This window comes from Actinomadura sp. GTD37, assembly GCF_041951365.1.
Taxonomy (GTDB): Bacteria; Actinomycetota; Actinomycetes; order Streptosporangiales; family Streptosporangiaceae; genus Spirillospora.
In genome coordinates this window covers 1335175-1392845 of sequence record NZ_JBGNUS010000001.1, presented here as the reverse complement: position 1 = coordinate 1392845, position 57671 = coordinate 1335175, and the positions used below count along the sequence as shown (strand labels likewise).

The following is a 57671-nucleotide window of genomic DNA, read 5'->3' as shown; positions in this document are numbered from 1 at the left end:
CGTCTACCCGGACGCCCGCAATCCCTACGCGTTCCCCGAGCTGCTCGCCGACGAGGGCCTCGACGCGTGGACGGCGCGGGAGGTGTGGACCACCGGCGGCCCCGTGGTGAACCACTACGTCGACATCACCGAGCGCTTCGAGCGGAAGCTGAACGCGCTGCGCGCGCACGCGAGCCAGACCGGGCACATGGGCGACGGGCTGCCGGAGATGCTGCGCGGCTGGCTGGGCGGCAACGCCGCCGCCGCGGGCCTGCCGGAGGGCCGGCTCGCCGAGTCGTTCCAGGTGGTCGACACCGCGTGAGTTTCGGTCACGATACAAATACGCCCCCTCACAAGCCGTAATTAACTGCAGATCGGGCATGTACCCCTTGTGACAGAACACGGGGGGTTGTCATGCCGCATGAGATCGAGGCCACCGCCAGCTCCTGCGCCGCGCCGGAAGTGATCTTCAAGCACCTGTGCCTCGCGGAGGCGTGGGGCGAATGGGGCGGCTTCTGGATCCGCGCGTCGCGCGAAGCCGACGGGGCCGAGCACCCGAACGGGATCGGGGCCGTCCGGTCGGTGCCGCCGTGGCGCGAGGAGGTCGTGGCCTGGGACCCGCCACGGCACTACGGGTACATCGCGCTGGCCGGGGCGCCGCGCCGCCGCGCCCGGGTCGACATCACGCTGGAGCCCTGCTCCGCGGGCACGCTGATCCGCTGGCGCGGCGAGGTCGACGCGTTCCCGGGCACCGGGCCGTTCACGCGGGCGTCGCTGCGCCGCCGCTTCGGCTCGTACGCGCGCCGGGTCGCCTGGCATTCCGAGCACTGCGAGCCCGGCTGCCCCGCCCGGCTGCCCGGCGTGCTCTGAGGGCTCTCACCAGTACGTCCTGATCATTACGTTCGCACGGATTCGGGGGGATCGATGCGGCGTCATATCATCGTGCTCGCGTTGGCCGCGGGCGTCACCGGGGCGGGGCTCACCGCCCACTGGTTCATCACCGAGGCACCGCCCGCCAGGAGCGGCGCGGTCGTCGGCGCCACCGAGTCGATCGCGGCCGGACGGGGGGCGGCCGTGGCGGAGCGGAACACCCGGCCGTTCGAACCGGCCGCGCTGCGCCAGGCCGTCCGCGCCTACCTCGGGACGCGTCCGGGCAAGGCCGGGGTGATGGCGACCGACCTGCGCACGGGGCTGTCCTTCGGGGAGAACGAGAAGGGCCGGTTCGTCACCGCGAGCATCATGAAGGTCGACATCCTGTCGAGCCTCGTCCTGCAGCGGCAGCGCGACCGCCGCGCCCTGACGGCGGAGCAGCGGCGACTGGCCGAACCGATGATCCGCGAGAGCGACAACAACGCGGCCGACGCCCTGTACTCGGCGGCCGGCGGCGACGGCGGCGTCAAGAAGGCCAACAAGAGCTTCGCCCTGAAGAACACGACGCCGTTCGCCGGGTCATGGGGTTCGTCCCTGACGACCCCGGCCGACCAGGTGCGCCTGCTGACCAACCTGGCGTCGGACAAGAGCCCCATCAAGGCGCCCGGCCGCCGGTACGTCCTGGGGCTGATGGGCTCCGTCCTGGACGAGCAGGCGTGGGGCGTGAGCGCGGCGGCCCGTCCGGGCGAGAAGGTGGCGCTGAAGAACGGCTGGACGCCGGTCCGGCATCAGGGGCACGGCTGGGCGGTGAACAGCATCGGCCGCATCACCGGGCGCGACCACGACTTCCTCGTCGCGGTGTGCAGCGGCGACAGTCCGACGATGGAGGCGGGCGTGTCCACGGTCGAACACGTCGCCGAGATGGTGGTGAGCACCATGCGGGACTCGCACTGAGCGGGACGTCCCGCGCCCGGGCGGCGGGCCGGCCGCCCGGCGGACGCCGGGGACGTCAGCGCTGGAGGGGCCGGGTGAGCTTCGTGCCCTCGGCCGCGGCCACCGCGACGCAGGTGACGCTGCGGTCGCCCGACCGCCACGACGCGTCGGTCGGGTAGTAGTAGGAGTTCGCGAGGCCGCCGGCCGCCGGGTCGCGGCTGATCCGGGCCCGGGTGCGGAGCTTGCAGCCGTTCGAGGCCTGCTGCCGCAGCTGCGCCTCCGGCGGCAGCGTGGCCCCCGGCAGCCGGAAGACGGCCATCACCTCGCCGTCGTGCGGCGCGGTGCACGGGACGATCTTGACGCTGTCGACCTCGACCGGCTCCGTGGTGGACGGGGCGGACGCGGTCGTGTTGTCGTTGAGGCAGTCGCCCACCTTCATCTTCTGCGCGTCGACCGTCTTGGGCTTGGTCCGGGTCGCGCTGGGCCGCGCCCCGTCGTCGCCGGAGTCGCTCGCCGCGATGATGACGCCGAGCGTGATGCTGCTGACGATCCACAGGCTGGACAGGATGATGCCGGCGATCGCGAAGCCGCGCCCCCGGCCGCCGTTGCGGCCGAGCTGGCCCAGCGCGATCGCCCCGAGGATGATCCCGAGGACGCCGAAGCAGCCGAGGAGCCCGGTGACGAAGGCCGCGACCGCCAGGCCGTTGGTCTTGTCGTTGCCGTACGGGGACCCGTAGCCGGGGCCGGGCGGCGCGGGCGGCGGCGCGGGCGGATAGGGCGACGACGGACCCGGATACCCGGATCCAGGGGGAGGGAATGTCATGACCAGCGACTGTATATGGCACTGATACCGGTTCTAGCCGAGACGACCGTTACGCGAACCGACCGGCGCCCGAAGCGGAGCTCAGACCAGGCGGCGGGCCGCGGCCCAGCGCGACAGCTCGTGCCGGTTCGACAGCTGGAGCTTCCGCAGGACGCTGCTCACGTGCGTCTCCACCGTCTTCACCGAGATGAACAGCTCCTTGGCGATCTCCTTGTAGGCGTAGCCGCGCGCGATCAGCCGCAGGACCTCCCGCTCCCGCTGGGTGATCTGGTCGAGCTCCGGGTCGACGGCCGGGACGTCCGACGCGGAGAACGCGTCCAGCACGAAGCCGGCGAGGCGGGGCGAGAACACGGCGTCGCCCTCCGCCACCCGTCCGATCGCGTCGGTCAGCTCCGGCCCCGAGATCGTCTTGGTGACGTAGCCGCGCGCCCCGCCCCGCACGACGCCGATCACGTCCTCGGCGGCGTCCGACACCGACAGCGCGAGGAACTTGGACGTGACGGCCCCGTGCAGCCGGCGCAGCACCTCGATGCCCCCGCCGCCGGGCAGGTGGACGTCCAGCAGCACCACGTCCGGCTGCGTCCCGCGGATCACCGTGACCGCCTCGTCGACGTCGCCCGCCTCGCCGACGATCTCGACGCCGCCGCCCAGCTCCGCCTTGACGCCGGTCCGGAACATCTGGTGGTCGTCCACCAGCACGACCCTCTTCAACGCCTCGCTCATGTCTTCTTGATCTCCAAACGCACCTCGGTGCCCTCGCCCGGCGCCGTGCGGACGGTCGCCTTCCCGCCGTTGCGCTCCATACGTCCGATGATGGACCCCCGGACGCCCATCCGGTCCGCCGGGACCTGGTCGAGGTCGAATCCCTTGCCGCGGTCGCGGACGAAGATCTCGATCTCGCCGTCCGCCACCTCCGCGTACACCGACACCGACGGCGCCTCCGCGTACTTGGCGGCGTTCACCATCGCCTCCCGCGCGGCCTGCAGCGCCGCGTCGAGCCGCTCGTCGAGCGCCGTGTCGCCCACGCAGACGATCTCGATCGGGACGCCGTGGTCGTCCTCGACCTCCCCGGCGGCCTCCCTGATCGCGGCGGCGAACGTCCGGTCGGGGTCGGCGCGCGGCTGGTAGAGCCACGTCCGCAGCGTCCGCTCCTGGGACCGGGCGAGCCGCTGCACCTCCCGCGTGTCGTGCGCGTTCCGCTGGATCAGCGTCAGCGTGTGCAGCACCGAGTCGTGGATGTGCGCGGCCAGCTCGGCGCGCTCCTGGGAGCGGATGCGCTCGTGCCGCTCGGCGTCCAGGTCCTGCCAGAGCCGCACCACCCACGGCGTCACGATCACCGCGACCCCGGTCAGGATGATCAGCATGGCGATGATCACGGACCGCGCCTGGGCGGCCTCCACGTTCTGCACGACGACGCCGCCGATGCCGCCGACCACCAGCAGCAGGCCGAGCAGGCTGCGCAGCCACCGCTGGCGGAGCGGCAGCGTCCACCGCTGCCGCTGGTCGCGGTCGGCCTGCTGCCACAGGATCGCGGCGCCGACGCCGCCGACGACGAACGGCCACAGCGCCCACTGGACGACCCCGGCCGCGCCCCACGGCAGCACCGCGAGCCCCAGCGTGACCGCCGCGTAGGCGAGCAGCTGGCCCCAATCGCGGCCGCGCCGCCGCCCGGACGCCCGCTCGGACGGCTCCTTCTCCGGCGCGGGCACCAGGATCCAGAAGGCGGCGTACGCGGCGACGCCGAGCCCGCTCGCCACCGTCAGCAGCACGAACGCGGCCCGGACGAGCAGCACGTCCACGCCCAGATGCGCGGCCAGCCCGCGGCACACCCCGGCCACGAGCGCGCCCTCGGCGGCCCGCTCCAGCGCAGGCGGCGACTCCGGCCGCTCCACCGTCTCCTGTACTCCCACGTCACCGATCGTCACACGCCCGCACGCGGGCCGCATCAGGGAACCACCCCGGATCCGGCTCAGGGTCGGTTCAGGGACGTCCCGGATACCGCCGGCCTGGGGCGACGGGCCACGATGTCAGGCATGGACGGCGAGCGGAAGACCCCGGAGCGGGCGGAGCACGGCTACCAGCGGCTGGCGCGGGACGCCGACCGGCGCCTGCTCGCCGGCGTGTGCACCGGCCTCGGCCGCTACACCGGCATCGACCCCGTCGTCTTCCGCGTGGGTTTCGCGATCCTCGTGCTGGCGCACGGGCAGGGCGTCCTCCTCTACATCGCGGCGGCGCTGCTGATGCCCGCGAGCCCCGGCGAGTCGTCGCTCGCGGAGCAGTTCTTCAAGCGGTGGTTCGACGCGCAGGCCGTCCTGTCGATCCTGGGCGCGCTGCTGTGCGTAGGCGTCGGGCTGACCCTGTTCGGCGGGGCCTACACCGACACGATCGCCGTCCTGGTGGTGTTCGCGCTGGTGCTGCTGGTCGCGCACTCGCGCGGCACGGACCTGGTGGCGGCGGCGCGGTCGGTCCCCGAACGGCTCGCCGGGCATCCCCCGGAGCCGTCGGCCGCGTGGACGCGGTCGGCGGACGTCAGCGTCGGCGGCATGTCCCTCCGCAAGGACCCGTCCGGGGAGCCGGCGGCGGCGGGCGGCGGGCTGCCCGCGGGCATGATCGACCTCGCCGAGTACTCGGCCGCGCGGGCCGGCGCCGACCCGGCCGCGCGGACGCCGCGGCGGGCGCGGCGCACGGACGAGCCCGGCCGCGGCCGGGCGCCGGCGGCCACGATCACGCTGCTGGCCGCCATGGCGGCGGGCGCGGCGCTGATCCCCGTCGCCAAGGCGTACCCGGCCCCCGACTCCTGGCTGATCGTCATGGCGCCCGCGCTCGCGGTCGTCGGGCTCGGCCTCGTCGTCGGCGGCTGGTTCCGGACGCACGGCCTCGCCACGGCGGGCACCCTGCTGACCCTCGGCATGCTGACGACGACCGTGGTGGGCGACATGCCGCGCAATGCCGAGTACGGGGACATCGACTGGCGCCCCACCGACGCGTCGCAGACGAACCAGACCTACAAGGTCGGCGTCGGCCAGGCCGACCTCGACCTCACCGCGCTCGTGCTGGCCCCGGGCCAGCACGTCACGATCGACGCGCAGGTCGGCATCGGCGGCATCAGGGTCACGGTGCCCCCCGCCGCCCGCGTCATGGTGGACGCGCGGATCGCGCTCGGCGACCTGCGCGTCCAGCACCGGACGACGAGCGGCCCGAAGATCAAGGTCACCCAGGTCATCGAGCCGGAGACGCCCGGCGGCAACCCGCCGGTGATCGAGCTGCGGATACGCGGCAAGGCCGGAGACGTGGACGTGGACCGTGGCTAGCGGAACAGGGTCCGACGCGACCGGGGCCCATGGAACCGAGGCGGGCGCGACCGAGGCTGGAGCAGACGTGGGCAAGCGATACGGGTTCGACCCGGCGGGACCGGTCACCGGGCTGTTCTTCCTCGTCCTCGCCGGGCTGTTCCTCGCGGAGGGCCTGGCGGAGGAGAGCATCGTGTCCGCGACGGTGCTGGCCCCGGTGGTGCTGATCGGGCTCGGCCTGGTCGGGACCGTCCGGGTGCTGACCCGCTCGCGCCGCCGGCGGCTGCGCTGACCCGCCGCTGACCGGCGGTGACCGCGCCTCCCCCCGCCCCCGGGACGGGAAGTACTGTGATCCCGACGGCTGGTGACGGATTGGGGTTCCATGTCAGGGCAGGCCGGGACGCCGGAGGCGGGCTGCGCCGAGGTGCTGCCCGGATCCCGGTCCGCGCTCGACCCGGGCCGCGCCATCAAGCCCGGACGGCACGGCCTCTCCCCCGAGACCGTCGCCGGCATCCAGCGCGGACGGCTGATCGACGCGTTCGTCCAGGTCGTCTCCGACCGCGGGTTCGCGCACACCACGATCAGCAGCGTCACCGACGGCGCCGGCGTCACCAAGAAGACGTTCTACGCGCACTTCACCGACCTGGACGACTGCTTCCTCGCCGCCTACCGGCGCGGCATGGACATCCTGCTCGGCCGCATGACGCAGTCCTTCGAGTCCGCACCCGGCTGGCCGGACGGGATCCACGCGGCGCTGCGCACGCTGCTCGTCGCCCTGGCCCGCGAGCCCCGGTTCGCGCGGGTGTCGCTGGTCGAGGCGAACGCGGCGGGCCCGCAGGTCAGGCAGGCGCGCATCGACAACCTCGCGCGGTTCCGCGGCTTCTTCACCGGGCCGTCCCTGCCGCCGGTCCCGGTCGCCGTGGTGGACGCGATCGTCGGCGGCATCTACAGCGCGATCCACGTCCAGATGGAGACGGGCGAGGCCGCGGAGCTGCCGTCGCTGCTGCCGTCGCTCACCTACTTCGCGCTGCTGCCCCTCATCGGCCGGGAGGCCGCGTCCCCGTACCTCACCGACGAGACCGGCTGAGCCGCTCAGCGGGCTGCGGCGGCCTCTGAGCCACCCGCGCGCGGGCTTACGGCGGGCAGGCTGACCCCGTGCAGGCTGACCGCGTGCAGGCTGACGGCGAAGGCGGGGCCCGGGTTCGTCAGCGCCTGCGGGCCGCCGTGCACGCGGATCCGGTTGGCGCGCAGCGGCCGCTCGGTGACGCCGCGCTCGGTGATCGTGACGACGGCCAGCTCGCCCGCGACCAGGGTGCTGACGCCGCCGCGCACCGTCCCGCCGTGACCGGGCGGCCACGTCGTCAGCCAGGCGTCGTCGCCGAGCGGGACGTCCTGCGGCCGGCCGGCGTCGAAGCGGACGAGCCGCCACCACTCGTCGGGGCGTCCGGCCAGCTCACGGACGCGGGCGGCGAGCTGCCCGACGGTCGGGGGCGCGGCGGCGATCGCGCGGTCGTGCGGATCGTCCTGGCCGCGCATGGTGAGATCGGGAACCACGGAGAGGTCCACGGGAGAGGTCCTTCGTGTACGGGTGTCGGCCGGTGGAGAACGGATTCAGCGACAACACGAAGGACACAGCGCGCTGGCCACGCGGCAGAAGGCCACGGGGCTGTCGGTCGACAGGCGCTCGGTCACGCCCCAAGGAGACACTCCGTGACCGGGGGTTGTCAAACCGATCACCGCGAGTTCCCCGAAAGCCGTCCCGTCCCGTCAGCGGCTGAGGATCACGTAGACGATCCCGCTGAGGATCAGCGTCACGAACAGCGACCCCACGCACCCGAGCCGGGACGAGAAGAAGAGGAACATACGCGGGGCCTACCCTTTTATCCCTTGTTATCGCCCAGTCGCGACCAACGGCCATCCGCGTTCCTTACTCGCCGGGAAGGGGCTGCGGACGGTTGGGTATGTTGTAACGCGGATATAGGAGAAGTAAGGGTTTACCCCATTACGGTCGGGCGGGAGCCGCGCCGGAACGGCGCGGTCGAGACCAACGCTCCTGGAGGAGCATGTGACCCCCAAAAACCGAACAAATGTGAACGAAGTAGCCCATATGGGCAAGGTGGACGCGCATTACGGCGTCCATCACGCGACCGAGTCCGACGAGGAGCAGCTCCTTCAGGAGCTTTACGGCAATCCAGACGACAGCGGTCTCTTCCTGGCCGAGCGGCAGATCGTCGCGGCGGTCCCGGGCGCGACCGGAATGATCCGCGAGGCCCGGAAATCGCTCGGGACGTCGGGCCGTCCGAACGCCATCACCAAGGAGTACGCGTCCAGGCACGGGAACGAGTTCCTCAAGGCGTCCTGGTGCGACATGGCCATCACCTACTGGGCGCGGCACAGCCGCAACACCGCCGCCGTCCTGCCGGGCGGAGACCGCGCCTACACCGTGTGGCACGCGGAGGACTTCGGCAAGGCCGGACGCTGGCACAGCGGCACGACCGCCAGCGTCAACAAGGCGAAGGCCGGCGACATCGTGTTCTTCGACTGGGGCGCCACCAACCGGGTGGACGCCATCGACCACGTCGGCGTGGTCGAGGTCGTGCTCGGCGGCGGCCGGCTCCAGACCATCGAGGCCAACACCGACGACGCGGTGAAGCGCCGCGTCCGGGCATCGGGCGTGATCGCCGGCTACGGACGACCCGCGTACGGCGGAGGCAACTGGACGGAGGACATGGTGAGGAAGCTCCCGGAACTGAACAAGGGCGACACGGGCGAGCACGTCGAGAGCGTCCAGGGGCTGCTTCAGGCGCGCAGCCATCCGGAGGTGACCATGAACGGCACGTTCGACGCCGCGACCGAGGCGGCCGTGAAGGCGGTCCAGCGGTGGGGAGGCGTCGACGACGACGGCATCGTCGGGCCGGTGACCTGGGCGGTTCTGCTTCGCGTGCACTAGCGGCCAGCGTTCCCCCACACGTCGTTAAATAAGCGGCGCAAGGGGCTAGTACGGGATTCAACCCCGGCATAGGTTCATAAGGTCGCTTCCACGGAGGTGGCCCCGATGACGTGGCCTGTCCAGCGCGCCCCGCCCTGGGGACGTCTCTCCATGTCCACCCCGAGACGTCCCTGGGAGAAAACGCATGCCACGTATCCGTGTCGAGGTCGATGGTGCGACGTATGAGGACGACGTCGAACCGCGCCTCCTTCTCATCCACTATCTGCGCGAACGGCTGGGAAAGGTCGGGACCCCGGTCGGGTGCGACACCAGCAACTGCGGAGCCTGCACCGTCCTGATGGACGGGATGAGCGTGAAGAGCTGCTCCGTGCTCGCCGTCCAGGCGGACGGCCGCGACGTGACGACCGTCGAGGGGCTCGGCGTCGACGGCGGGACGCACCCGATGCAGCGGGCCTTCCACGAGGAGCACGCGCTCCAGTGCGGCTACTGCACGCCCGGCATGATCATGGCGTCGCTCGACCTGCTGCGGGAGAACCCCGACCCGTCCGAGGAGGAGGTCCGGGAGGGCCTGGAGGGCAACCTGTGCCGGTGCACGGGCTACCAGAACATCGTCAAGGCGGTGCGGCGGGCCGCGAGCGATATGCGCGAGCCCGCCGGGCAGGAGGCGACGCCGTGACCGTGCAGGAGGTCGGCAGCCCGCGCAAGCGGTCGGAGGACGCCCGGCTCATCACCGGGCGCACCCGGTGGACCGACAACATGACCCCGGCCGGGACGCTGCACGTGGCGTTCCTGCGCAGCCCCTACGCGCACGCCAGGATCTCGAACGTCGACGCCTCGCAGGCCAAGAAGAGCCCGGGTGTGGTCGCCGTGTTCACTGGTCGGGACCTCGCCGACGAGCAGGGCTCGCTGCCGTGCGCGTGGATCGTGACCGAGGACATGAAGCACCCGGACCACCCGCCCATGGCGGTGAGCGAGGTGCGCTACGTCGGCGAGCCCGTCGCGTGCGTCGTGGCCCGCGACAAGGCCGCGGCCGTCGACGCCCTGGAGGAGATCGACGTCGACTACGAGCCGCTGTCCGCGGTGGTGGACATGGAGGCGGCGCTGGCCGAGGGCGCCGACCTCGTCCACGACGACCTGGGGACGAACAAGTCCTACACGTGGGTGTTCGAGAACGGGGATCTCGACGCCGCGATGAGGGACGCGCCGGTCGTCATGGAGCGCCGCTACGTCCAGCAGAGGCTCATCCCCACGGCGATGGAGCCGCGGTCGGTCCTGTGCGTCCCGGAGGCGGACGAGTTCACGCTGTACTCGGCCACGCAGATCCCGCACATCCTGCGGCTGATGCTGGCCACGGTCACCGGCATCCCCGAGCACCGGCTCCGGGTCGTCGCGCCGGACGTCGGCGGCGGTTTCGGCTCCAAACTCCAGGTGTACGGGGAGGAGGTCATCGCGCTGCTGCTGGCCCGCAGGCTGGGCCGTCCGGTCAAGTGGTCGGAGACGCGCAGCGAAGGCAACATGACCGTGCACCACGGGCGCGACCAGATTCAGCGGCTCACGCTCGCCGCGGAGCGGGACGGCCGGATCCGCGGCCTGAAGGTGGATCTGCTGGCCGACATGGGGGCGTACCTCATGCTGGTCACGCCCGGCATCCCGCTGCTGGGCGCGTTCATGTTCAACGGCATCTACAAGATGGACGCGCTGTCGTTCACCTGCACGGGCGTCTTCACGACGAAGGTGCCCACGGACGCCTACCGGGGCGCGGGCCGTCCCGAGGCCACGTTCGCGATCGAGCGGCTGATGGACGAGCTGGCCGCCGAACTCGGCATCGACCCCATCGAGGTCCGGCGCCGCAACTGGATCAAGCACGAGGAGTTCCCGTACGAGACCATCGCGGGTCTCACGTACGACTCCGGCAACTACGAGGCGGCCACGGACAAGGCCCTGGAGCTGTTCGAATACGACAAGCTGCGGGCGGAGCAGGCCGACAGGCGGGACCGGCAGGATCCCGTGCAGCTCGGCATCGGGGTGTCCACGTTCACGGAGATGTGCGGGCTCGCGCCGTCCCGTGTGCTGGGCTCGCTGTCGTACGGCGCCGGCGGGTGGGAGCACGCGGCGGTGCGTGTCCTGCCGTCCGGCAAGGTCGAGGTGGTCACCGGTTCGTCCGCGCATGGGCAGGGCCATGAGACGGCCTGGGCGCAGATCACCGCGGACAAGCTCGGCGTCCCGTTCGAGGACGTGAAGGTCCTGCACGGCGACACGGCCATCTCGCACAAGGGCATGGACACGTACGGTTCCCGTTCGCTGGCCGTGGGCGGGGTCGCGCTGTTCTCCGCCTGCGAGAAGGTCGTCGACAAGGCCCGCACGGTCGCCGCGCATCTGCTGGAGGCGTCCGAGCAGGACCTGGAGTTCTCCGGCGGACGGTTCAGCGTCCGCGGCGTCGAGCAGGAGGGCAAGACGCTGCAGGAGGTCGCGCTGGCCGCGTTCGCCGCGCACGACCTGCCGGACGGCATCGAACCCTCGCTGGACTCCGACGCCACGTTCGACCCGGACAACTTCTCCTTCCCGCATGGCACGCACCTGTGCGCGACGGAGGTCGACACAGAGACGGGCATGGTGAAGATCCGCAAGTACGTGGCCGTCGACGACGTCGGCAAGGTCGTCAACCCGCTCATCGTGGAAGGCCAGGTCCACGGGGGCCTCGCGCAGGGCATCGCCCAGGCGCTGTACGAGGAGGCCGTGTACGACGCCGACGGCAACCTCACGACGACCACCATGGCCGACTACCTGATCCCGTCGGCGATGGACCTGCCGACGTTCACGACCGACCGCACCGAAACGCCCGCCACGTCCAACCCCATGGGCGTCAAGGGCGTCGGCGAGGCGGGCACGATCGCCTCCACCCCGGCGGTGGTCAACGCGATCGTGGACGCGCTGCGCCCGCACGGCGTCAAGGACGTGCCGATGCCGTGCACGCCCGAACGCGTCTGGCGCGCGCTGCGCGGCGAAACGAGACCCGCGGCCGCCGAACCGGGCGCGGGCGGCGGGCTCGGCTCGGCCGGAGGTGACCAGTGATCCCCGCGACGTTCGACTACGTGCGGCCCGCCACGCTCGACGACGCCGCCAGGGCGCTGTCCGACGCGGGCGAGGACGCGAAGGTGCTGGCCGGCGGGCAGAGCCTCATGCCGCTGCTGCGGATGCGGCTCGCCATCCCGGACGCGCTCATCGACCTGGACCGGGTCGCCGGGCTCCGCGAGATCCGCGACGACGGCGACGCCATCGTGATCGGCGCGATGGCTACGCACCACCAGGTGATCCGCGACCCGCTGGTGCGCGAGCACGTCCCGCTGCTCGCCGACACGACGGAGCTGGTCGCCGACCCGGCCGTCCGGCACCGCGGCACGTTCGGCGGGTCCCTCGCGCACGCCGACCCGGCCGGCGACCTGCCGGCCGTCGCGCTGGCGCTGGACGCGGTCCTGCTGGTCCGGTCCGTGCGCGGCGAGCGGGAGATCCCCGTGTCGGAGTTCTTCGTCGACTGGATGACGTCGGCGATGGAGCCGGACGAGCTGCTCGTGGGCGTGCGCGTGCCGAAGATGGGCGCGGGCTGGGGCGTGCACTACGAGAAGTTCCACCGGACGGCGCAGGCGTGGGCGATCGTCGGTATCGCGTGCGCCGTCCGCCGCGACGGCGATGGGATCGCGGACGCACGTGTCGCGTTGACCAACATGGGCCCGACGCCCGTGCGGGCCGGCGCGGTGGAGACCGCCGTCAGGGGCGGGCCCGCGTCCGAGGACGCGTTCCGGACGGCCGCCGCGCAGGCCGCGGCCGGCACCGAGCCGCCCACCGACCTGCACGGGTCGTCGGAGTACCGGACGCATCTCGCGACGGTGCTCACCGCGCGGGCACTGGCCGCCGCCGCGGGCTGAGGCGATCCGCCGGGCATGCGGCCGGATCCCGTCGCCCCGGGATCCGGCCGCATGATCGCCCGTCCGCCGGGTAGTCGACCGCCTGTCGGGGCGCCCCCTCTGGCGGCGGGACGGGCCGCCACCGTAGGGTCGCGGCAGGTTCTCCGGACGATAAGGACTTTGATCATGGAGCTCGACCACGATTTCACCGTCCCGGTACCGGTGGATCAGGCCTGGTCGGTGCTGCTCGACGTGGAGCGGGTCGCGGCCTGCATGCCCGGCGCGGCGCTCGACTCGGTCGAGGGCGAGGAGTACTCGGGGCGGATGAAGGTGAAGGTCGGCGCGATGACCATCACCTACCGCGGCACCGCGCGGATCGTGTCGGCGGACGAGTCGGCGCGGGTCGTGACGCTGGAGGCGTCCGCGAAGGAGGCGCGCGGCTCCGGTACCGCGTCGGCGACCGTCCAGGCGAGGCTGCACGCGCAGGACGACGGCACGACGCGGGTGACCGTGCACACCAAGCTGAACGTGACGGGACGTCCGGCGCAGTTCGGCCGCAACATCCTGTCCGAGGTCGGCTCGAAGATCATTTCGCGGTTCGCGAAGGCGCTGGCGACCGAGCTGGAGGCGCCCGGCGAGGCGGCGCCCGCCGTGCCCGCCGCGCCTGCGGAGAGCGCGGCCGGGCCCGCGACGCCGGACGCCGTGGCGGCGCTGCCCGAGGAGCCGGCCGACAAGCCCGGCCCGGTGAAGGCCACGGAGGAGGCCGCCGCCAGGGCCGAGGCGGCCGTCCCCGCCGCCGCGCCGGAACGTCCCGCGCGGCGCCCGCTGCACGTCGCGGACGAGGACGACGCGATCGACCTGCTGGAGGTCGCGGGCGCGTCGGTCGCCAAGCGCGCCGTCCCCGCGATCGGCGGCGTGGTGGCGCTGCTGCTCGCCGTCCGCTTCCTCGTGCGTCGCCGCCGACGGCGCTGAGGCGGGGCCGCAGGCGCTGACGCAGGGCCGGGGTCAAACGCCGGTCAACGATCCGCCCGCGAACGGCGGCGACGGTGGAACGGGCCGCCGCCGATGCCGTCGGCTGGTCCCGTGGACACCACGGAGCTTCAGCGGATCGCGCGGATCGAGAACGACAACTGGTGGTACCGCGAGCGGCGGGCGGTCCTGTCCGCGGAGCTGATGCGGTTCAGCGTGCCCGGTTCGGCCGTCGACATCGGCGCCGCGTCCGGGGCGTCCTGCCGGGTCCTGGCCGAGCACGGCTGGCGGGCGACGGGCATCGATCTGAGTCCGGACGCGGTGGCGCTGGCGCGCGCCCACGGCATCGAGGCGTACGAGGGCGATGCCCGCTTCCTGCCGCTTCCGCCGAGCGAGTACGACCTGGCGCTGGCGCTGGACGTCCTGGAGCACGTCGAGGACGACGCGCGGGCGGCGGCGGAGATCGCCCGCGTGCTGCGGCCGGGCGGGATCGCGCTGCTGGCCGTGCCCTGCGACATGGCGCTGTGGTCGGCGCACGACGTGGCGCTCGGCCGCGTCCGACGCTACACGCGCCGGGCGCTCGTCGAGCTGGTCGAGGGCGCCGGGCTGGTGCTGGAGGCGGTGTGGAGCCGGGGCGTCCTGCTCCGTCCGCTGCTGCGCCGGCTCAGGCACCGGACGGCGCGCCGCGAGGACCTGGCGCCGCTGCATCCGCTCGCCAACGAGGCGCTGCGCGTGTCCGCCGCGCTGGAGCGTCGCCTGCCGGTGTCCGGATGGCCGGGCGTGTGGCTGTTCGCACGCGCCCGGCGTCCGGGCTGACGGTCAGCCGAAGATCCGGTCGACGGCCCTGGCCGCGGCCTGGCCGTCGTCGTGCGGGCAGTACTTCACGAAGAACCGGTCGTAGGCGTCCGCGTACCGCTGCTCGCTGGCCGGGGCCGCCTTGACCTCCGCGGCGACCTCCGCCGTGGTCGTCGCGACGGGCCCGGGGGCCTCGGCCTCCAGGTCGAAGTAGAAGCCGCGCACATGGTCGCGGTAGCGCTCCAGGTCGTAGGTGTAGAAGACGATGGGGCGGCCTAGGACGGCGTAGTCGAACATGGCGGACGAGTAGTCCGTGACGAGCACGTCGGCCGCCATGTAGAGCTCGGCGATGTCGGGGTAACGGGTCACGTCGATGACGAAGTCGTCCGTCACCGTGCGGGCCCTGTCGGTGACGAGGTGGTGCGTCCGCAGAAGGAGGACGTGGTCGTCGCCGAGGACCTGCCGCATGGTCGCCATGTCGAGCTCCAGCGAGAAGCCCTGCCTGCCGGGGCCGTGCCGCCGGTCGTCCCGCCATGTCGGCGCGTACAGGACGACCTTCTTGCCGTCGGGAATGCCCAGGCGCTTGCGTATGCGCGTCCCGACGCTCTCCCATTCGGGGCTGCTCAGGACGTCGTTGCGCGGATATCCGGTCTCCAGGACGTCACCCTCGTACCGGAACGCGCGGCGCAGGATCTGGGTGGCGTACGGGCTCGGGGACAGCAGCAGGTCCCATCGCGGCACTTCCCACGTCATCCAGTCCTGGTGTTCGGTGCGCTGGTAGGGCATGTCCCTGAGGTCGTAGGCGAGACGCTTCAGCGGGGTGCCGTGCCAGGTCTGGACGTAGGTCTGGCCGTCGCGCTTGAAGTACCAGGGCGGAAGCCCGTGGTTGGTGATGATGTGCCGCGCGCGCGCGAGGACGCGGTAGTGCTCGCGGGTTCCGGCCAGGACCGTCCTGGTCTTCGCGTCCGCCGTGAGGTCGACCGAGAACTGGCCGTCCTGGGTGACCCACACGCATTCCACGTCGGGGTCGCGTCGGACGAGTTCCTCGTAGATGGCCTTGGGGCTACAGCTGCACTGGGTTCCGTTGTGGCTGTCGAAGACGGCGACGTCCGCCAGCGGGCTTCGCAGATAGACGGGGTAGTCGCGCTGCTGGAGCAGTGCTTGCGCGTGGCCGCCCCGCTCGTCGTCGCCCAGGGCGGGACGGCTGCGCACGGTCAGCGCGTCGATCTGGTGGACGCCGACTTCGAATTCGTGCATGCCGATGGTTCGCGGACCGGGCAGGTCCGGGATGGCCTCGCGCTCGACGACGACCGCCACCTCGCCGGAACGCGCGCGCGCCAGCACGTCCCAGGTTCCGCTGCTCAACGGCAGGTCCGTCCCGAAGACGGCCATGGTGCCGGGTGCGCACGCGGCGGTGAAGTGGTGCTCCTCCCAGGTGACGGGGATGCGGTGCTCGTCGCCCGACCGGCGCCGCCGCAGGACGAAGTGGTCCGGCCGGTCGTCCGGGTCGGCGAAGTCGCCGGTCATGGTGAGGTGCCCGTTGGCGTCCCACTCGGCCGCCCGGACGACGGGGCGGAAACTGCGCTCCACGGCGCGCAGGTTGCCGAACGCCGTCCGCGTGAGCGCCAGCTCCCTTCCCGCGTCCCCGGGGATGGCGAGCCGGACGGGCTTGATGTTGCCCGCGACGGTGAGCCGCAGCGGGCCGCCCTCGCCGGTCAGCCGGATGTCCCAGTCGATGGCGTCCCGCAGGTGCGGCTGACGGGGGGCGGAGCCGTCCCGGACGGACGTCAGGAACTCCAGCGGGAACCGCGCCGTGAAGTCGAAACCGGTGCCCTCCGCCATGCGCAGGACGGCCGACTGGCGCAGCGTCACCTCGCCGCGGACCTCCTCGCCGCCGTGCCGGCGGGCCGCGACCATGGCGGCGCCCGCGCCGAGGGCCCGCCGCGTCCACCCGGCCAGTTCGAGCGTGTCCCCGTCGCGCCGGATCCGGGTGAGGACGGCCTTGGCCCGCTTGACGTGGACGACGAACCCGTCGTCGTCGCCGGCCGCCGGCTGGACGGCCACGTGCTCGTCCACCTGGCGCGCCGCCGTCCAGCGCACGGCCGGGGCCGGCGCGGTGAGCCGCTGCACCGCCCTGCGCCCCGCGGTGGACACCTCGGCGAACAGCTCGTAGGTGGCCGTCCGCCATTCGTCGCCGTCCAGCAGGTACTCGGGCTCCACCCGCACGGTGAACCCCGACCAGTCGTAGGAGACGGCCGACTGGCCCGACCGTGCCGTGACCTCCGGGCGGCACGTCCGTTCGACGGGCAGCCGGATCTCCCTGCCGGTCTTCGCGTCCCGCATCCAGACCCGGATGCGGGAATCGGCCGCGGCGGACACGTTGAACCGGTCGAAGTGGGCGTGGCCCTCGACGATGAGGGTGTCGACGTCCCATTCGACACGGTCGGCCTCCGCCCACAGGCCGATCTCTTCGGTGACGTCGTACAGGTCTTCGGGGATGGCGCGTTCGGCGTCGTCGAAGAAGGGATAGCGGGCGTACCAGCTGGCGCGGAGGCGTCCCCGGGGCGTGATCGGCACGTCCTGGAGCCCGCGCTCCTCGAAACGGAGCACTTCGAGCAGTTCGGGCACCATGCGCTCGCGCAGGAGGTGGAGCTCCAGGCGCCTGATCGCCTCCAGGCCCTCCGTGGCCGAACGGTCGGCGTCGGCGACCATCCCCGCGCCCAGCTCGACCAGGCGTTCGCGCTCCTCCCACGTGGCGGCGGGCAAGGCGAACATCAGCTCGCGCACGTCCAGGTCCAGCGCGTACATGTCGTGGACGGCGAGGAGCTCCGGTTCGTGGTCGTGCACGAAGTTCCGGACGGCGGCGAGGGTCGCCATCCGTTCGGTGATGTAGGCGGGCTCGGGACGCAGCCGCGTGGCTGTCCCCGGGCGGTCGCGCCAGAAGTAGACGGTCGTGTCCAGCACGTCCACGGAGGAGGCCAAAAGCTGGGTCTGGACGGCGACCAGGACGTCTTGGCCGCTGCCCAGTTCGATGCCGTGCGCGTCCCAGAACGAACGCCGGTACACCTTGTTCCAGAGCGTCCGGTCTTGCAGGAGGATGGGGTGCCGGGTGACGTGCGTGGACATCATCGTTTTCGCGTAGGGCCGGCCGTGCAGCGGCGACTGCCACACCTCGTCCCCGTCCAGGCACATGACGTTCCCGCCGGCGAGGTCCGATCCGGTCGCGTCCAGGGTGCCGACCATCAATTCGCAGGCGTACGGCGGTAGCGCGTCCTCGCCGTCCGCGAAGGCCAGGTATCTGCCCTTGGCCTGCTCCACACCGGCGTCACCGGCGGATGTCGCGGGACCCGGCTGGAGCAGCGCGAAGCGGTCGTCTCGCCCGGCGAACTCCTTGGCGACGACCGCGCCGCCCTCATCGGACCCGTCTGACCCGTCGTCCACCATGAGGACCTCGACGTCGCGCAGGGTCTGCCCTGCGAGCGACTCCAGGCACTCGGCGAGGCGGCCGCCGGTGGTGGTGCTGAACGGGACGACGATGCTGATCTGCGGGGACACGAGCGACTCCGTGTTGAAATGAGCGGGGTTTGCGTGGAGCTGTTCAGGACCGGACGTCAGTGACCGGACGTCAGTGACCGGACTGGAGGACCCGGTCGAGCACGCGGGAGGCCGCCAGGCCGTCGTCGTGCGGGCAGTACCGGGCGGCGAAGGCGGCGCGCGCGTCCCGGAACCCGGACTCCAGCGCGGCCGGGTCGCGCAGCGCGTCGACGACCTCCCGCGACGTGCGCAGCAGCGGCCCGGGGGCCTCCGCGTCGAAGTCGAAGTAGAAGCCGCGCACGTGGTCGCGGTACCGCTCCAGGTCGTAGGTGAAGAACACCATCGGCCGGCCGGTGACGGCGAAGTCGAACATGGACGACGAGTAGTCCGTGACGAGCACGTCGCTGATCAGGAAGAGCTCGGAGATGTCGGGGTAGACGGACACGTCCATCACGCAGTCGCCCGGCCGCAGCTTCGGGCGGTCGGTGACGAGGTAGTGCGTGCGCAGCAGCAGGACGTGGTCGCGGCCCAGCGCCGACCTGAACCGGTCGATGTCGAACTCCAGGCGGAAGGCGCGCTTGCCGATCGAGTGGTGGAAGTCGTCCCGCCAGGTCGGCGCGTACAGCACGACCCGCTTGCCCTTGGGGATGCCCAGGCGCCGCCTGACCGCCGCCGCGATCTCGTCGCGGTGCGGGCTGCTCAGGACGTCGTTGCGGGGGTAGCCGCTTTCGAGGACGTCCCCGTGGTAGCCGAACGCCCGCCGGAACAACGGCACGGAGAACGCGTTCTGCGCCAAGAGCAGATCCCACTGGGGGACGTCGTACTCCATCCAGTCGACGCCCTCGGTGCGTTTGTAGGGCATCTCCTTGACGTCGTAGCCGAGCTTCTTCAGCGGCGTCCCATGCCAGCACTGCACGTACGTCTGGTCGTCGCGTTTGGTGAACCATTCCTTCTGCGACCAGTTGCCGAAGACGAAGCGCGCGCGGGCCAGTGCCTCGTAGTGCTCGCGCGTGCCCACCAGGACCGTGCGGGCACCCGCCGGCTTGCCGAACTGCCCGTTCTCGGTGACCCACACGCAGTCGAGGTCGGTGCCGCGCCGCCGAAGCTCGTCGTAGATGCCGCGCGGGTTGCACGAGTACTGCCGTCCCCGGTACGCGTCGAACACGGCGAGGTCGCGCACGGGCAGGTTGAGGTGGCGCCGGTAGTGGCCGGACCGGATCCGGCTCTGCGCGTAGGCTCCGCGCTCGTCGTCGTCCAGGGCGGTCTCGACCCGGAGCACCAACTGGTCGGTCTTGTGCGCGCGGACGGTGATGCGGTGCAGGCCCGCCTCGAAGGGCTCGGGCAGGTCGCGGAGGGTGTGCCGCCTGACGACGACCGGCTGCTCCTGCCCGCCGATGGTCGTGAGGACGTCCCAGCGCCCGGCCACCAGGGGACGGGACAGGCCCAGCACCGGCATGCGCGCGGGAGAGAACTTCGCGGTGAAACGGTCGCCCTCCCAGCGCAGCCCGACGGTGTGGTCCTCGGACGACCGCCGCCGCCTGAGGAGCACCGAATCGGGCCGCCTGGCACGGTCGGTGCACGTCCCGGCCAGATGCAGGGCGCCGTCCGACGACCAGGACACCTCGTCGAGGACGAGGGCCCGCCCGCGCACGACGACCCGCAGGGTGCTCCGCCTGGTCCTGGCGATCTCCAGCTCCCCGCCGGGGACGGGGAAGGCGGTCCCGGCGGCGTCCGCGTCCAGGTAGGGCCTGACTCCGCCGGACAGGCTGATCTCCCACTCGCCCTCCCGGCGCGCCAGCCCGGCCGCGGGCAGCCGGGCCCGGAACCTCTCCCCGCCGGCCGGTTCGACCGGGCCGGTCACCGTCGCCCGGCCCGCCTTCGGCACGGCGGTGATGCGCGGCTCGTCCCCGAGCGGGGCGCGGCTCCAGCCGTCCAGGCACAGCTCGCCGCCCTCCAGGCGGCACCCGACGACCGCCGCCGGCGTCCGCCGCACCTGCACGAGGAACCGCTTGCTCGCCGCGACGCCCTGCACGAGGACGCCCGGCGCGCACTCCCGGTCGTCCGGCCACTGCCGGCCGGTGAGGCGCGGGTTCGCGAACGTGGTGCGCCGCCGCAGGCCCCGGTTGACGATCTCCGCGCACGGGACCCAGTCGACGTCCCGCCAGCGTCCGAACATCTTCAGCGCGGCCGGGTCGATCTCCGCGACGAACCCCGACCAGTCGTAGGACACCGTCGACTGCCGCGACCTGGCGGTCACGTCCGGCCGGCGGACCCGCCTGACCGGGACGCGCATCAGGCCGCGCCGGTTCGCCGCCACCAGCCACAGCCGGATGCGGGAGCCGTCCTCGGTGGAGGAGTCCAGGTGGCGGATGTAGGCGTGCCCCTCGATGCGGAGCCGCCCGTCGACCCAGCAGGCCCGGTCGATCGCCGCGACCGGCTTCAGCTCGTCGGTCACGTCGTACACGTGCGCCGGGACGCCCCGCTCCTCGTCCTCGAAGAACGGGAACTCGGCGTACCAGCGGTGCCGCAGGCCGCGCCGGACCCGCGGCGCGTCCGCCGCCTTCCTGAGCCGGACGAACCGCAGGACCTCCAGCAGCTCCGGCAGCATCCGGCGGCAGAGCAGGTGCAGTTGCAGCCGCGTCATCGCGGGGAGCCGCTTCAGCACGCGCGGGCCGATGTGCCGGGCCAGGTCCGCGCCCATCGCGACGAGTTCCTCGCGGTGCTCGTCCTCCGTCCTGGGGAGTGCCTCCAAGAGGATGCGGAGGTCGATCTCAATGAGGGAGTGCTCGTCGTAGGCGTTCAGGAGCTGGGGGGCGTACTCGGTCATCGCTTCCCGCAGCGCACGCGCGGACACGAAACGCTGCCGGATGTTCTCCCAGTCATGGCGGTCGTCGGTGATGGACCCGGGCCGCTTGCGCCAGTGGTAGACCGTGTCACTCAGGACGTCCACGGACCGGGCCAGCGCGTGCGCGCGCGCCATGACGGGAGGGTCCTCGTAGAAGCCCGGGGGGAATTCCAGGCCGGCCCTGTCCCAGAACTCGCGCCGGTACACCTTGTTCCACGGCGTGCGGTCGCGCATGAGGACCGGCTTGGACGACACGTGCGTCCGCGAACAGGACTCGGTGAACACACCGTCGTGCAGGGGCGACTGCCATGTCCGCTCGGCGTCCATCCGCTGGACGTTGCCGGCCGCCATGTCGGACCCCGTACGGGCAAGGGACGCGACCAGCCGCGCATACGCTTCGCGTTCCACGACGTCGTCGGCGTCGGCGAACGCCAGGTACTCGCCCCTCGCCTGCCGGACCCCCGCGTTGCGCGCCGGGCCCGGCCCCTCCTGCTCGCGCGTGACCAGCCGGAAACGCTGGTCGCGGGCGCACATCTCCTTCGCTATGACCGCGCTGCCGTCGGTGGACCCGTCGTCCACCATGACCACTTCGAAGTCGCGCAGCGTCTGACCGGCCAGCGACTCAAGGCACTCCCGGAAGTACTCCTCGGTGTTGTGGAACGGCACGACGACGCTGAGCTTCGGGGACATGGGGCCTCCTCCTCGCCCACCGAGCATGGTGACGTCACGCCACCGCATGAACGCGCATCGCCATTGCCAAGCCGTCCCCTGACGCAGACTTGACCTCGCCTAGCCGCGGTTTGCCGGAGCGTTAAGGTCGGGCGGGGCGGATTCCCGGCGCCACACCGGAATCGGCGACGGCGCCGCGGACGCTCTCGGCGAGCGCCTCGAACTCCTCCACCCGGGGGGACGTCGACCGGAAGCCGAGCCCGATCCTGCGGAACGGCGCCGGCGACGCGAACCGGTGCAGGCCGAGGTTCGGCGCCCGCCGCGTCTCCACCGGCAGCGCGGTCTCCGGGACGAGCGTCACGCCGAGCCCGCACGACACGAGCTGGACCAGCGTCGCCAGGCTCGTCGCGTACGTCGCCGCGGCGGTGCGCGCGCCCACGTCCCGGCAGATGTCCAGGGCCTGCTCGCGCAGGCAGTGCCCCTTGTTGAGCAGCAGGACGTCCAGGTCGTTCAGCGCCTCGCGCGCGATCTCCGCCTCGCCCAGCTCGAATCCGGCGGGTGCGACGAGCACGAAGTCCTCGTCGTACAGGACGATCTCCGTGACGCCGGTCGCGGGCACGGGCAGCGCGAGCAGCACCACGTCCAGCCGTCCGGCGAGCAGTTCCGCGACGAGGTGCTCTGTCTGCTCCTCGTGCACCGACAGCTCCAGGTCGGGGTACTCCTTGGCGAGCCTCGGCAGGACGATGGGCAGCAGGTACGGCGCCACGGTCGGGATCACACCGACCCTGAGCGGCCCCACCAGCAGCCCTTGGACGGCCTTGACCTCGTCTACCAGGCGGTCCAGTTCGGTTAGGACGGCCTCCGCGCGACGTGCGACGCGCTCCCCGGCGGGCGTCAGCAGGACCTTCCGGGTCGTCCGCTCGACGAGCCGCGTCTCCAGGTTGTCCTCAAGCGCGGCCACGGCCCCGGACAGCGCGGGCTGGCTCATGCGGAGCGCGGCGGCGGCGTCCCGGAAATGCAGATGCTCGGCGAGCGCCAGGAACGCCCGCAACTGAGCCACCGTCGGTCTGCTGATCGCCATCTCGCCCGAACGTTATCGAACCACCGTCACGGATCGTGATGCTTCCCTGGTCAACGGGCCGTGGCGTTCACCACAGCGAACTCACCGCCGCGGCGCCGCCCATCCCCGGGGGCGTCCATGGCGATCACGTCGAAGCCCATCAGGCGGTACGTGTCCGGGTTGGTTTCAGCGCAGCGGCAACCTGTCAGGGTGCGGGATCGGGGCGCCGGGGTCGGCGACACGGCTGGTGAAGGTTCCGTGGAATCCGAACGGAATGTGGTGCTTCAACTGAAGCGTCGCCACGCCGTCCATGCCGCGTGCGTCCAGGATGGCGAGTTGCGACCGGTGCTCGGCCGCGAGATACATCACGCTCAGCAGCCACCCGTCGTCCTCGGCCGCATCGGGTGTGCGGGGCACGAAGATGGGCTCGCCCACATACGTGTTCGGCCCCACCTCGTGTATCTGCGTGTGGCCTGTGTCGTTGTCGACTTTCAGGAGGCTGTTGTACTGGCCGCTGGGCCCCGTCCGTCCCGCCATGTAGGTGTAGCGGTGCGGGCGGGTGGAGCGGCGCCAGTCGAACTGCGGGAACTCGCCCGGCAGGTCGGCCAGCTGCGTCTCGATGACCCGCCCCGAGGGCGTGATCCGGTACCGCATGAGCCTGCTGGCCGGGAGCGCGGGGAACCGCGTGCGGAACTCGGTGAGGTCGCGCCGGATCGCGGCGAAGTCGTCGAACAGCACCAGGTCGACGACCGTGTCCGGGCCGTCCTCGAAGGCGTTGGCGACGTGGAGGTGGACGAGCGTCTCATGCTCCACGATCCGCGCCGGGCCGCCGTTGCGCGGCACGAGCACGAACCGCGTCCCCTTCTCCGGACGGTGCCGGATCGCCTCGAAGATCGGCCCGCCCTTGAGCATCGTGCGCAGGTCGAACATGTACGGGTCCAGGACGAACACCATGTGCTCGCTGGTCAGCGCCACGTCGTGGTTCCAGGGCATGTCCAGCATGCGCACCCTGGCGAGCCGCTGCATCCGGCCCCGCCGATCGACCTTCCAGCAGTTCAGGGACGGCAGCGGCGCGAACTCCTGGCCGAAGTTGAACATCTCCCCCGTCGCCGGATCCCACTTCGGGTGCGCGGAGAACGCCTTGAGCATGCCCTTGAGCCGCCCGCCGAAGTTCTCGATGCCGAGGGTCTCCAGGGTGTCCGGGTCCAGCCGGTGCGGCGGGCCGCCCTCCCACAGGGCCAGCAGCCGGTCGGCGTGCACCGCGATCCCGGTGTTGGCGGCGTTGGCGGGGCCCTTCGACTTGGCGTAGTTGGCCCAGAAGCCGCCCGGAAGCGGGGTCCCCACGCCGGGCTTCCTGGCATGCCCGGCGACCATGCCGTCCCGGAACTGGGACGTCCGCACGTACCGGTTGCGGAACCGCACCGAGCGCCCGTCGAAGACGAACTGGGACACCATCCCGTCGCCGTCGAAGAGGTGGTGCATCAGCGTGCGCCCGACCTCCCACTTTCCGGGCCCGACCCGGTACAGCGTCCCGGTGAGCCCGGACGGGACCTCCCCCTCGACCTCGTCGATGACGTAGTCGTGCTCGTGCATCAGCGGGGTGAAGATCTTCCCCATGTCCGGAGCGGCGGTCAGGGCCATGGAAGGCCTCCCCATCTGGCTACAGCCGTTTCCAGAAACGTAGGATCTGGCAACGCCTGTGTCAAGATTGCGGGGTGAGTTCCCGCACCTACGGCGGCGTCACCGCCGACCGCCGCCGTGCCGACCGCCGCGCGGCGCTCCTCGAAGCCGCCCTCGACCTGCTCGGCACCGAGGGCCTGCACGCCACGTCACTGCGCGCGGTCTGCGTCCGCGCCGGCCTCAACCCGCGCTACTTCTACGAGAGCTTCACCGGCCTGGACGCCCTGCTGACCGAGGTCTACGACCGCATCGCCACCGAGATCACCGACGCCGCCGCCCGCGGCGTCGCCGCCGCCGGACCGGACGCCGGCCTGCGCGCGACCGTCCGCTCCGCCGCCATGGCCGTCCTCGCCGTGGCCGCGGACCCCCGCAAGGCCCGCGTGGCGCTGATCGAGGCGCCGGCCAGCCCCGCCCTGCGCGCCCGCCAGCGCGCCGCCCTCCGCCACCACACCCGCATCGTCGTCGACTACGCGCGGACGTTCTACGACATCCCCACCACCGCCGACGCGCAGTTGCAGTTCACCGCGACGATGCTGGTGGCGGGCTGGAGCGAGAACCTCATCGCCTGGCTGGACGGCGAGCTCCACGCCGCGCCGTCCGACCTGGCCGACATGTTCGCCGACGCCACCGAAGCCCTGGCCACCCAAGCCGCCCACCACCCGCACTGACACCGCGGACTCGCGCCACGCGGTCGTGACGGCCATCCGGGGCGCCGGTCGTGATCGCGGCGAGGATCTCGATCCCTGCGGCCGCGGGCCATTCCACAGTCCCGCGAATACGCCGAGCGAACCAAATCTGCCATTGCGAGCAATTGGTCACCTGTTGTGCGTCGAGGGAGGAACGTCCTACACTTGCTCGCTACGCAGCGTTAAGCCCGTTTTCCGGCAAGTCTGTGTGATTTACGTCTACCGGAGAACCGCCCAGCGATTCCACGAGCCCCCGTCATTGCAGGTCATTGCGGCACTCCGAGTGATTGATAGGCAGGTCCTATCACACTCTTGGGACTTATCGATTTCTCTTTTCGATCGAGCGGCGGCACTCTGAGTGACATCGGCCGCCGAGGCGGAAACCCCGCGGCCCCCCTGCGCCTCCTCATGTGGGGGCGACCTTTTCTCATGACGAAGGAGCATGCGTGCTTACTGTCGGTGACCGGTTCCCCGAGTACGAGCTCACCGCCTGTGTCTCGCTGGACGCCGAGAACGCGTTCGAGACGATCAACCACAAGTCCTACGAGGGCAAATGGCGGGTCGTGTTCTTCTGGCCCAAGGACTTCACGTTCGTGTGCCCGACCGAGATCGCCGAGTTCGGCCGCCTCAACGAGGACTTCGCCGACCGCGACGCGCAGGTGCTCGGCGCGTCCGTCGACAACGAGTTCGTCCACTTCGCCTGGCGCAAGGACCACCCGGACCTGCGCGAGATCCCGTTCCCGATGCTGTCCGACCTCAAGCGCGAGCTGAGCGAGTCCCTCGGCATCCTCACCGAGGACGGCGTGGCGCAGCGTGCGACGTTCATCGTCGACCCCAACAACGAGATCCAGTTCGCCATGGTGACCGCCGGTTCCGTGGGCCGGAACGTCAAGGAGGTCCTGCGGGTCCTCGACGCGCTGCAGAGCGACGAGCTGTGCCCCTGCAACTGGAACAAGGGCGAGGACACCCTCGACGCCGGCAAGCTGCTGGCCGGCGTCTGATCCCGCCGGGTTCGCTCACGGCCGGCCGCGTCGCGCGCGGCCGGCCGTCCGCAGGAAAGGACACATGATCATGAGCGTTGACGCGCTGAAGAGCGCCCTCCCGGGCTACGCCAAGGACACCAAGCTCAACCTCGGCTCGCTGACCTCCACCTCCCAGCTGACCGAGCAGCAGCTGTGGGGCACGGTCCTCGCCTGCGCCCTCGCCACGCGCAGCGCCGTCGTCATCCGGGAACTGGCCGAGGAGGCGGGCGACTACCTGTCCGCCGAGGCGTTCGAGGCGGCCAAGGGCGCCGCGTCGATCATGGCGATGAACAACGTGTACTACCGCGCCACCCACCTGATCGGGGACGAGACGTACGCGACGCTGCCCGCCAAGCTGCGGATGTCGGTCATCGGCAGGCCGGGCGTGGACAAGGTCGACTTCGAGCTGTGGTGCCTGGCCGTGTCCGCGATCAACGGCTGCGGACGGTGCCTGGAGTCGCACGAGAAGGTCGTCCGCGAGGCCGGCCTGTCGCGCGAGCTCGTCCAGGAGGGCCTGCGGATCGCCGCCGTCGTCAACGCGACGGCCGCGACCCTGGACGCCGAGGCCGCCCTGGCCCCCGCCGCGGTCTGACCCCGCCCGGACGGCCCGACGCCGCTCGATCGGCGTCCCGACCTGGGAGAACGCCCGGCTGGATCTCTCCGGCCGGGCGTCTCGCCGCGCACGGTGGACGCGGCGGGGTCACTCCCACTCGATGGTGCCCGGGGGCTTGGACGTGATGTCGACCGTGACGCGGTTGACCTCGCGGACCTCGTTGGTGATGCGGGTCGAGATCCGCTGGAGGAGGTCGTACGGGAGCCTCGCCCAGTCGGCGGTCATCGCGTCCTCGCTGGTGACCGGGCGCAGGACGATCGGGTGCCCGTACGTCCGGCTGTCGCCCTGCACGCCGACGGACCTGACGTCCGCCAGCAGCACCACCGGGAACTGCCAGATGTCGCGGTCGAGGCCGGCGCGGGTGAGCTCCTCGCGGGCGATGGCGTCGGCGTCGCGGAGGATGTCCAGGCGGTCGCGCGTGACGGCGCCGATGATGCGGATGCCGAGGCCGGGGCCGGGGAACGGCTGCCGCCAGACGATTTCGGACGGCAGGCCGAGCTGCTCGCCGAGCGCGCGGACCTCGTCCTTGAACAGCGTCCGCAGCGGTTCGATCAGCTTGAACTGCAGGTCTTCGGGGAGGCCGCCGACGTTGTGGTGCGACTTGATGTTGGCCGCGCCGGTACCGCCGCCCGATTCGACCACGTCCGGGTAGAGGGTTCCCTGGACGAGGAATTCGACCGGTTCGGCCGCGTCCTCGCCGACGATCTCGCGCGCCGCCTCCTCGAAGACCCGGATGAACTCGCGGCCGATGATCTTGCGCTTCTCCTCGGGGTCGGTGACCCCGTCGAGGGCGGCGAGGAAGCGGTCCTGGGCGTCCACGACGTGCAGGTTCACTCCGGTGACGGCGACGAAGTCCTTTTCGACCTGTTCGGGCTCGCCCTTGCGGAGCAGGCCGTGGTCGACGAACACGCAGGTCAGCTGGTCGCCGATGGCCTGCTGGACGAGGGCGGCGGCGACGGCCGAGTCCACTCCGCCGGAAAGCGCGCAGATCGCCCGCTTCTCCCCGACCTGCTCCCGGACGGCCTCGATCGACTCGTCCGCGATGTTCACCATCGTCCAGTTGGGACGGCATCCGGCGCCTTCGTACAGGAACCGCCGGAGAATCTCCATACCGTGCTCGGTGTGCAGGACCTCCGGATGGAACTGGACGCCGAAGAAGCCGCGCTCCAGGTCCTCCATGCCGGCGACCGGGGTGACGTCGGTGCTGGCCGTCACGGTGAACCCGTCCGGGGCGCCGCTGACGAAGTCGCGGTGGGACATCCACACCGCCTGCTCGTGCGGCAGACCCGCGAACAGCATGCCCGGAGACGAGACGGCCACGGTCGCGCCGCCGTACTCGGCGACATCGGAGTTCTCGACCGTCCCGCCCAGGGCCTGCGCCATCACCTGGTGGCCGTAGCAGATGCCGAGGGTGGGGACGCCTATGTCGAACAGGCCGTCCGGCGCGATCGGGGCGCCCTTCTCGTACACCGACGCCGGGCCGCCCGACAGGATGATCGCCTTCGGCCGCTTGGCGAGCATCTCCGCCGCCGGCATGGTGGACGGCACGATCTCGCTGAACACATGGCACTCGCGGACGCGCCGCGCTATCAGCTGCGCGTACTGCGCGCCGAAGTCGACGACGAGGACGGTGTCAAAGGACTGGTCTGCGACCACCAACTGAGCCTTTCGCACGGCCGGAAGGGGTCCCCAGTCTACGGGCCCGCTGCCTGCGCCGATGCGCCGCACCCCCGGCAGGGTGGTCACATGGTGCGGTTGGCCGATAACGGTCGGCATCCATTTACCTTGATCACGCCCAACACGTCCCTACGCTCTGATACGAGTTAATGACGTGCTGTAGTCGAAGGCGCCTGCCCGCACGGGTCCCGTCCGCAAGCGACCTCCTTAGGAGTGCCGTGAAGCTGCTCGCCGCCACCGTCCTGCTCGCCGCTCTCGTGCCCGCCGCGCCGTCCGGGCCTTCCGCCGCCCCCTTGCGTACGTCCATGGACGACTGCACGCACCCGGAGGCGAGGCTACGGACGGGTGGGCACGGCATAGAGCGCAACGACCTGACCCCGGCGCAGGCGGCCACCGTGGAGCAGCACCTCGACCAGATCCTGGACGGGCTGGGCCTCGGCCGCCTGGGAGCGGATGACCAGGCGGACGACGCCGACGTCCGTTCGGCGGCCCAGATCACGGTCCCCGTCTACTTCCATGTAATCCACGACGGGGCCAAGGGCAATGTGTCCACCGCGGAGGTCAAGCGCCAGATCGGCACCATGAACGCGTCCTACGGCGGGCGCAACGGCGGTGCGAACACAGGCGTCTCCTTCGAACTGCGCGAGATCAGCCGTTCCGACAACGCCGCCTGGTTCCAGGACCCGGAGCGCTACGAGGGCACGTACAAGCCCCTGCTGCACAAGGGCGGCAAGGGCACGCTGAACCTGTACAGCACCTTCATCGGCGGCGATCTGCTCGGCTGGTCGACCTTCCCGTGGAAGTACAAGGCCGACCCCGAGATGGACGGCGTGACCATCCACTACGGCAGCATGCCGAACGGCTACATAGAGAACTTCAACAAGGGCTTCAGCGCCACACACGAGGTGGGGCACTGGCTCGGGCTCTACCACACGTTCCAGGACGGCTGCGGAGGCCAGGGCGACCGCGTCGGCGACACTCCTCCCGAGCGGGATCCGTCGAACGGCTGCCCGTCCGGTAAGGACACCTGCCCCTCGCCCGGGGTCGACCCGGTGCACAACTACATGGACTACAGCTACGACACGTGCATGACGTCCTTCACCACGGGCCAGGGCGCCCGTATGCACGAGGTGTGGACGGCCTACCGCGCCTAGGACGGTCTGCTGAGCCTGGCCGCCTCCCCGGCGGGCAGGCGTCGGACGGCCTCGCGGAACGTCACGCCCGAGATGGCGTCGAGGCGGGGCTCGACCCATTGCACCACCCAGGCCGGATCCTTCTTGGACAGCTCCCGCAGGACCCATCCCAGGGCCTTCCTGATGAAGAACTCGCGCTCGCCTATCAGCGCGTCTCCGAACCGGCTGATTCGCTCCAGGTCCGGGTTTCCCGTCCGGACGCCTGGCAGCAGTGCCAGCACCGCCGTGCGCCGTATCCACATGTAGGGGTCGGCGACCCATGCGTCCAACACCGTCGCAAGGTGCGGGTGTCTCACGACCAGTCCGCCGACGACCTTGTCCGCGATGACGTCGACGTACACCCAGCTCACCGAGTCGCGGATGAGCCGCTCGGCCATCCCGAGGTCGCGGGGCTCTAGTAGGGCCGACCGTTTGACGAGGACGTCTATGGCCGCCATGCGGGCCTCGTGCACGGGGCGTCCTTCGTCGGTCACGTCCCAGAGGAGCTGGGCCAGGGCCAGCACTTCCTCCCGTGTCGGCTTGGCCTTGACCGCCGAAACGGCGACTTTGCGGAGCGCCGGCACGGTCACGCCTATGTGCACGAGATCGCTCTTCAGATAGCTCTTCTCCTTCTCGGCCCGCATCGGGTCCGCCTGCGCGTGCAGCTCCGCCAGAACTCGCGCCGCCTCGCCCTTCACGTCCATGCGGGACACGCTACGCCGCCGCGCTAGGGCGCCGTATTCAGCGTTGCCCGTCCCTGTTCGTCCAGGTTTGCCAAAGACGTGACGTTTGTTCGGATCCACCCTTGTTCCAGCGATGACTCCGCTCCCCAGCGCGCGCTCCCCCGCTCGCGCCGCCCCCCAAGGAGTTCCATGAAACGCGCCGGAATCGCCACCGTCCTCGGCTTGGCCGCCGCCTTCACGGCGTACGCGCCCGCCGCCCCCGCCACCCTCGCCGCACCGTCCACCCCGGCCGCCCAGTGCGCCGACCAGCCCGTCCAGGCCCGCGTGCGCGCCGGCGCCCAGGTCACCGAACGGAACCAGCCCAGCGCGGCCAAGGTCGCCGCGATGGAGAAGGACTTCCACAACCGCGTCAGCAAGCTCAAGACGACGCGCACGGCCGCGGCCATGACGGTCAGAGTGCACTTCCAGGTCGTCTACGGCAGCGCCGGCAACGTCTCCGACACGGTGCTGCAGCAGCAACTCAACGTCCTCAACGACGCCTACGCCGACAGCGGCGTCACGTTCACCCTGTCGGAGATCAAGCGGACGCAGAACGCGTCCTGGTTCTCCGACCCCGAGGGCTACGAGAGCCAGATGAAGAGCGCCCTGCACACGGGGAACGCACAGGACCTCAACATCTACACCGCCGACCTGGGCAACAGCCTTCTCGGCTGGGCCACGTTCCCGAGCAGCTACAGCTCCCAGCCCGCGATGGACGGCGTCGTCATCCACTACCAGAGCCTGCCGGGCGGCGCTCTGGGCGACTACAACGAAGGCGACACCGCCACCCACGAGGTGGGCCACTGGATGGGCCTCTACCACACGTTCCAGGGCGGCTGCGGCAGCCAGGGCGACAGCGTCTCCGACACCCCCGCCGAGCAGAGCCCCGCCTCGGGCTGCCCCACCGGCCGCGACACCTGCTCCGCCCCGGGGGCCGACCCCATCCACAACTTCATGGACTACAGCTACGACTCGTGCATGTACGAGTTCACCCCGGGCCAGGCAGCGCGCATGCAGTCCCAATGGGCCGCCTACCGCGCCTGACCTGAACGTCCGTCCGTACGCCGAGCCCACCGCGGCCCCCGCCGCGGTGGGCTCGCCGCGCTATTCAGGCCAGGTCGTTTCCGCGCACGACGCCCAGATCGTGGCATCTGGTGCGCCAGGCCCGGACCTCGGCGGCTTATCCACAGAATCGCGTTCTATTTCCACGGCGCGCACGCCGGCCCGACGATGGAACAAGTCGGCCCGTCCGGGCGGAAGGGCGGGCCGACCGGGCAGACGAGGGGCCCATCCGCGATGTGCGTCCGAAGGCCGCGGCCCCTCACTTCACTCCAGCATCCGGTCGGGGGCAGATGTGTCAGGTTATGTCGACGATGGGGAGTCTCAGGGCCGCAGGAGCCTCGGCCGGGACGGCCGGGTTCTTCGGCGCGACGGGGGCGACGCGGCGGTACCGGGCGCCGAGGGCCGGGCGCGGGTCGTCCTCGGCGCGGTTCGGCCAGAACGACATGGCGCGTTCGGCCTGCGCGGTGATGGTCAGGGACGGGTTGACGCCCAGGTTGGCCGACACGGCGGAGCCGTCCACGATGTGCAGGCCCGGGTGCCCGTAGACACGATGGTAGGCGTCGATCACCCCGGTGCCGGCGGAGTCCCCGATGGCGCAGCCGCCGAGGAAGTGGGCCGTCATCGGCACGTCGAACAGGTCGCCCCAGGTGCCGCCGGCGATGCCGCCGATCTCCTCGGCGATCCGGCGGGTGGCCTCGTGCCCTTCCGGGATCCAGGTCGGGTTCGGCTCGCCGTGCCCGGCCGCCGCGCGGACGTCCCAGCCGAACGGGCCCTTCTTCGGGCGCAGCGTGATCGAGTTGTCGCGGGTCTGCATGACCAGCGCGATGACCGTCCGCTCCGACCAGTGCCGGACGTCCAGCAACTGGACGACGTCGCGGGGGCGGCGCACCACCTCGCGGGCGAACTTCAGGATGCGGGGCCTGTGCCTCTCACCGGGCCGGTCCCCGTCGATGAGGAGGGTCTGCAGGCCGGCGAGGAGGTTGGAGCCCCGGCCGTAGCGGACGGGCTCGACATGCGTGTCGGGGGCGGGGTGGAACGACGAGGTGATCGCGACGCCCTCGGAGAAGTCGGCGCCCGGGCTGCCGTTGCGGCGGCCGCCGCCGAGGATCGCCTCGGAGTTCGTGCGGGTCAGGGCGCCGAGGCGTGCCGACAGGTGCGGGAGCGCCCCGGTCGTCCTGAGCTTGTGCAGGAGCTTCTGCGTCCCGTAGGTTCCGGCCGCGAAGACCACCTGGCCGCTGGTGAGCGTCTTGCGGTTGCGGCCGAACGAGCCGGTCCGGACGATGTCGACCTCGTACCCGCCGCCGGGCAGGGGCCTGACCGAGGTGACGCGGCTCAGCGGCATCACGCGGGCGCCGGCCTTCTCGGCGAGGTACAGGTAGTTCTCCGTGAGCATGTTCTTCGCGCCGTGGCGGCAGCCCACCATGCACTCGCCGCACTCAAGGCAGCCGCGCCGGCGCGGGCCCGCCCCGCCGAAGTACGGGTCGGCGCTCTCGATTCCGCCGCCGCGCCCGAAGTAGACGCCCACCGGGGTCTTGACGAACGTGTCGCCCTTGCCCATCCGGTCGGCGACCCGCTTCATGACCTTGTCGGCCTCGGTCGTCGTGGTGTTCTGGACAACGCCCAGCATCCGCTTGGCCTGCTCGTAGTAGGGCGCCAGCTCGTCCTGCCAGTCGGTGATGTGCGCCCACTGCCGGTCCTTGAAGAACGGCTCCGGCGGGACGTACAGGGTGTTGGCGTAGTTCAGCGAGCCGCCGCCTACGCCCGCACCGGCGAGCACCATCACACGGCTCGACTTCGCGCCGCGGATGAGGTGCATCCGCTGGATGCCGGTCAGGCCGAGCGCCGGCGCCCACAGGTACCGCCCGACGCGCCAGTTCGTCTTCGGCAGCTCCGGGTAGCGGGCCCCGGGCGCGCCCGACGGGTTCGTGTCGAAGCGGCGTCCCGCCTCGATCACCCCGACCCTGTAGCCCTTCTCGGTCAGCCGCAGCGCCGAGACGCTGCCGCCGAATCCCGACCCGACGACGAGCACGTCGAAGTCATGCTTCACGGACGATCCCTACTTGATGTGCAGCTTCTTCATCAGCTTGATGCCGTTCGCCATGAGGCCGGCGAACCTGTCGTAGGCGATGGAGCCCGGAGGTTCGAGGTCCATGAAGTGCTGGCTCGCGATGGTCTGCACCTCGGTGAACTTCAGCAGGCCCTCCGCCCCGTGGCGGCGCCCCACCCCGGACTGCTTCATCCCGCCCATCGGGGAGTCGTAGGACGCGTACGCGGCGCCGTAGCCGTCGTTGATGTTGACGGTCCCCGCCTGGATGCGGGCGGCGAGGCGGCGGCCCCGCGCCGGGTTCTTCGTCCAGACCGACGCGTTCAGCCCGTACGGGGTGTCGTTGGCGCGGGCGACGACCTCGTCCTCGTCCCGGTACTTGTAGACCGCGACGACGGGGCCGAACGTCTCGTTCGCGCACAGGTCCATGTCGCCGTTGACGTCCGCGAGGATCGTCGGCTCGTAGAACAGCGGGCCCACGTCGGGCCGGGCCTTGCCGCCGGCGAGGACGGTCGCGCCCTCCTTGACGGCCTGGTCGACGTGCCGGTTCACCGCCTCCAGCTGGCGCTGGTGGGTCAGCGAGCCCATCTCGGCGTCGAAGTCGAGGCCGGTGCCGAGCTTCATGCCCTTGACCAGCTCGGCGAACCGCGGGACGAAGCGGTCGTAGACGTCCTCGTGGACGTACATCCGCTCGATCGAGATGCACAGCTGACCGGCGTTGGTGAAGCACGCGCGGACGGCGCCGCGCGCGGTCCGCTCGACGTCGGCGTCCGGCAGGACGATCATCGGGTTCTTGCCGCCGAGCTCCAGCGAGTACGCGACGAGGCGCGACGCGACCTTCTCCGCGATCGCCTTGCCGCCGCGCGTCGACCCGGTGAACGAGACGTAGTCGGCGTTCTCCACCAGCGGGTCGCCGATCTCGGACGGCTCCCCGACGACGATCTGCCACAGGTCCTTGGGCAGCCCGAGCGAGACCAGCAGGTCCAGCACCCACAGGCTGGACAGGCACGTCTGGGTGTCCGGCTTGTGGATGACGGCATTGCCCGCCATCAGCGCGGGCGCGATGTCGCTGGCGCCCAGCGCGAAGGGGTAGTTCCAGGGGGCGATCAGCGCCACGACGCCCTTCGGGTGCCGCAGCTCGCGCACGCGCGTCAGGGCGGGCATCATGCCCTGCCGGCGCTTCGGCTTCAGCAGCTTCGGGGCCCGCCGGGCGTAGTACAGCGAGCACAGCGCCACGTCGAGGAACTCCTCCATGGCGTGACGGCGCGCCTTGCCGGTCTCCAGCTGGATGATGTCGAGGATCTCGTCGCGCCGGTCGACCAGCGCCTCGGTCAGCTTCAGGAACGGCTTGACCCGCTCCCCGGCCGGCAGTTCCGCCCAGGCCCGCTGCGCCGCCCTGGCGCGCTCGTAGGCTTTGCGGACGTCGTCGGCCTTGGAGATCGGAACGGTCGCGAGGGGCTCGCCGGTGAACGGGCTGGGGATCGTCGCGCTCTCGGCGCCGTCCGAGGCGACGTGGGAGGCCAGCCGGTCGATCAGGGTCTGGGGGAGCTCGTGCTCTGCCGCGCCTTTGGCAGGGACCGTGGGTGATGCCATGCAGGCAGGGTATGACCACCCGCCCATCTTTGGCTACCCGCAAGTAACGCGCTACATGCCGTGATATCCCCCACCTGATCACGCCGTACCCCGTCGCCGGATGACAACCGGAGGCCGAACGGAGCGTTCCAAGCGGGCCGGAATTGCGCAACTCGAAGACTGACCATGTCCGACCGGTGTATTCCGAAGGGCAGGAGAGAATCTCGGCGCGCGAACCGCCGTCCGACCGTCCGCTGCCGCTGTCGGGCCGGCGGGGGACGCGCGCCGCACACGGGAGGGACTGACGCACGCTCGATAACGGGGCCGCGCGTACCGCACAGGGAGGGGCCGGACGCGCACCCGCGGGGGACGCGCGTCTCGGACACGGAGGGAACAACGAATGAGGGACGCCCACGGGGACAATCGGCCCGAGGCCGCCACGAGGGGGGCCGGCGGCCCGCGGCCGCGCCGGGACCGGCGCGAGCAGACCCGCACCGCCCTGCTCACGGCCGCCGAACGCCTCTGGGCCGAGCGCGGCATCCACGGCGCCTCGCTCGACGACATCGCGGCCGCCGCCGGCCTCACCAAGGGCGCCGTCTACTCCAACTTCGCGGGCAAGACCGACCTGCTGCTCGCCCTGATGGAACGCATCACCAGCGACCGCACCGGCCCCGACGTCTGCGACGAGCTCCACGCCGCCGGAGAGGAAGCCGACCACACCGGCCGCTCCTCCCGCCACGACGCCGATGACGGCCCCCGCCGCCTCGCCCTGCTCCTCGTCGAGTTCTGGCTCTACGGCATGCGCGACTACGCCGCCGGCTGGCGCATCGCCGACTGGTACGCCGACCGCCGCGCCCAACTCGCCAGCGAACTAGACCCGGCGGACGGCATAGCCCCCGCCGACCGCGCCACCCTCACCATGGCCCTCGACGTCGGCCTGGCCTTCCAACACCTCCTGGACCCGGCCCGCGTCCCCGCCGACCTCTACAAAACCGGCAAATCCCTAATGCAAGCCCCCCACCCCAACCACCCCACCTAACCCACCCCTCCGGCCCCCTCCACACCGGCCACCGGGGGCCTCCGCCACACCCGCCCACAACCCGGAACGAAAGACCTACGGCCCCCGCACGACACCCCCGACACGGTCGGCGGGGGCCTTCGCCACGCCGCCACAAACCCGAAACGGAAGACCGCACACCAGCGCCACCCAGGCGCCCCACGAACCGGCCAGCGGGGCTCTGGCCATGCCCGCGCACAAAACCCGGCACGGAAGACCGCACACAAGCGCCACTCCGGCACCCCGCACCGGCAGACGGGGGCCTTGCCGCGCCCGTTCTTACGGACTACGTGGGGCGGCGGGGCATGGGTGTCGTTTTGGGGCGGGGGTCTTCAGGCTCGGTGTGGGGGGCGGTGGATTCGGGCGGTTCCGGTGGTGAGGTCGATGCGGGTGCGTGGGGGTGCGGCGTCGTTCTCCTCGTCCCGGAGCATGAGGGAGGAGTTGCGCTGGTCCTGCTGGTGGCGGTGCGTCCCGTGGAAGAAGGCGTCCAGTTCGCCGACCGCGATCGCCGAGACGGGGCGTCCCGCCTCGTCCCGCCGCCATGGCAGGCGGAATTTGCGGTGCGCCCACAGCCCCGCCCGGTCGAGGACGGCGAAAACCACCAGTCCGAGCACGAGACCGGGAATCGTCATGAAAGCAATCAAGGCCACGCTGCACCAACGAGCAAGCCCCATCAGCGGTTGCGGTCCGCCGCCATCGGGAGCCGGACGAGGCGGACCAGCGGCGCCACAGTGCCGTCAGGCGGGGGCCGTCAGGCGGGGGCCGTCAGGCGGGGGCCGTCAGGGAGTTGCGGTGGGGACGATGTCGGGGGCGCCTCGGCGGTGGGCGTCGGCTTCCTGGTCGCCGTCCTGGCTCTGGGAGGCGCGTTCGGCCTCCACGCGCTTGCGGTAGTACTCGATCTCGCGGTCGCGCTGCTTCTTGGACCACCCGAGGACGGGGGCGAGGAGGTCGGCGGCCTCCTGGGCGACGCCGACGCCGCGGTCCCAGGTTTCGATGGAGATGCGGGTCCGGCGGGCGAGGACGTCGTTGAGGTGCCGGGCGCCCTCGTGGGTGGCGGCGTAGACGACCTCGGCGCGGAGGTAGTCGTCGGCGCCGGTGAGGGGCTTGGCCAGGTCGGGCTTGTCGGAGACGAGTCCGAGCAGGTCGTCCACCAGAGTGCCGTAGCGGCGAAGGAGATGCTCGATGCGGGCGACGTGCAGGCCGGACCGGGACGCGAGGCGGTGGCGGGCGTTCCACATGGCCTGGAAGCCGTCGCCGCCGACGAGGGGGACGCGGTCCGTGCAGGATTCGGCGACCTTGCCGTCGAGGCCGTGGGCGACGGCGTCGATGGCGTCCTTGGCCATGACGCGGTAGGTCGTGTACTTGCCGCCGGCCACCAGGACCAGGCCCGGGACGGGGTGCGCCACGACGTGTTCGCGGGAGAGCTTGGACGTTTCCTCGGTCTCGCCGGTCAGCAGGGGGCGCAGTCCCGCGTAGACGCCCTCGACGTCGTCATGGGTCAGGGGGGTGTTCAGGACGGAGTTGACGTGGTCCAAGACGTAGTCGATATCGGCCTTGGACGCGGCAGGGTGCGCCCTGTCCAGGTCCCATGCGGTGTCGGTGGTGCCGATGATCCAGTGCCGGCCCCACGGAATCACGAAGAGGACCGACTTCTCGGTGCGAAGGATGATCCCGGTCGAGGAGTGGATGCGGTCCTTGGGGACGACGAGGTGAATGCCCTTCGACGACTTCACATGGATCTGGCCGCGTCCGCCGACGAGTTCCTGGATGTCGTCCGTCCACACGCCGGTGGCGTTCACCACCTGCTTCGCGCGCACCTCGCTGGTCGTGTTGCCCTCAAGGTCGCGGATGCGCAGGCCGGTGACGCGTTCCCCCTCGCGCAGGAAGCCGAGGCACTGGGTGCGGGACGCGATCTGCGCGCCGTACTCCGCGGCCGTCCGCAGCACGGTCATGACGTAGCGGGCGTCGTCGACCTGCGCGTCCCAGTACTGGATCGCGCCGGTGAAGGAGTCCTTGCGCAGGGACGGCGCGAGCCGCAGCGCGCCGCGCCGGGTCAGGTGCCGGTGGTGCGGGACGCCGCGGGTGCTGCCCATCTGGAGCGAGAGCAGGTCGTACAGGGCCACTCCGGCGCCGAAGTACGCGCGCTCCCACACGTGGTGCGTGGTCGGCAGCAGGAACGGGACGGGCCTCACCAGGTGCGGCGCGATCTGCTGGAGGAGCAGGCTGCGCTCCGTCAGCGCCTCCCGGACGAGGTCGAAGTTGTACTGCTCCAGGTAGCGCAGCCCGCCGTGGATCAGCTTGGACGAGCGCGACGACGTCCCGGACGCGTAGTCGCGCGCCTCGACCACCGCGACCGTCAGGCCCCGGGTGGCCGCGTCCAGCGCCGCGCCCGCGCCGACGATGCCGCCGCCCACGACGACGACGTCGAATTCCTCACGGGCCATGCGGTCGAGCGCCGCGGCCCGTTCGGCCGGGCCAAGCCGGGAGCTTCCAAGACCGGTCACCGGTGATGCCGTCATCGCGTATCCCCCCACAGCGGTTCGGTTTCCGACTACCTACCCAAGAGTAGGGACAGCACCACCATGGGAACGACCGACTTCCTCCGCAAACGTCCGGAGCCCGCGAGGCCCCTGGGAAGGCCGCCCCCGGACGCCTTCGGTTCCAGGCCCTCCGAGAGCCCGGACGACCGCGGGGGCCGGGTCAGTTGGTGAAGCGGCGGGGGGCCACCACGACCTGGACCCGCTGGAATTCCTTCAACTCCGTGTAACCGGAGGTCGCCATCGCGCGGCGCAGCGCCCCGATCAGGTTCATGGACCCGTCCGCGACATGGGACGGCCCGTGCAGGATCTGCTCCATCGTCCCGATCGTCCCGAGGTCGAGGCGGGTGCCGCGCGGGACGTCGCCGTGGTGCGCCTCGCTGCCCCAGTGGTAGCCGCGTCCGGGCGCCTCGGTGGAGCGGGCGAACGGGGAGCCGACCATCACGGCGTCGGAACCGCAGGCGAACGCCTTGGCGATGTCGCCGCTGTTGACCATGCCCCCGTCGGCGATGACGTGGACGTACCGTCCGCCCGACTCGTCCATGTAGTCGCGGCGGGCGGCGGCCACGTCGGCGACCGCGGTGGCCATCGGGACGGCGACGCCGAGGACGGTCCGCGTGGTGTGCCCGGAGCCGCCGCCGAACCCGACGAGGACGCCGGCGGCGCCGGTGCGCATCAGGTGCAGCGCGGCCGTGTAGGTGGAGCAGCCGCCGACGATCACTGGGACGTCGAGGTCGTAGATGAACTGCTTGAGGTTCAGCGGCTCGGCGCGCCCGGACACGTGCTCGGCCGACACCGTCGTCCCGCGGATGACGAACAGGTCGACGCCCGCGTCGATGACGGCCTTGTGGAACTGGGCGGTGCGCTGCGGCGACAGCCGCGCCGCGACGGTGACGCCCGCGTCCCGGACCTCCTCGATCCGGCGGCCGATCAGCTCGTCCTTGATCGGCTCGGTGTAGATCTCCTGGAGCCGCTGGGTCGCGCGCACGTCGTCCAGCGAGGCGATCTCGGCGAGGAGCGGCTCGGGGTTCTCGTAGCGCGTCCACAGCCCTTCGAGGTCGAGGACGGCGAGGCCGCCGAGCCGTCCGACGGCGATCGCGGTGGCCGGGCTGACGACGCTGTCCATCGGGGCGACGACCAGCGGCATCTCGAACCGGTAGGCGTCGATCTGCCAGGCGACGCTGACCTCCTCGGGGTCGCGCGTCCGGCGGGACGGCACGATGCCGATGTCGTCGAAGGCGTACGCCCGGCGGCCGCTCTTGCCCCGGCCGATCTCCACCTCAGCAGCCACTGCGCCCCTCTTCCTCGCCCGGCGCCGCGCCGGTCATCGTCCTGCTGCTGTTCCCGCCGACCGCGGGAACAGGCCCCGGAAGAGCTTACGTCAGCCCCCGCCGCGACCGAGACCTGGCCGGACGCGACCGCGCACCACACGAGAATTGCGCGCAGGACGCAGCCACGACCTGCGCAGCGGGACGTCCCGAAGACAGCGACCGGTGGACGCCAGCAAGCACACGCCGGACGCCGGACCGTGGCCGGTGGCCGGTGGAGGCGCCTGGGCGGTGGGTGGGGCGGTGGGTCAGCGGCCCTGGTAGTTGGGGGCCTCGACGGTCATCTGGATGTCGTGCGGGTGGCTTTCGCGGAGGCCGGCGACGCTGATGCGCATCAGCTGGCCGCGCTCCTGGAGCTCGGGGATCGAGCGCGTCCCGGCGTACCACATGGACTGGTGGAGGCCGCCGACGAGCTGGTGCGCGACGTTCGCGAGCGGGCCGCGGTAGGGGACCTGGCCCTCGACGCCCTCGGGGATCAGCTTCTCCTCGGCGGAGACGTCGGCCTGGGCGTAGCGGTCCTTGGAGTAGGAGGCGCCGCGCTCGCGGTTGCGCATCGCGCCGAGCGAGCCCATGCCGCGGTACGACTTGTACTGCTTGCCGTGGACGAAGATCAGCTCGCCGGGGGACTCCTCGACGCCGGCGAGCAGGCTGCCCAGCATGACCGTGTCGGCGCCCGCGACCAGCGCCTTGGCGATGTCGCCTGAGTACTGCACGCCGCCGTCCCCGATCACCGGGACGCCGGCGGCCTTCGCCGCGCGGGCCGCCTCGTAGATCGCGGTGATCTGCGGGACGCCGACGCCGGCGACGATGCGGGTGGTGCAGATCGAGCCGGGGCCGACCCCGACCTTGATCGCGTCGGCGCCCGCGTCCACCAGGACCTGGGCGCCGGCCTTGGTGGCGACGTTGCCGCCGACGACCTCGACCCCCGCGTTGCCCTTGATCGTGGCGATCGTGTCGGCGACGCCCTTGGAGTGGCCGTGCGCCGTGTCGACGATGATGACGTCGGTGCCGGCCTCGATCAGCGCGCGAGCGCGGCGGATCGCGTCCTCGCCGACGCCGACGGCCGCGGCGACGAGCAGCCGGCCGTCGCCGTCCTTCGTGGCGTCCGGGTACTGCTCGCTCTTGGTGAAGTCCTTGGTGGTGATGAGGCCCTTGAGCCGGCCGTCGGCGTCCACGAGCGGGAGCTTCTCGACCTTGTTGCCCGCCAGCAGCCGGAACGCGTCGTCCCGCGACACGCCCACCGGCGCCGTGATCAGCGGCATCGGGGTCATGACCTCGCGCACCGAACGGGACAGGTCCGACTCGAAGCGCATGTCCCGGTTCGTCACGATGCCGACCAATACGCCGCGCACGTCGGTGACCGGCACGCCCGAGATCCGGTAGCGGGCGCACAGTTCCTCGACGTCGGCGAGCGTGGCGTCCGGCAGGCAGGTGACCGGGTTGGTGATCATCCCGGACTCGGACCGCTTGACGCGGTCGGCCTCCTCGGCCTGGTCGTCGATGGACATGTTCCGGTGCAGGACGCCGATCCCGCCCTGCCGCGCCATCGCGACCGCCGTCCGGGACTCGGTCACCGTGTCCATCGCCGCCGACAGGAGCGGGATCCGCAGCGAGATCTCGCGGGTCAGCCGGGTCGTGGTGTCGGCCTCGCCGGGCTGCAGGTCGGAGTAGCCCGGCAGCAGGAGCACGTCGTCGAAGGTCAGGCCCTGCGGGAGGAACTTGTCGGGCTCGGCGGCGGGGTTCATGACAACCTTCCCGTATTGGTCGCGGCATCGGGCCAGGTCACAGGGGACCCTGTTCCCATGGTAGGGCGTCCGCCGGCGGCGGGACGGGCTCTTGCGCACGGCGGGCACGTGGCCTTGGTGACATCGGGAAACACGCCGGGCGGCGCCTCGCATTCCCGGCGCCCGCGCACGCTTCGTGATTGTTCGCGCACAGAGGAGGCCGGGGGGTGCACCTTACGGGGCGTCCGGCAGTAGCGTGGGTGTGTGCACGACGACGCTCCGCTCGACCCGTTCGCCGGAGATCCGGAGGATCCGGCGGCGGCGCTGGGCGACCCCGGCGACGAGACCGCTCCGCTCAGCGTGACGGAGCGGGAGGACGTGCTGGCCGATCTCGCCGACCTCGAGGTGTTCCGCGCCCTGCTGGAGCCCCTCGGCGTGCGCGGCCTCACCGTCGACTGCGGAGACTGCGGCAAGCTCCACTACATCGACTGGGAACTCCTCCACGGCAACCTGCGCCACCTGCTGGACCAGGGGCTCCCCCGCGTCCACGAACCCGCCCTCTCCCCCGATCCCGTCGACTACGTGAGCTGGGAGTACGCCCGCGGCTACGTCGACGGCGTGATCGACAGCGAAGAGGGCCACGACGAGAACTAGGGCGGCGTCAGCCGTCCCAGTCGGGGTTCTCGTAGCGGTTGGCCCGTTTCTGGGCTTCGCGGCGCAACGCGTCCAGGCGGCGGAGCGCGTCGTCGTCCGGCCGGGCGTCGGGGCGGGCGGACGGCGTCTTCCGCGTGATCCCGGTGGGGACGTCCGGGCGGTCGCGGCGGTCCCGGGGCGGGAGCAGGTGCGCGAGGCGGCGCTTGAGTCGTCCGATGTCCTCGCGCTCGAGGTCGCGGGACGGCCTCCGCGCCGCGGGCTCCTGCGCCGGGCGGACGGACGAGCCCGGACGGTCGTGCGTCCCGGCGTCGACGTCGGCGGGCACGCGGCCGCCCGGCGGGCCGGACGTCCCGGACGAGCTCGGGGCCCGCGCGGCGGAGGTGCGGTCGACCGCTCCGCCGCCCGCCGCCGCGACTCCCGTGCTGGCGAGGACCGCACCCGCCACGCCCAGGGCGACGATGGTGCGCGGCCCGCGGCGGCGCGGGCCGGGGCCGGGGCCGGGCGGAGCGGGGCCGGCGGCCTGGTCGTCCACGTCGGTGATCAGCGCGCGCAGCAGCCGCGCGGCGGGGTCGGCGTCGTCGGCGGGGCGTGCGCCCGCCCCGGGCACGCGCCGCGCCGCCAGCGACTCGACGAGGGCGTCCGTCGCACGGACCGCGGCGAGGTCCGCCGCGGGCAGGGCGGACGGCGGCCGGGCCGCCGGTGCCGTGGCGTCACCGGAGTGCGAGGGCTCGGCCGGATTCGGGGCGCCCCCGACGCCGGTGAGGGGGCCTCGCTCCGTCAAGCGATCGACTCCTCTCTGGCCATCGCGCGGAGCCGGGTGAGGGCCCGGTGCTGCGCGACCCGCACCGCGCCCGCGGACATGCCGAGGACGTTGCCGGTCTCCTCGGCCGACAGTCCCGCGACGACCCGCAGCAGCACCAGCTCGCGCTGGTGTTCGGGCAGCCGGGTCAGCAGGTCGCGGGCGCGCTGGGCCTCGATGTAGCGGACCACCGTCTCCTCGGGGCCGGGACGGTCGTCGGGACCGTCCGGCAGGTCCTCGGTGGGGACGGCCGCGCGGACCGCGCTGCGCAGCGCGTCCGCGATCTTGTGCGAGGCGATGCCGAAGACGAAGGAGGCGAAGGGGCGGCCCATGTCGCGGTAGCGGGGCAGGGCCGACAGGACGGCGATGCAGACCTCCTGGGCCACGTCGTCGGCGATGTGGTACTGCCCGGAGACCCGGCCGAGCCGGGCCCGGCAGTACCGGACGATCATGGGGCGCACCTCGGCGATGAGAACCTCGATGGCGCCCGGATCGCCCTGGACGGCGAGGTTCGTCAGCTCCCTGAGGTCGCCGTCGCCGGCGTGCGCCGCGCGCAGCGCCCGTGCCGTCCCGCGGCCGGTGTCGCGGGGCGGTGGAGGGGCGGGCCCTCCCGAGGGTTCGGCAGCGCGCGCGGTCATGGTCCCGGCGTAGCATCCCTCGGTCACGTCAAGCATGATGCCCAGCACCGCCGGGCGTGTCTGCCCCGTCGATTACAACGGAATGGTCACAGTGCTGGAGCGAACCTGGCATTACTACGCCACGCACTCATTCCGCTGCCCGGTGTCACGAAATCTTCACCACCACATAGAGCGATAAACAGCTCATTGCGCATCAAAAGACGATGAGTGCACCGACGAGGAGGTTTCGGGGGCTGGAAACAACGCGAACCCCCGGCCCGGATGGGCGGGGGTTCGCGGTGCGAAAGGACGGCCCCTCCGGCCGGGGCACGTGGTGCGGCGCCCCGGCCGGACAGAGGTCAGTGGCCGTGGCCGTGGCCGTGGCCGTGACCGCCGGCGGGCTCTTCGGCCTCTTCCGGCTTCTCGACGACGAGCGCCTCGGTGGTGAGGAGCATGCCCGCGATCGAGGCGGCGTTGGTGACCGCGGAGCGGGTCACCTTCACCGGGTCGATGACGCCCTGGCCGATCAGGTCGCCGTACTCGTCGGTCGCGGCGTTGTAGCCGTGACCGGCCTTCAGCTCGCGCACCTTGGAGACGACGACGTAGCCCTCCTGGCCGGCGTTCTCGGCGATCCAGCGCAGCGGCTCGTCCAGCGCGCGGCGGACGGCCTCCGCGCCGGTGGCCTCGTCTCCGGACAGGCCGAGGGCCTCGAAGCCCTCCTTGGCGACGTGCACCAGCGCGCTGCCGCCGCCGGACACGATGCCCTCCTCGATCGCCGCGCGGGTCGCCGAGATGGCGTCCTCGAGGCGGTGCTTCTTCTCCTTCAGCTCCACCTCGGTGGCGGCGCCGACGCGCAGCACGCAGACGCCGCCGGCCAGCTTGGCCAGCCGCTCCTGCAGCTTCTCGCGGTCCCAGTCGGAGTCGCTGTTCTCGATCTCGACCTTGATCTGGTTGATGCGCGCGTTGATCTCGTCCGCGGCGCCCTCACCGTCGACGACCGTGGTGGCGTCCTTGGTGACGGTGATGCGGCGGGCGCGGCCGAGGTCCTCGATGCCGATCGAGTCGAGCTTGAGGCCGATGGCCTCGGACACGACCTGGCCGCCGGTGAGGGTGGCCATGTCGCCCAGCATCGCCTTGCGGCGGTCGCCGAAGCCGGGGGCCTTCACGGCCACCGACAGGAACGTGCCGCGGATCTTGTTGGCGACGAGCAGCGCCAGGGCCTCGCCCTCGACGTCCTCGGCCACGACGAGCAGCGGCTTCTTGGTCTGCGCGACCTTCTCGGCCAGCGGCAGGAACTCCTGCACGTTGGAGATCTTGCCGTCCACGATGAGGACGTAGGCGTCCTCGAGGACGGCCTCCATGCGCTCGTGGTCGGTGACCATGTGCGGCGACAGGTAGCCCTTGTCGAACTGGAGGCCCTCGGTGAACTCCAGTTCGAGGCCCATGGTGTGGGCCTCTTCGACGGTGATGACGCCGTCCTTGCCGACCTTCTCGAACGCCTCGGCGATGAGCTCGCCGATCTGCGCGTCCTGCGCGGAGATGGTCGCGACGTGCGCGATCTCGCCCTTCTCCTCGACCTCGCGGGCCGACTTGAGGAGCTGGTCGGACACGTACTGGGCGGCCGCGTCGATGCCGCGCTTCAGCGAGAGCGGGGACGCGCCGGCCGCCACGTTGCGGGTGCCCTCCCGGACCATCGCCTGCGCGAGCACGGTCGCCGTGGTGGTGCCGTCGCCCGCGATGTCGTTGGTCTTGGTCGCCACTTCCTTGGCGAGCTGGGCCCCGAGGTTCTCGTAGGGGTCCTCCAGCTCCACCTCGCGGGCGATGGTGACGCCGTCGTTGGTGATCGTCGGCGCGCCGAACTTCTTGTCGATGACGACGTTGCGGCCGCGCGGGCCGATCGTCACCTTGACGGCGTCCGCGAGAGCGTTGACGCCGCGCTCAAGAGCCCGGCGAGCGTCCTCCTCGAACTCCAGGATCTTCGCCATGCGGATACTCCTCTTTTACGCGATCCGCCCCGGCAGCCCCGCCGAAGGCGGCGCCGACCGGGGCGGGTGCATCACGTCTCGGTGATTACTTCTCGATGACCGCGAGCACGTCGCGGGCCGAGAGCACGAGGTAGTCCTCGTTGTTGTACTTGACTTCGGTGCCGCCGTACTTGCTGTAGAGCACGACCTCGCCGACCTTGACGTCGACGGGGACGCGGTCGCCCTTGTCGTCGACGCGACCCGGGCCAACGGCAAGGACGGTGCCCTCCTGGGGCTTCTCCTTGGCGGTGTCCGGAATCACCAGGCCCGAGGCGGTGGTGGTCTCGGCCTCAAGCGGCTGGACGACGATACGGTCCTCAAGCGGCTTGAGGACAACCTTGGTGGCGGTCGTCACGATCTGACCTCCCCTTCGATGGGTCCTCGGCCGGCCACGGATGACCGGCCAGCACATGTGACAGAAGAGGCGACCCTGGACCGGCCTGCCGTCGCGGGTGCCAGACCGACCTTGTCGCTGTGTTGGCACTCTCAGTACGAGAGTGCCAGTCTGGAGACTATTCCGTGCCCGTGAGTGCGTCAACACGGACACGGACGCGCCGGGCGCTGTTCACCGCCAGCTAATTTCAGCGTATGGACATCGCGTCGTTCCGCGCCCTGCGCACGCCCTCCGGCCAGGCGGTCCTCGCCGAGGCGGCCGCCGCGGACGTCGGCGGGGACGGCCTGCTCGCCACGGCGACGCGGCTGCGCGAACGGCACGATCCCGCGCTGGTCGCGGCGGCGCTCACACAGGTGCGGCTGCGGGAGCGGGCGCGGGTCAAGTTCGGCCCGGACGCCGATCGCATGTACTTCACCCAGGCGGGCCTTGAGCAGTCGACCCGCGCGAGCGTGGCGGCGCACCGCGCCCGAAGGTTCGCCGCCCATCTGGACGGTGCGCGCGTCCTGGAACTCGGGTGCGGGATAGGGGCCGACCTCCTCGCCCGGGGGCGCGCGGGCCTCGCCGGGGAGGGCGTGGAACTCGACCCGTTGACGGCCGACGTGGCGCGGGCGAACGTGGCCGCCTTCGGACTGGGCGACGCCTCCGTGCGCGTCGGGGACGCCACCGAGGCCGCACCGGACGGGTTCGACGCGGTCTTCGCCGACCCGGGACGCCGCACCGCCCGCGGCAGGGTCTTCGATCCCCGTTCCTATGAGCCGCCGCTCGATGTCGTCCTGGACATGGCGCGGAAGGTGCCCGCAGCGTGCGTCAAGGTGGCGCCCGGCATCCCGCATGAGGCCGTACCGGACGGTGCAGAGGCCGAGTGGGTGTCGGTCCACGGCGACGTCAAGGAGGCGGCCCTCTGGCTGGGGACGCTCGCAGGGGACGTGGGACGCCGCGCCACGCTCATCTCGTCCGACACCGACCCGAAGGTCTGGACGCTGACCCCGCAGGGATCGGACACACCGCACGTCCGCCCGTGGGGCCGCTACCTGTACGAGCCCGACGGAGCCGTGATCCGCGCCCATCTGGTGGGTGAGGTGGCAGAGCTGGTCGGCGGCGGCCTCGCGGATCCGCGGATCGCCTACATCACGTCCGACCGGCTGTGTCCGACACCGTTCGCGTCCGCCTACGAGATCGAGGACGTGCTGCCGTTCTCCGTGAAGCGCCTGCGCGCGGAGCTGCGCCGCCGCGAGGTCGGGGTGCTGACCGTCAAGAAGCGCGGCTCGGCCGTCGACGTCGACCGGCTGCGGCGCGACCTCGGCTTCGGCGGGCGCAGGGCGGGCCGGGGCGGCGCCGGGTCGACCCTGGTGGTGACCCGCGTCGGACGCGACCCTGTCGCGCTGCTCACCCGTCCCGTCCCGGCGCCCTGACCGGCGGGCGCGAGCACCCTCACCCCCGCGCCCCAGTCTGCTGACCCGCGCGGTACGGCGGCCGCCGCCATTAACCGTGCCCAAAGATCTTCCGCCCGGACGCGCAACGCCAAGCGACGCCGGGCGACGCGCCACGGCGGTGCAAATCATCGGCGTTTTGCGGCATCGCGTTCACCAGGGATTGCGGGGCGCCCGGCAAGGGCGCCGCACCGGCCGCGAATCGGCGCGCGGACGTCCATCCGCCCGAAAACACCAAGGCGGGTTCACCGGCCGGGAGTTCGGCACCGCGAAATACCCTCCGAAATGGGGCCCGGATCCGTCCCGCGGGGTCGCGGCACGGCGGACGCGCACCGCCCGTCCGCAGCCGCCGCCGGGTCGGGAACTGCCGATGTCGGACGAGATGTACGGACACGGCACCGCCCCCTGCCCGTCTCATGCCACCGCAGCATCACCACGATCACCGTGATTACCGCGAACCGGGAGAGCACCGCCGCACCCGGCCATTTCTCGCTATTCACCCCAGCCGGATAACAGGCGCATTCCGCAGAACTCACAATCTTCTCTGCTACCCGTTTTAGCGGCCCTCCACACGCACTACAGTGGCCATCTCACAGATTCATTTGCCGTGCGTCATTTCGTCGCGCCGGCACACGAAGGAGCATCGGGTGGAAACGAATCACAACTTCCTGCAGACGGGGGGTCAACCGGTCTCGGATCGGATGCGGGAGTTGCTCGCCCGTGCGGCGCAGGACCACGTCTATGAACAGCGCTCACAGGGTCAGGTCCTGGACGAGATTCGCCAGCGGCTGGAAGGCATGGAGTGGCTGCTCCGCGAGGTCCGCGAGCGGGAGCTCAGCGGGCTGACCGGGCAGATCGAGAGCGTCCGCGGGCAGGTCGACGAACTGTCCGGCAAGCCCCCGGAATGGGCCGAAGGACTGGCCGAGCACATCGAGTCGTTCGGCGAGCGGGTCAAGCCCGTCGCCGAGTTGCCCGCGCTCTGGGCCGACGTCGGCGTCGTCGCCGAGAACGTCGACGAGGGCCTGACCCGCATCCAGGCCGTCCTCGACTCGGCGCAGCACATCACCGACGCCACGCAGCAGGCGTCGCAGCGCATGGACGAGATGACCAAGCGGCTGGACAAGCTCCAGGGCAGCATGGAGGCCGCATCCGTCCGCTTCAACCGGCTCGACAAGTCGCTGGCCGAGCTGGGCCACCGGTCCGAGCGGCTCGAACACTCGATCAACGGGGTCACCGCGCGGGTCGACCAGGCGCTCGGCGAGATGGCCGAGCGGATGGAGCAGGGGCTGGAGGCGGTCAGCGGCCGGGTCGAGGGCGTCGGCGGCCGGCTCGACGGGCTGGACGGGCGGCTGGACGGCGTCGACGGCCGGCTCGAAGGGCTGTCCGGCAAGCTGGAGGGCGTGGACGGCCGGTTCGAGAGCCTCGACGGCCGCATCGACGGGGTCGGCGAGCGGATCGGCCGGCTCCCCGCCACGCTGGAGATCGCCGAGCTGCACCGCATGCTGAGCGACCTCGCGCAGCGTCCGGCGGCCGAGTACGGCGACCGGTTCGACGCGCTGGAGAAGCACCTCGCCGACGCGGTCGACCCGCTGATCGAGGAGTTGCGCGCCCGGCCGGACCGCGACGAGGTCAAGGCGACCATGTCGGAGATCGCCGAGACGGCCTACAGCGACGTCGCCAGGCGCATGGACGAGTTCTCCCGCCGGTTCGAGGACGTGCACGACGACGTCCGCAAGCGCATCGAGAACATCCACGAGGAGGTCGCCAAGCGGGTCGACGGCGCGCTGGAGGAGTTCACCGCCCAGGTCGACATCGTCTCCCGCCGCGTCGAGTCGGTGCACGCCGACGTCGCCAAGCAGGTCGAGTCCGTGCACACCGAGGTGACGCGGCAGGTCAGCGGCGTCCACGACGACTTCGGCAAGCGGATCGGCGACATCCACGACGACGTGACCCGGCAGGTCGGCACCATCCACGACGACGTCGCCAAGCAGGTCGGCAACATGCAGGAGGACGTCGCGCGGCACGTCGGCGGCGTCCAGGCGGAGTTCGCGCGGCGGGTGGAGAGCATGCAGGACGAGGCCGGACGGCGCGCCGACGCCGCGCAGGCCGAGTTCGCCAAGCGCTTCCTGCACGTCGAGGACGAGGTGGGCCGCAAGGTCGACGGCGTCCACGACGACGTCTCCAAGCAGGTCAACGCGGTGCACGAGGACGTGCTGAAGCGGCTGTCCACGCTGGAGGAGACGATGCTCGCGCTGGCCGAGGCCCTGCTGCGCCCCCGCCGGGAGCCGAAGGACTGAGCCGCACCCCCGGGTGGGGCCGACCGGCCCTACCCGGGGTATTCGGATACCCAACGGAATCCGCGGTGTTTGTCCGGCAAACGACCGCGGCGACCGAAGATACTCCGCCACGCCGTCGGGCTGACGTGCATTTTGTTACGTTGCGTCTTCGTCAAATCACTCCCAATACCCTTCGGAATCCGTTTTGATGGATCAGGTGACTCGCACACCGGCTCCCTGCCTGCCGACCGGCGCCCCACCCGGCCACGCCACCCTGCGCTGGGTCGAGGAGTGCCTCGGCAAGGGCGCCGAGGTGCGCATGGTGCGGCCGCTCGCCGGCGGAACCTCGCACACCAACCACGCGCTCCTCGTGGAGAGCCGCTCGGGCAGCGCGCACCGCCTCGTCCTGCGCCGCTGGACGGCCCGCGACCCGGCACGCCGCAGCGACGCCGACTTCTCCCCCGAACGCGAGATCGCCGCGCTCGCCCTCCTCGCCGGCTGCGAGATCCCCACCCCCGCCCTCGTCGCCGCCGACCCCGCCGGCGCCTACTGCGACGTCCCCGCGCTGCTCATCACCCGGCTCACCGGCCACCCGCCCCGGCCCTCGCCCGACGACCTGCCCGAATACCTCATCCAGGTGGCCGCCGCGCTGCTGGCGGTGCACGCGCTGAACGGCGCGTCCACGATGCCCCCGTACGTCCCGCACAACCGGCTCGACGTGCGGTGCCCGCCCAAGCACGCGCTGCGCCCCGAACTGTGGGAGCGCGCCTTCGAGGTCGCCGTCCGCCCCGCCCCCGAGGCGCCCGCCCGCTTCATCCACCGCGACTACCACGCCGACAACACCCTGTGGTCCTACGGCAGGCTCACCGGCGTCGTCGACTGGTCGGACGCCTCGTCCGGCCCCGTCGCCATCGACATCGCGTGCATGCGGCGCGGCCTGGCGCTCCGCTACGGCGTGTCCGTCGCCGACCGGTTCCTGTCGGCCTTCGACCAGGTCTCCGGCGGCCACGTCCACGACCCGTACTGGGACGTCCGCTGCCTCCTCGACCTGCTCCCGGAGGACGGCGACCACACCGTGGACGAGGCCAGGGTCCCCCTCTTCGAGGACTACCTCGCCTCCCTGCTGGCGGAGTGCTAGCCCGTCACAGGATGATCGACTCCACGGGCAGGCTGGAGTCGGCCGGGAGTTCCAGAGCCGACGGGCTCACCCCGCACGCGACCAGCTCGGAGCCCAGGGCGGCGACCATCGCGCCGTTGTCGGTGCACAGCTTCGGACGCGGGACGCGCAGCCGCACGCCCGCCGCCGCGCAGCGTTCGGCGGCGAGGGCGCGCAGCCGCGAGTTCGCGGCGACGCCGCCGCCGATCAGCAGGTCGTGGACGCCGTTGTCCGTGCAGACCTTCAGCGCCTTCCGGGTCAGGACGTCGACCACGGCCTCCTGGAAGGACGCGGCCACGTCCGCGACCGGGACGGGCTCGCCCGCGCGCTCCTTGGCCTCGACCCACCGGGCCACCGCCGTCTTCAGGCCGGAGAACGAGAAGTCGTAGGTGCCGTCGTTGTACTTGCCGCGCGGGAACGCGATCGCGGCCGGGTCGCCCTCGCGGGCCAGGCGGTCGACGACCGGGCCGCCGGGGAAACCCAGGTCGAGGACGCGCGCGACCTTGTCGAACGCCTCGCCCGCCGCGTCGTCGACCGTGCTGCCGAGCGGACGGACGTCGCCGGCCACGTCCGGGACGAGAAGGATCGACGAATGGCCGCCCGACACCAGCAGCGCCACGCACGGCTTGGGCAGCGCGCCGTGTTCGAGCTGGTCGACGCACACGTGCGCGGCCAGGTGGTTGACGCCGTACAGCGGCTTGCCCAGCGACAGCGCGTACGCCTTGGCCGCGGCGACGCCGACCATCAGCGCGCCGGGCAGGCCGGGACCGGCGGTGACGGCGAACGCGTCCACGTCGGTCAGCTTCACGCCCGCGTCCGCGAGCGCCCGTTCGATCGTCGGCGTCATCGCCTCCAGATGCGCGCGCGAGGCGACCTCCGGCACGACGCCGCCGAACCGGGCGTGCTGGTCGACGCTGGAGGCGATGGCGTCCGCCAGCAGCGTGTGCCCGCGCACGATCCCGACCCCGGTCTCATCGCAGGACGTCTCGATCCCGAGCACCAGCGGCTCGTCCCGAATCATCACTTCTCCCTGCTTCCCGTTCGCCTCCAGGGCGCCTTAGCCGCCGTCTTCCCTCGTCACTCGTCCCTCGCTCCTCAGTCCAGACGACGGCGCGCCCCTCCAGCTCACTCAATTCTGTTGGCTTCCCGTTCGCCTCCGAGGCGCCTTAGCCGCCGTCTTCCCTCGTCACTCGTCCCTCGCTCCTCAGTCCAGACGACGGCGCGCCCCTCCAGCTCACTCAGTTCTGTTGAAGCCCATGGGCGGACGGGATCGGAGCGGGCGGCTCATGACGATCGCGTCCACGTTCGAGGGCTGGTAGTAGCGCTTGCGGAGGCCGACCCTGGTGAAGCCGAACCGCTCGTAGAGGCGGTGGGCGGCGTCGTTGTCGGCGCGGACCTCCAGGAACACCGTCTCGCTGCCCCGGCGGGCGGCCTCGTCCAGCAGTTCGGTGAGGAGCGCCGCGCCGACGCCGCCCTTGCGCCGGTCGGCGCGCACCCCGATGGTCTGCACGTCGGCCTGCCCGCCCGCCGCGGCCAGGCCCGCGTAGCCGACGATCTCGCCGCCGGGCTCCTCGGCGACGACATAGTGCCGGGTGCGCGGCTGCTCGGCCAGCTCGCCGCGGAGCATCTCCTCGCTCCAGGCGTCCTCGGGGAACAGGAGCCGCTCCAGCCGGTGGACGGCCGGCAGGTCGGCGTCGGTCATGGGCCGCAGGACGACGCCGGTCATGCCGGAGTCACCTTCTTGCGCGGGCCGGGTTCCTTCGCGTCCGGTCTGCGCAGGTAGAGCGGCTCCGGCGGGAGGAGGCAGGGGACCTTGAGGCCGGCCAGCCGCGCGACGGTCAGCTCCGCGAGGGCGCCGGCGGACGGCAGCAGGGGCTCGTGGCCGGAATCGCCGAGGATCTCCGGGTAGAGGGCGGCGCCCTCACCGACGACGGGCAGCCCTTCGGGGACGTCCGACGGCGGGCCCACGGCAGGCTCGGTGGCGCGCGCGCGGGCCGAGTCGTACCGCGCCCAGTAGACCTCTTTGCGGCGGGCATCGGTCGCGACGACGAACGGCTCGTCCCTGCCGGTGGCCCAGGCCATGATGTCCAGGGTGCAGACGCCGTGCACGGGGATGCTGAGGGCGTCGCCCATGGCGCGGGCGGTGACGAGGCCGACGCGCAGGCCCGTGTACGGGCCGGGCCCGACGCCCACGGCGACGGCGCTCAGGTCGTCCGGCGCGGCCCCGGCCTCCGCCATCACCTGCGCGATGGACGGGGCGAGCAGTTCGGTATGCCTGCGCCGGTCGACGGCCTCGGCCATGCCGCGCGGCTCGGCGCCCTCACCCGGTATCCACTCGTACAGCGCCACGGTGATCGCGGCGGTCGCGGTGTCGAAAGCCAAGACCAGCACGGGTTGTAAGCCTACCGGTCGGGGCGGGTTCCGGCGCCTCGGCTCCGGGAAGGGGTCAGCCCTGGTCGAGGGCCTGGATCACGGCCTTGGCGACCTCGGTGGCGCCGTCGGTGGCGGACCTGGACGACAGCGGGTCACCGTCGTCGGAGCCCGAGTAGTGGATCGTGATGAGGACGTTCGCGACCCGGACGTTGGCGACCGCCTCGCCCGCCCCCTGGCCGCCGTCGACGCTGTACACGATGTAGCCGTCGTCGCCGACGCCGTCGAGCCGGATCTTGTCGGTGAGCTTCTGGCCGGGCAGCAGCGCCCTGCCGGACTCGTCCGCGCCGCGCTCGGACGTGAACGTGCTCCTCGCGGCGTCCGTGGGCGTCTGGTCGGCACTGCCCTCGATCGCGCGGAGTTCGAGGGTGAGCTGGCGCTTGGTGTCGCCCGCGTACGCGCCCCACACGCACTGGTTCTGCCGCTCGTTGTTCTGGTAGCTGTCGGCCTGGGTCCGCTCGGAACCGGGTGCGAGCCGGTCGATGACGTCCTGGCCGACGATCGTGCAGGAGTCGGGGACGAGGGCGCGCTCGCCCTTCGCCGTGGGGGAGCTCTCGGCGGCGCCGCTGCCGACGACCTGGCCGCCGTCCTTGCCGTCGCCCGCGCCGACGCCGCTCAGGATGACGAACACCGCGAGGACGCAGACCCCGACGCCGGCGCCGACGCCCGCCAGGACGGCCGCCCAGCGCCGTCCACCGCGGCGCTCGCGCGCCACCCGGTGGCTGCCGGTGCGGTAGGCGCCGCTGCCGGTGCGGTAACCGCCGGTGTCGGTCCGGCCGCCGCCGCCCGCGCGGTACCCGCCGGTGTCGGACCGGTAACCGCCGCTCCCGGCCTCGTACGGCCCGGTCTCGCGCTGGTACGGACCCGACTCGCTCCGGTAGGCGCCGGACTCCGGCCGGTACTGGCCGGACTGGCCGGACTGGCCGGACTGGGCCGGATAGCGTCCGCTGTCCCGCTGGTACGAGCCGCTACCTGATCCGTAACCACCGCTCTCACCGCCGCCGGTCTGGTAACCGCCGGTCGAGTAGCGGCCGGTCGGGTAAGCGTCCGTGGGGGCACTGCCCGTGGGGTATCCGCCGGTCTCCTGACCGCCGGTCCCCTGGGCGGGGCCGGAGTCCCGGCCCTGGTACGGCCCGTACTCCTGGCCGGCCGTGTACTCCTGGCCGCCCGTGCCGTATTCACCGCCGTCCGGCCGGTAACCGCCGCCTGACACCTGGCCACCGCCCGAACCGCGGTAGCTGTCGCGGTCACTACCGCTGCGATGGCTACCACTCACCGGTTCCCACTCCCGAGGAAATCGATATGTCGCGTAGGTGAGGTTCGTTCCGGCAAAGAGTACGACATGTAGCCGTAAAGTGGTCCATCCCGCTTGGCAAAAACCGGAGAAGTTGCCCGCAGGCCCTCATCCGGCGTCGAGTTCCAGGTCGGACCAGCGATGACCGACCCCGACGATCCTTACTTCGCGCTCCTCGCCGGGCCCGTCCCCGCGCGAAATGATCAGTTCCAGGCGGTCCTCCGCGAGGCCCTCCGCGAGCCCTTCGCCCCATTCCACGATCGTCACCGATTCGGCGATGGAGGCGTCGAGATCGAGATCGTCCAACTCGGCGAAACCGCCCAGTCGGTATGCGTCCACGTGCACCAGCGACGGCCCGCCCGCGAGCGACGGATGCACCCGCGCGATCACGAACGTCGGCGAGGTGATCGGCCCCCGCACCTTCAGGCCCTCGCCGATCCCCTGGGTGAGCGTCGTCTTGCCCGCGCCGAGATGCCCCGTCATCACGAGCAGGTCGCCCGCCCGCAGCACGCCGGCGAGGCGCAGCCCCAGCTCGTGCATGTCCGCCGCGGCCGGGACGGTGACGGTGATCGCGTTCACGCGGTGCGCTCCTCCTCGTACTCGGGGCGGATCCGGGCGATCAGCCGCCGCAGGCCGCCCGTCACGACCCCCGGATACTCCAGCGGCAGCACGTGCCCGGCCACCTCCACCTCTACCAGCTCAGCGTCCGGCAGCGCCGCCGCGATGCGGCGCGCGTGCTCGGCCGGGGTCAGCCTGTCCCGCCCGCCGGCCACCACCAGCGCCGGCACCCCGCGCAGGACGTCGAGGCAGCCCGCCTTGTCGTGGCCGATCAGCGCCGGATAGAACTCCGCGATCACGTCGATCGGCGTCGCCCGGATCATCTGCTCCAGGAAGTCGACGACGGACGGGCTGACGTACTTGTCGGCGAACGCCATCTTCCGGGTGACGACGAACGCGAGGTCGGCGCCCAGCCCGCGCGCCCTCTCCACCAGGTCGGCGCGGCGGCCGAGGCCGCGCAGCGTCCCCGGCGCCAGCGGCCGGACGACCTTGGCCAGCACCAGCGGCAGCCCGAGCGTCATCTCCGCCAGGTCGCCGCAGGACGTGTTGACGAGCGCGACGCCCACCACCTGCCGGTCGAACATCTCGGGATGCCGGTCGGCCAGCGCCATGATCGACATTCCGCCCATGGAGTGGCCGACGAGCAGGACCGGCTCGTCCGGGCCGACCGTCGCCTCCAGCACGGCGCGCAGGTCCTCGCCGGTCTGCTCGATCGTCGCGTGCGCCGGCGCGCTGCGCCCCGACCGGCCGTGGCTGCGCTGGTCCCAGAAGACCATCCGCAGCGATCCCCGCAGGTCACGGCGCTGGTAGTGCCAGGAGTCCTGGTTGAGGGTGTAGCCGTGGCAGAAGACGGCGGTCAGGCCGGCGTCGTCGGGGCCGTCCACCTCGACGTGCAGCGGGACCCCGTCGGAGGCCTCCACCGTCAGCTCGCGGCCGCGCAGCTCGCCGAACGGCTCCGCGGCGTCCGGATCGGGCCGCAGCCGCACCCGGCCGACGGCGAAATGCCGCAGCCCGACCGCCGCGCCCACACCCGCCGCGCCGATGCCCGCGGCGGTCACGCCGATCCTGCGCCTGCTCCTGCCGTCCATGCACGCGCCCCCTACAGCGCCCCTCCCGGATACGCCCTCGGCACCCGGGACCCGATGCGGGTGACGATCTCATAGGAGATCGTGCCCAGCGCGTCCGCCCACTCCTGCGCGGTCGGCTCGCCCTGGTCGCCCGGCCCGAACAGGATGATCTCGTCACCCGCCGACAGCCGGTCGTCGCCGAGGTCGACGACGAACTGGTCCATGCAGACCCGCCCGGCGATCGTCCTGCGGCGCCCACCCGCGAGGACCTCCAGGAGGTTGGAGCCCTGCCTGGGAATCCCGTCGCCGTACCCGACGGGCACGACGGCGAGATTGGTGGCCGCACGCGTGGTGTACGTGTGACCGTATGACACTCCGCGACCTGCCGGGACCCGCTTGACCAGCGCCGCGTCCGCCACCAGCGTCATCGCGGGGCGCAGCCCGAACGTCCCGAGCGCCGGCACCGGGGTCAGCCCGTACGTCGCGATCCCCGGCCGGACGAGGTCGAACCGCGCCTCCGGAACCGTCAGCGCGGCCGCGGAGTTCGCCAGATGCCGGACCTCGAAACGCGCCCCCGCCTTCTCCGCGTACCCCGCCATCTCGGTGAACGCGCCGATCTGCGCCGCGATCGACGGGTGGCCCGGCTCGTCCGCGCACGCGAAATGCGACATGACCCCGGCCACCCGCACATGGCCGTCGGCCTCCGCCTTCAGCGCCGCGCCGACCAGCGCCTCCCAGTCCGCGCCGCCCGCACCGCCCCGCGACATGCCCGTATCGGCCTTGAGGTGCACCCGGGCCTGCCGCCCGGCCCGCTCCGCCGCCCGGACGACCTCGTCCAGCAGCCACACCGCCCCCACGGTCAGGTCGACGTCCCGCGCCACAGCCTCCTCGTACGGCTCGCCGGGCACCCCGAGGCACACCAGCGTCCGGACGGTGAGCCCCGCGTCCCGCAGCCGCAGCGCCTCCGCCAGCTTCGCGACCCCCAGCCACGACGCGCCGCCGGCGAGCGCGGCACGCCCGGCCTCGACCAGCCCGTGCCCGTACGCCTCGGCCTTCACCATGGCCATGACCTCGGTGCCCCCGGCGCGCTCGCGCAGCACCCCGATGTTGTCGCCGATGGCACCCAGATCGACGCGCGCCTCCGCAGGAACCCTCATAGCTCTAATTTATTGCTTTGCCCTCGGTGTCAGGCGCTGGCGCGCCTTCCTTCAACGGGCAAAGCGGCGATCGCTGCATCGCTTCGGCTCGCCTGGCGGCTCGCTGCGCGATCAGGTTTCTCGCAGGCTCGAAACCTGGCTTCGCACGCGATCGCAACGCCGGGGTTGTCGCTGGCCTGGCTTACGGACGTTTGTGCTCAGGCGGTTGCGTGGTTGCGGGGGGGGTGAGGGCGGCGATTCCGTGTCTCATTGGGGGAGGGTTCGGAAGGCTGCGGGGAGGGCTTTTATTACGTCGTAGGC

At 71.7% G+C, this 57671-nt stretch carries 50 protein-coding genes (2 of these 50 only partly in view); 22 read left to right on the top strand and 28 right to left on the bottom strand.

All coding sequences use genetic code 11. From position 1 onward, the window contains the following. From ACA511_RS06795 to ACA511_RS06785, 3 genes are all read left to right on the top strand, one after another. Positions 1–301 carry the 3' end of a PIG-L deacetylase family protein gene (locus ACA511_RS06795; protein WP_375024693.1) on the top strand. 383 nt of this gene lie to the left of the window's left edge, so 301 of the gene's 684 nt are visible here — the last part of the coding sequence; its start codon lies off the left edge, out of view; the stop codon is at positions 299–301. Positions 302–393: 92 nt separating this feature from the next. Then, complete coding sequence (locus ACA511_RS06790; protein WP_375023183.1) at positions 394–849, top strand: SRPBCC family protein; 456 nt, start codon at positions 394–396, stop codon at positions 847–849. A gap of 72 nt (positions 850–921) precedes the next feature. After that, positions 922–1803, top strand: a complete 882-nt coding sequence (locus ACA511_RS06785; protein ID WP_375023182.1) for a serine hydrolase — start codon at positions 922–924, stop codon at positions 1801–1803. Positions 1804–1858: 55 nt separating this feature from the next. Here the strand turns inward: ACA511_RS06785 and ACA511_RS06780 are convergent, their stop codons facing one another. The 3 genes from ACA511_RS06780 to ACA511_RS06770 form a co-directional block, all read right to left on the bottom strand. Then, positions 1859–2605, bottom strand: a complete 747-nt coding sequence (locus ACA511_RS06780; protein ID WP_375023181.1) for a DUF4190 domain-containing protein — start codon at positions 2603–2605, stop codon at positions 1859–1861. Positions 2606–2686: 81 nt separating this feature from the next. Beyond that, positions 2687–3328, bottom strand: a complete 642-nt coding sequence (locus ACA511_RS06775; RefSeq protein WP_375023180.1) for a LuxR C-terminal-related transcriptional regulator — start codon at positions 3326–3328, stop codon at positions 2687–2689. Next, positions 3325–4515 carry a PspC domain-containing protein gene (locus ACA511_RS06770; protein ID WP_375023179.1) on the bottom strand — a complete coding sequence of 397 codons (1191 nt, stop codon included), beginning with the start codon at positions 4513–4515 and terminating at the stop codon, positions 3325–3327. The genes ACA511_RS06775 and ACA511_RS06770 overlap by 4 nt, the downstream gene beginning before the upstream one ends. Positions 4516–4638: 123 nt before the next feature. On the opposite strand from ACA511_RS06770, the gene ACA511_RS06765 reads away from it, so the two are divergent. The 3 genes from ACA511_RS06765 (at position 4639) to ACA511_RS06755 (ending at position 6982) form a co-directional block, all read left to right on the top strand. Continuing rightward, positions 4639–5916 (top strand): PspC domain-containing protein, encoded by a 1278-nt coding sequence (locus ACA511_RS06765; protein ID WP_375023178.1) that lies wholly within the window; start codon positions 4639–4641, stop codon positions 5914–5916. A gap of 67 nt (positions 5917–5983) precedes the next feature. After that, positions 5984–6187, top strand: a complete 204-nt coding sequence (locus ACA511_RS06760) for a hypothetical protein (RefSeq protein ID WP_375023177.1) — start codon at positions 5984–5986, stop codon at positions 6185–6187. Positions 6188–6277: 90 nt separating this feature from the next. Further along, positions 6278–6982, top strand: a complete 705-nt coding sequence (locus ACA511_RS06755; RefSeq protein ID WP_375023176.1) for a TetR/AcrR family transcriptional regulator — start codon at positions 6278–6280, stop codon at positions 6980–6982. Between the two features lie 5 nt (positions 6983–6987). Here ACA511_RS06755 and ACA511_RS06750 read toward each other — a convergent pair whose 3' ends face one another. Beyond that, entirely contained in the window at positions 6988–7461 is a 474-nt protein-coding gene (locus tag ACA511_RS06750; RefSeq protein WP_375023175.1) for a cysteine dioxygenase, read from the bottom strand. Between the two features lie 541 nt (positions 7462–8002). On the opposite strand from ACA511_RS06750, the gene ACA511_RS06745 reads away from it, so the two are divergent. From ACA511_RS06745 to ACA511_RS06720, 6 genes are all read left to right on the top strand, one after another. Continuing rightward, complete coding sequence (locus tag ACA511_RS06745; protein WP_375023174.1) at positions 8003–8845, top strand: peptidoglycan-binding protein; 843 nt, start codon at positions 8003–8005, stop codon at positions 8843–8845. Positions 8846–9029: 184 nt separating this feature from the next. Beyond that, positions 9030–9521, top strand: a complete 492-nt coding sequence (locus ACA511_RS06740) for a (2Fe-2S)-binding protein (protein ID WP_375023173.1) — start codon at positions 9030–9032, stop codon at positions 9519–9521. Continuing rightward, complete coding sequence (locus tag ACA511_RS06735; RefSeq protein ID WP_375023172.1) at positions 9518–11917, top strand: xanthine dehydrogenase family protein molybdopterin-binding subunit; 2400 nt, start codon at positions 9518–9520, stop codon at positions 11915–11917. Before ACA511_RS06740 ends, ACA511_RS06735 begins: the two co-directional genes overlap by 4 nt. Continuing rightward, positions 11914–12768 (top strand): FAD binding domain-containing protein, encoded by an 855-nt coding sequence (locus ACA511_RS06730; protein WP_375023171.1) that lies wholly within the window; start codon positions 11914–11916, stop codon positions 12766–12768. Before ACA511_RS06735 ends, ACA511_RS06730 begins: the two co-directional genes overlap by 4 nt. 165 nt (positions 12769–12933) lie before the next feature. Further along, positions 12934–13719, top strand: coding sequence for an SRPBCC family protein (locus ACA511_RS06725; protein ID WP_375023170.1), 786 nt, complete (start codon positions 12934–12936; stop codon positions 13717–13719). 111 nt (positions 13720–13830) lie between these two features. Next, entirely contained in the window at positions 13831–14532 is a 702-nt protein-coding gene (locus ACA511_RS06720) for a class I SAM-dependent methyltransferase (protein WP_375023169.1), read from the top strand. 3 nt (positions 14533–14535) lie between these two features. Here ACA511_RS06720 and ACA511_RS06715 read toward each other — a convergent pair whose 3' ends face one another. The 4 genes from ACA511_RS06715 to ACA511_RS06700 form a co-directional block, all read right to left on the bottom strand. Next, entirely contained in the window at positions 14536–18066 is a 3531-nt protein-coding gene (locus ACA511_RS06715; RefSeq protein WP_375023168.1) for a CDP-glycerol glycerophosphotransferase family protein, read from the bottom strand. Between the two features lie 70 nt (positions 18067–18136). After that, complete coding sequence (locus tag ACA511_RS06710) at positions 18137–21580, bottom strand: CDP-glycerol glycerophosphotransferase family protein (RefSeq protein ID WP_375023167.1); 3444 nt, start codon at positions 21578–21580, stop codon at positions 18137–18139. A 121-nt stretch (positions 21581–21701) separates the two neighbouring features. Further along, positions 21702–22640: a LysR substrate-binding domain-containing protein gene (locus tag ACA511_RS06705; protein ID WP_375023166.1), complete on the bottom strand. Its 939-nt coding sequence runs from the start codon at positions 22638–22640 to the stop codon at positions 21702–21704. 165 nt (positions 22641–22805) lie between these two features. Beyond that, positions 22806–24260 (bottom strand): carotenoid oxygenase family protein, encoded by a 1455-nt coding sequence (locus ACA511_RS06700; protein WP_375023165.1) that lies wholly within the window; start codon positions 24258–24260, stop codon positions 22806–22808. A 74-nt stretch (positions 24261–24334) separates the two neighbouring features. Here ACA511_RS06700 and ACA511_RS06695 point away from each other — a divergent pair, with 74 nt between their 5' ends. The 3 genes from ACA511_RS06695 to ACA511_RS06685 all read left to right on the top strand — a co-directional run bounded on the left by ACA511_RS06695 (position 24335) and on the right by ACA511_RS06685 (position 26599). Continuing rightward, on the top strand, positions 24335–24967 hold the full coding sequence (locus tag ACA511_RS06695) for a TetR/AcrR family transcriptional regulator (RefSeq protein WP_375023164.1): 633 nt from the start codon (positions 24335–24337) through the stop codon (positions 24965–24967). A gap of 464 nt (positions 24968–25431) precedes the next feature. Beyond that, positions 25432–25986 (top strand): peroxiredoxin, encoded by a 555-nt coding sequence (locus tag ACA511_RS06690; RefSeq protein ID WP_375023163.1) that lies wholly within the window; start codon positions 25432–25434, stop codon positions 25984–25986. Between the two features lie 70 nt (positions 25987–26056). Beyond that, positions 26057–26599 carry a carboxymuconolactone decarboxylase family protein gene (locus tag ACA511_RS06685; RefSeq protein ID WP_375023162.1) on the top strand — a complete coding sequence of 181 codons (543 nt, stop codon included), beginning with the start codon at positions 26057–26059 and terminating at the stop codon, positions 26597–26599. A gap of 108 nt (positions 26600–26707) precedes the next feature. On the opposite strand, the gene guaA is transcribed toward ACA511_RS06685, so the two are convergent. Further along, complete coding sequence (guaA, locus tag ACA511_RS06680) at positions 26708–28276, bottom strand: glutamine-hydrolyzing GMP synthase (protein WP_375023161.1); 1569 nt, start codon at positions 28274–28276, stop codon at positions 26708–26710. 239 nt (positions 28277–28515) lie between these two features. On the opposite strand from guaA, the gene ACA511_RS06675 reads away from it, so the two are divergent. Continuing rightward, complete coding sequence (locus ACA511_RS06675; protein ID WP_375023160.1) at positions 28516–29451, top strand: zinc metalloprotease; 936 nt, start codon at positions 28516–28518, stop codon at positions 29449–29451. Here ACA511_RS06675 and ACA511_RS06670 read toward each other — a convergent pair. Beyond that, positions 29448–30173 carry a DNA alkylation repair protein gene (locus tag ACA511_RS06670; protein ID WP_375023159.1) on the bottom strand — a complete coding sequence of 242 codons (726 nt, stop codon included), beginning with the start codon at positions 30171–30173 and terminating at the stop codon, positions 29448–29450. The two genes, ACA511_RS06675 and ACA511_RS06670, sit on opposite strands and share 4 nt — an antisense overlap. Positions 30174–30341: 168 nt before the next feature. Here ACA511_RS06670 and ACA511_RS06665 point away from each other — a divergent pair, with 168 nt between their 5' ends. Continuing rightward, positions 30342–31235, top strand: coding sequence for a zinc metalloprotease (locus tag ACA511_RS06665; protein ID WP_375023158.1), 894 nt, complete (start codon positions 30342–30344; stop codon positions 31233–31235). A 313-nt stretch (positions 31236–31548) separates the two neighbouring features. Here ACA511_RS06665 and ACA511_RS06660 read toward each other — a convergent pair whose 3' ends face one another. Next, positions 31549–33300, bottom strand: a complete 1752-nt coding sequence (locus ACA511_RS06660) for a GMC oxidoreductase (RefSeq protein ID WP_375023157.1) — start codon at positions 33298–33300, stop codon at positions 31549–31551. 9 nt (positions 33301–33309) lie between these two features. After that, on the bottom strand, positions 33310–34890 hold the full coding sequence (locus ACA511_RS06655) for a succinic semialdehyde dehydrogenase (protein ID WP_375023156.1): 1581 nt from the start codon (positions 34888–34890) through the stop codon (positions 33310–33312). 379 nt (positions 34891–35269) lie between these two features. On the opposite strand from ACA511_RS06655, the gene ACA511_RS06650 reads away from it, so the two are divergent. Then, positions 35270–35908 (top strand): TetR/AcrR family transcriptional regulator, encoded by a 639-nt coding sequence (locus tag ACA511_RS06650; protein ID WP_375023155.1) that lies wholly within the window; start codon positions 35270–35272, stop codon positions 35906–35908. Between the two features lie 350 nt (positions 35909–36258). Here the strand turns inward: ACA511_RS06650 and ACA511_RS06645 are convergent, their stop codons facing one another. The 4 genes from ACA511_RS06645 to guaB form a co-directional block, all read right to left on the bottom strand. After that, on the bottom strand, positions 36259–36558 hold the full coding sequence (locus ACA511_RS06645) for a DUF6191 domain-containing protein (protein WP_375023154.1): 300 nt from the start codon (positions 36556–36558) through the stop codon (positions 36259–36261). A gap of 147 nt (positions 36559–36705) precedes the next feature. Next, on the bottom strand, positions 36706–38445 hold the full coding sequence (gene glpD / locus ACA511_RS06640) for a glycerol-3-phosphate dehydrogenase (RefSeq protein WP_375023153.1): 1740 nt from the start codon (positions 38443–38445) through the stop codon (positions 36706–36708). A gap of 181 nt (positions 38446–38626) precedes the next feature. Beyond that, positions 38627–39742, bottom strand: a complete 1116-nt coding sequence (locus ACA511_RS06635; protein WP_375024692.1) for a GuaB3 family IMP dehydrogenase-related protein — start codon at positions 39740–39742, stop codon at positions 38627–38629. Between the two features lie 297 nt (positions 39743–40039). Beyond that, a complete protein-coding gene (guaB, locus tag ACA511_RS06630) occupies positions 40040–41536 on the bottom strand; it encodes an IMP dehydrogenase (RefSeq protein WP_375023152.1) in 1497 nt (498 codons plus the stop codon). 243 nt (positions 41537–41779) lie between these two features. On the opposite strand from guaB, the gene ACA511_RS06625 reads away from it, so the two are divergent. Next, positions 41780–42169, top strand: a complete 390-nt coding sequence (locus ACA511_RS06625) for a DUF5319 domain-containing protein (protein ID WP_375023151.1) — start codon at positions 41780–41782, stop codon at positions 42167–42169. A 7-nt stretch (positions 42170–42176) separates the two neighbouring features. Here ACA511_RS06625 and ACA511_RS06620 read toward each other — a convergent pair whose 3' ends face one another. The 4 genes from ACA511_RS06620 to groES form a co-directional block, all read right to left on the bottom strand. Next, positions 42177–42950, bottom strand: a complete 774-nt coding sequence (locus ACA511_RS06620; protein WP_375023150.1) for a hypothetical protein — start codon at positions 42948–42950, stop codon at positions 42177–42179. After that, positions 42947–43606, bottom strand: coding sequence for a sigma-70 family RNA polymerase sigma factor (locus ACA511_RS06615; protein ID WP_375024691.1), 660 nt, complete (start codon positions 43604–43606; stop codon positions 42947–42949). Before ACA511_RS06615 ends, ACA511_RS06620 begins: the two co-directional genes overlap by 4 nt. A 338-nt stretch (positions 43607–43944) precedes the next feature. Then, positions 43945–45570, bottom strand: coding sequence for a chaperonin GroEL (groL, locus tag ACA511_RS06610; protein WP_375023149.1), 1626 nt, complete (start codon positions 45568–45570; stop codon positions 43945–43947). An 85-nt stretch (positions 45571–45655) separates the two neighbouring features. Beyond that, positions 45656–45967 (bottom strand): co-chaperone GroES, encoded by a 312-nt coding sequence (gene groES / locus ACA511_RS06605; RefSeq protein ID WP_358449818.1) that lies wholly within the window; start codon positions 45965–45967, stop codon positions 45656–45658. A 230-nt stretch (positions 45968–46197) separates the two neighbouring features. On the opposite strand from groES, the gene ACA511_RS06600 reads away from it, so the two are divergent. The 3 genes from ACA511_RS06600 to ACA511_RS06590 all read left to right on the top strand — a co-directional run bounded on the left by ACA511_RS06600 (position 46198) and on the right by ACA511_RS06590 (position 50847). Continuing rightward, positions 46198–47415 (top strand): SAM-dependent methyltransferase, encoded by a 1218-nt coding sequence (locus ACA511_RS06600; protein ID WP_375023148.1) that lies wholly within the window; start codon positions 46198–46200, stop codon positions 47413–47415. 665 nt (positions 47416–48080) lie between these two features. Continuing rightward, positions 48081–49730 carry a hypothetical protein gene (locus ACA511_RS06595; protein WP_375023147.1) on the top strand — a complete coding sequence of 550 codons (1650 nt, stop codon included), beginning with the start codon at positions 48081–48083 and terminating at the stop codon, positions 49728–49730. A 187-nt stretch (positions 49731–49917) separates the two neighbouring features. Next, positions 49918–50847, top strand: coding sequence for a phosphotransferase family protein (locus ACA511_RS06590; protein WP_375023146.1), 930 nt, complete (start codon positions 49918–49920; stop codon positions 50845–50847). A 4-nt stretch (positions 50848–50851) separates the two neighbouring features. Here ACA511_RS06590 and tsaD read toward each other — a convergent pair whose 3' ends face one another. The 8 genes from tsaD to ACA511_RS06550 all read right to left on the bottom strand — a co-directional run. After that, positions 50852–51886 carry a tRNA (adenosine(37)-N6)-threonylcarbamoyltransferase complex transferase subunit TsaD gene (gene tsaD / locus ACA511_RS06585; RefSeq protein WP_375023145.1) on the bottom strand — a complete coding sequence of 345 codons (1035 nt, stop codon included), beginning with the start codon at positions 51884–51886 and terminating at the stop codon, positions 50852–50854. Between the two features lie 213 nt (positions 51887–52099). Beyond that, the gene (rimI, locus tag ACA511_RS06580; protein WP_375023144.1) at positions 52100–52591 is read right to left on the bottom strand and encodes a ribosomal protein S18-alanine N-acetyltransferase; all 492 of its coding nucleotides are present in this window, start codon (positions 52589–52591) and stop codon (positions 52100–52102) included. Then, on the bottom strand, positions 52588–53256 hold the full coding sequence (tsaB, locus tag ACA511_RS06575) for a tRNA (adenosine(37)-N6)-threonylcarbamoyltransferase complex dimerization subunit type 1 TsaB (RefSeq protein ID WP_375023143.1): 669 nt from the start codon (positions 53254–53256) through the stop codon (positions 52588–52590). The genes rimI and tsaB overlap by 4 nt, the downstream gene beginning before the upstream one ends. Positions 53257–53311: 55 nt before the next feature. Further along, positions 53312–54508 (bottom strand): hypothetical protein, encoded by a 1197-nt coding sequence (locus tag ACA511_RS06570; RefSeq protein WP_375023142.1) that lies wholly within the window; start codon positions 54506–54508, stop codon positions 53312–53314. Positions 54509–54697: 189 nt separating this feature from the next. Next, a complete protein-coding gene (gene tsaE, locus ACA511_RS06565; protein WP_375024690.1) occupies positions 54698–55129 on the bottom strand; it encodes a tRNA (adenosine(37)-N6)-threonylcarbamoyltransferase complex ATPase subunit type 1 TsaE in 432 nt (143 codons plus the stop codon). A 35-nt stretch (positions 55130–55164) separates the two neighbouring features. Next, on the bottom strand, positions 55165–56235 hold the full coding sequence (locus tag ACA511_RS06560; RefSeq protein ID WP_375023141.1) for an alpha/beta fold hydrolase: 1071 nt from the start codon (positions 56233–56235) through the stop codon (positions 55165–55167). A gap of 11 nt (positions 56236–56246) precedes the next feature. Continuing rightward, positions 56247–57371, bottom strand: coding sequence for an alanine racemase (gene alr, locus ACA511_RS06555; protein ID WP_375023140.1), 1125 nt, complete (start codon positions 57369–57371; stop codon positions 56247–56249). Positions 57372–57617: 246 nt separating this feature from the next. After that, positions 57618–57671 carry the 3' end of an NAD(P)H-hydrate dehydratase gene (locus tag ACA511_RS06550; protein WP_375023139.1) on the bottom strand. It continues 1422 nt past the right edge of the window, so 54 of the gene's 1476 nt are visible here — the last part of the coding sequence; its start codon lies beyond the right edge, outside the window; it ends in the stop codon at positions 57618–57620.

What these genes read in the sequence shown, in the direction of transcription:
- ACA511_RS06645 (WP_375023154.1), bottom strand. Translation starts at nt 36,558, where the DNA reads ATGACGATTCCCGGTCTCGTGCTCGGACTGGTGGTTTTCGCCGTCCTC.
- guaB (WP_375023152.1), bottom strand. Translation starts at nt 41,536, where the DNA reads ATGAACCCCGCCGCCGAGCCCGACAAGTTCCTCCCGCAGGGCCTGACC.
- ACA511_RS06745 (WP_375023174.1), top strand. Translation starts at nt 8,003, where the DNA reads ATGGGCAAGGTGGACGCGCATTACGGCGTCCATCACGCGACCGAGTCC.
- ACA511_RS06790 (WP_375023183.1), top strand. Translation starts at nt 394, where the DNA reads ATGCCGCATGAGATCGAGGCCACCGCCAGCTCCTGCGCCGCGCCGGAA.
- ACA511_RS06590 (WP_375023146.1), top strand. Translation starts at nt 49,918, where the DNA reads ATGGATCAGGTGACTCGCACACCGGCTCCCTGCCTGCCGACCGGCGCC.
- ACA511_RS06780 (WP_375023181.1), bottom strand. Translation starts at nt 2,605, where the DNA reads ATGACATTCCCTCCCCCTGGATCCGGGTATCCGGGTCCGTCGTCGCCC.
- glpD (WP_375023153.1), bottom strand. Translation starts at nt 38,445, where the DNA reads ATGACGGCATCACCGGTGACCGGTCTTGGAAGCTCCCGGCTTGGCCCG.
- ACA511_RS06710 (WP_375023167.1), bottom strand. Translation starts at nt 21,580, where the DNA reads ATGTCCCCGAAGCTCAGCGTCGTCGTGCCGTTCCACAACACCGAGGAG.
- ACA511_RS06655 (WP_375023156.1), bottom strand. Translation starts at nt 34,890, where the DNA reads ATGGCATCACCCACGGTCCCTGCCAAAGGCGCGGCAGAGCACGAGCTC.
- ACA511_RS06685 (WP_375023162.1), top strand. Translation starts at nt 26,057, where the DNA reads ATGAGCGTTGACGCGCTGAAGAGCGCCCTCCCGGGCTACGCCAAGGAC.
- alr (WP_375023140.1), bottom strand. Translation starts at nt 57,371, where the DNA reads ATGAGGGTTCCTGCGGAGGCGCGCGTCGATCTGGGTGCCATCGGCGAC.
- ACA511_RS06700 (WP_375023165.1), bottom strand. Translation starts at nt 24,260, where the DNA reads ATGGCCCTGACCGCCGCTCCGGACATGGGGAAGATCTTCACCCCGCTG.
- ACA511_RS06600 (WP_375023148.1), top strand. Translation starts at nt 46,198, where the DNA reads ATGGACATCGCGTCGTTCCGCGCCCTGCGCACGCCCTCCGGCCAGGCG.
- ACA511_RS06775 (WP_375023180.1), bottom strand. Translation starts at nt 3,328, where the DNA reads ATGAGCGAGGCGTTGAAGAGGGTCGTGCTGGTGGACGACCACCAGATG.
- tsaD (WP_375023145.1), bottom strand. Translation starts at nt 51,886, where the DNA reads ATGATTCGGGACGAGCCGCTGGTGCTCGGGATCGAGACGTCCTGCGAT.
- ACA511_RS06665 (WP_375023158.1), top strand. Translation starts at nt 30,342, where the DNA reads ATGAAACGCGCCGGAATCGCCACCGTCCTCGGCTTGGCCGCCGCCTTC.
- ACA511_RS06560 (WP_375023141.1), bottom strand. Translation starts at nt 56,235, where the DNA reads ATGGACGGCAGGAGCAGGCGCAGGATCGGCGTGACCGCCGCGGGCATC.
- ACA511_RS06670 (WP_375023159.1), bottom strand. Translation starts at nt 30,173, where the DNA reads ATGGACGTGAAGGGCGAGGCGGCGCGAGTTCTGGCGGAGCTGCACGCG.
- ACA511_RS06705 (WP_375023166.1), bottom strand. Translation starts at nt 22,640, where the DNA reads ATGGCGATCAGCAGACCGACGGTGGCTCAGTTGCGGGCGTTCCTGGCG.
- ACA511_RS06650 (WP_375023155.1), top strand. Translation starts at nt 35,270, where the DNA reads ATGAGGGACGCCCACGGGGACAATCGGCCCGAGGCCGCCACGAGGGGG.
- tsaE (WP_375024690.1), bottom strand. Translation starts at nt 55,129, where the DNA reads ATGCACGAGCTGGGGCTGCGCCTCGCCGGCGTGCTGCGGGCGGGCGAC.
- ACA511_RS06765 (WP_375023178.1), top strand. Translation starts at nt 4,639, where the DNA reads ATGGACGGCGAGCGGAAGACCCCGGAGCGGGCGGAGCACGGCTACCAG.
- ACA511_RS06725 (WP_375023170.1), top strand. Translation starts at nt 12,934, where the DNA reads ATGGAGCTCGACCACGATTTCACCGTCCCGGTACCGGTGGATCAGGCC.
- ACA511_RS06755 (WP_375023176.1), top strand. Translation starts at nt 6,278, where the DNA reads ATGTCAGGGCAGGCCGGGACGCCGGAGGCGGGCTGCGCCGAGGTGCTG.
- ACA511_RS06740 (WP_375023173.1), top strand. Translation starts at nt 9,030, where the DNA reads ATGCCACGTATCCGTGTCGAGGTCGATGGTGCGACGTATGAGGACGAC.
- rimI (WP_375023144.1), bottom strand. Translation starts at nt 52,591, where the DNA reads ATGACCGGCGTCGTCCTGCGGCCCATGACCGACGCCGACCTGCCGGCC.
- ACA511_RS06615 (WP_375024691.1), bottom strand. Translation starts at nt 43,606, where the DNA reads ATGACCGCGCGCGCTGCCGAACCCTCGGGAGGGCCCGCCCCTCCACCG.
- groL (WP_375023149.1), bottom strand. Translation starts at nt 45,570, where the DNA reads ATGGCGAAGATCCTGGAGTTCGAGGAGGACGCTCGCCGGGCTCTTGAG.